The sequence below is a fragment of the Paenibacillus amylolyticus genome, assembly GCF_051136285.1.
In the GTDB taxonomy this organism is placed as follows: Bacteria; Bacillota; Bacilli; order Paenibacillales; family Paenibacillaceae; genus Paenibacillus; species Paenibacillus amylolyticus_F.
Genome location: NZ_CP194938.1, coordinates 3458842 through 3516512, shown reverse-complemented (window position 1 = coordinate 3516512; position 57671 = coordinate 3458842). Strand labels below are relative to the sequence as shown.

Here is a 57671-nt window from a genome sequence, read left to right as displayed (position 1 = left end):
TCCTCTCTCTCGCAAGTCGTTCTACGGACGGGGAGCGATCATCATCTTCATGATGATTACGATGTTTTTTGACGGGGGTCTGATTCCGACCTACCTGTTAATGAAAGACCTGCATCTGCTGGATACCCGCTGGGCGATGTGGCTACCCGGAGCGCTGGCTGTGTTCCAGGTCATCGTTGCCCGCACCTTCTTTCAGTCGTCAATTCCGGAGGAGCTTGGCGAAGCTGCCGAGATGGATGGATGCCGGGATATTCGCTACCTGATTAGCGTAGTGTTGCCACTCTCCAAACCGATTCTGGCGGTGATGACCCTGATGTATGCTGTAGGTCACTGGAATGCCTACTTTGATGCACTCATCTACCTGCGTTCAGAGAAACTGTTCCCGCTGCAATATGTGCTTCGTAACTTGCTGATTCTGAATGCGGCTGACCCCGCCATGCTTGCGAATACAAGCCAGCAGATGAGGGATCAGGGCTTCGAGCAGGTACTAAAATATGCGCTGATTGTCGTCGCAAGTATTCCGATTCTGATCATGTATCCTTTTGTGCAAAAACATTTCGTCAAAGGGGTCATGGTCGGTTCACTTAAAGGATAGCCTGCACGCTTCATCCGTAGGAAAGGAGAGAGATCACTTTTCACATTTCCGATGGCAGCCGGTTCATGAAAGGAGGTGGGGGTACACGCCGGCTTCCGGGATTGGTTTTTGGAACCTATAGAACCCATATCAACCCGTACAGCTTAACCAAAGGTTTGCCGTTATGAACAAAAAGGAGGAGTCAGCTTGAGAAAATCCTGGATTTCCATTTTGTGTCTGGTCTTAGCTTCGATAACGATATTATCCGCATGCAGTTCATCTGAAAAAGCGGGCACAGGTAGCGAGGGGAGCGGCGAGAGCGGCGGCCCTGTAACGATGACTTTTTTTGCTCCACAAGGTAAAGCGCCGATGGAAGACAATGAATTCACCAAGTTTATCGAAAAAAAGTTCAACGTGACCTTGAAATGGGACCTGGCCCCGACAGACGCTTTGCAGGATCGTAGACAATTGCTGCTAGCCAGTGGGGATTATCCTGAAGTGTTCCTGCACGGCAAGTTCACCACCTCGGATCTTCAAACCTATGGTAAACAAGGCGTGTTCCTTCCGCTTCAAGACCTGATCAAGCAATATGGCCCGAACCTCACCAAAGTGATGGAAGAGAAGCCTTACTTTAAGGATGCCATAACGGCACCGGACGGTAACATCTATGCATTGCCTATTTTCAATGAATGTTACCACTGTACCTATGCGCAGAAATATTGGATCAACCAAGAATGGCTGGATAAGGTGGGTCTGAAAATGCCAACAACGACCGACGAACTGTATACCGTTCTGAAGGCGTTCAAAACCCAAGACCCGAACGGCAACGGCAAAGCCGACGAAATCCCGCTCACAGGTGCACCGAACAAGTATGTGTGGAACGGCAATATTGATGCCTATCTGATGAACAGCTTTATATACAACGATAACGACAAATACCTGATTGTGAACGATGGCAAGGTCAGCTTTGCCGCCAACCAGGAGGGATGGAAAAAAGGGCTGGAGTACATGCACAAGCTGTACGCGGATGGCCTGATCGACCCGGCTTCTTTCACACAGAATGACCAAGCGATTGGTCAACTGGGGAATAAAGAAGGCGACGAAGTGGTTGGTTCCATTACAACGGCGCTGGTCAGTTATCTGGTGAACACGTATGACAAAAAGATTACCCGTCACCAGCACTGGGAGATTGTGCCTCCACTCAAAGGGCCGGATGGTGTGCAGACGACTGGAGCAACGCAAAGTGTGGGTGAATTTGAGTTTGCTATCACGAACAAAGCGACCGAAGCACAACAGATCGCTGCTATCAAGATTGTGGATTACATGTTCAGTGAAGAGGGTGCGCTCTACGCAGAGTACGGCCCAACGGAAGGTAAGGGATGGAAGAAAGCAGGCCCGGATGAGAAAAATATCAATGGTGAACCTGCCAAGTACAGCTACTACAACCTGCCTGAACGTGATCTAAACGTGGTTGTGAATGAAAGCTGGTCACAGATCGGTGCGCATGATTTGTCTAACACGTTCCGTAATCTATTTGCAGAGGGTCAAGATCCATTGTCTGCTGAAGGATACGGTACGCGACTTGCCCAAGCAACAAAGGTTTATGCACCATACGCTCCCAAAGAAGTATATCCTGCCAACGTATTTATTCGTCCAGAGGATACCGAGTCAGCAGCTCAACTAACCACCGCGATCAAAGATTATGTGCAGACGAATATGGCTCAGTTCATCATCGGCAGCAAGAGCATTGATAAGGACTGGGATTCATACGTCAAAGGTTTCGATGGACTTGGATTAAGCAATTATCTGGATATTTATCAACGTGCAATTGAGAAAAAGTAGTATATACGGACTGTCCCGCCTGTCACCCGTGACCGGGGCAGTCTTCTCCTATGACAACCCCACGTCATTCGATATAATAAACGCATAATTATGAAAAATTTGTGAACAGAGGCAAGGTGCAAGTGGTTTGTCGTCATGCAGCATGAAATGGATTGGTGGGGGGCGCGGAGATGAACAACAATTGGTTCAGACGTTTGCTGTTATCGTATTTGCCTATTTTTTTTATTGTGACGACGATTCTATTTTTCATCTTCTTTCAGGTATTTAATGAGCAGAACCGAAGGGAAGCGCTTAAAGCCAATGAATTTTTGGCCTCACAGGTTACACAGTATCTGGACAATTCCTTGCGTTCTATCGATTTCAAGGTGCTGCGCGAGATTTTGACCAACTCCAATCTGAAAAACTATTTCTCGGTATCTGGCAGCGAGGATGTCTATGCCGGCATTCAGGCGATTAAGGTCATCGATGAATTGAAGATAGAATATCCGCTGATCGACTCGGTCTACCTGGTCAGGCACAGCGATAACACCGTTTTCAGCAATGGCAAAGCTGTTCCCGTGAACGAATTCCCGGACGCGGCATTTATTGCAGACAGCCGGGCGAGGGATGAGCAGAAGTGGGTCGGTGCGCGGTCATACAAGGCGTTTCCTTCCCAGGCGGCGGAACAGGTCATTACGATTGTACGGAATGTCGGAAACGGCAGGGGGCTTGTGGTGACCAATGTTGAGTTGAACACGCTACAAAAATCGATTATGCAGATGTACGACCCGGAATTTACATTTGTGAACATCTATAACCGATCCGGGGGGAGTCTCTGGCATGGCAGTCCACCAGATGGAGAGGTGCATGCATCCAAGCCAGCATCTTCGGGAGAGGTGTTCTCTGAATTCACATCCAGCTATAGTGGCTGGAAGGTACAGACCGGGCTGAACAACGGGAAAATCATCAAGTTTACGCTGCAGTTTTATAATATCTGGTTTATTTTCGCTGCTGCTGTTGTGCTGATTGGGGTTGTATGGGTCGTCTATGTGACGCGAAGAAACTATAAACCAATCCAACAGATCGTTACCCTGATTCAGACCGTCTCCTCACAGAAACCGTCAGCACTGAACTATGGCAAGGAAAATGAATTCCGTTTCATTCATACCACGCTGGAACGCATGATTGACCAGACGAAGCAATATCAGGAGGAGCATGAAGAGAATCTGATTTTGCAGAAGAAGGTCTTCTTTCAGGAGTTGCTGGAAGGTACACGGGATTACACAGGTCATGAGTTATCTGCGGAGATAAGCAAGTTCAAGCTACCTGAGCTGGAGCACCGCTGGGCTGTAATGGTAGTCGAAATGGATCGATACGATGTATTTGTGGATGAGTATCATCAGCAGGATCAAGCCCTTCTGAAATTTGTGTTATCGAGTATTTTGCAGGAAAGTGCGCGGCATGAAGGGACCGATGTATGGGCGGAGTGGGTCTCAAGTCAGCGACTGTATGCCATCCTCTGGTTACCTGAGACCGAGCAGCCCGAAGAGACAGAGCAGCGATTGCTCAGCGGTTATCTGGATCGGGTCGGTCAGTATCTGAACTTTACTGTAACGATTGGTGTGGGCCGGGTTGCTGTAGATACTCGCGGGCTTCGGGCTTCTCTTAAAGAGGCTGTGCACGCCCTGGAGTACAAGGCGGTTCTTGGCACCAATCGGATCATACCGTGCGGAGATGTACCGAGTTCGACCAATGATGTGTATGAGTTTTTAAAGACCATCTCCTTGCTAGTGCAGGCGATGCGGCTGTCAGACGATGTTTGGGAACAGCACTTTGAACGGCTGTTTAAGCAGATTCGCGAGTCGGTTCTATCTCGTCAGGAGATTATGAACACAGTTCAGCTATTGTTCCAGCATTATAATCGTGAATTTGCCGAGTTACCAAGGGAATATCAGGAATCTTGGGCGGCGATATTTACGCCATTGCTGCCAAGGTTGGAAGGCTGGGAGACGCTGGATGACCTGCGGGAGCTGTGTCTGGAAGGGTTCCGTGAACTGGCGCAGCAGATGGAGACACTGCATTGTTCTCGTAAACATCGGTCACATATTCTGGAGATTCGCAAATACATTGAAGAGCATTACAACAATCCCGATCTGTCGCTGAATTACCTTAGTGATCTGTTCGATATCAATCCGAAGTATCTGAGCAAGCTTTTCAAAGATGAGATTGGAGAGAAATTCGTGGATCTGCTCATCAGTCACCGGATCGAAAAAGCCAAGCAGCTCATGCAGCAGACGGACAAAGCCATTCAGGAGATCAGTGAAGAAGTGGGATATACCAACTACAATTCCTTCAACCGTGCTTTTAAAAATGTCGTCGGGATGGCTCCAAGTGATTATCGCAAAGCCATGTAAGCTCCACGTATGACCAACTCACAGGCAGGAGGAGAACGTGCATATGCAAACGCAAATGGGCTACAAAGATGCATCACTTCCGATTCAGGAGCGGGTACAGGATCTGCTTGAACGAATGACTACCGCAGAGAAAATAGGGCAGTTAATCCAGCCTATGGGGTGGAAAACATACAAGAAAGCGGCAGACGGTACGGTACAGATAACCGAAGAGTTCGAGGCAGACATGGCGCTGGGTGGTGTCGGCTCGTTGTATGGTGTGCTCAGGGCAGATCCATGGACGGAAGTGACTTTGGAGACAGGGCTAACGCCCCGGCAAGGTGCGGTGGCAACGAATGTCATTCAGCAATATGCGATAGAGCATTCCCGATTAGGGATTCCGATTCTGTTCGGGGAAGAGTGTTCCCACGGGCATATGGCGATTGGTGCGACGGTTTTCCCTGTGCCGTTAACGGCAGGAAGTACGTGGAATACAGAGTTATATCGCAGGATGTGTGAGGCGATTGCTTTGGAAACCCGGAGTCAGGGCGGTGCAGCTACGTATTCTCCGGTGCTGGATGTTGTGCGTGACCCGAGATGGGGACGAACGGAGGAATGTTTTGCAGAAGATGCTTATCTGATCGGGCAGTTTGCTGTAGAAGCCATTCATGGATTGCAGGGAGAGCGTCTTGATTCTGACCGGACGGTGGTGGCGACACTCAAACATTTTGCAGCATACGGCAGTTCAGAGGGCGGGCGTAATGCAGCGCCAGTGCATATGGGATTGCGTGAATTGCATGAAATTGACCTGCTGCCGTTCAAACAAGCGGTGGAAGCCGGAGCCTGCTCGGTCATGACGGCCTATAACGAGATCGATGGCGTACCGTGTACGTCCAGTACGTATCTGCTGCATGATCTTTTGCGGGAAGAATGGGGTTTTGACGGATTTGTCATTACCGATTTTGGCGCCATCCAGATGCTGGTGAATGGACACAACACGGCAGAGAACGGAGAGCAGGCTGTGGCACAGTCCCTTCGGGCAGGTGTAGACATGGAGATGTCTGGATTCATGTACCGCAAACATCTGGCGCAAGCGCTTGAACAGGGATTACTGGAAGAGGCGGAGCTGGACTTGGCGGTGCGACGGGTGTTAGAGATGAAATTCAGGCTCGGTTTGTTTGAGCAGCCGTATGTTGATCCTGATTTTGCAGAACAGGTTATCGGGTGTGAGGAACATGTTCGGCTCGCGCGGGAGGTGGCACAAGAGGGAATTGTCCTGTTGAAAAATGAAGAACATGTGCTTCCGCTTGCTACTCAGGGAACCAAACTGGCTGTGATCGGGCCAAACGCCAACCATATCTATAATCAACTTGGAGATTATACCTCACCGCAGCCGAGAGAGCAGATTGTGACGGTGCTGGATGGTATCACACGCAAACTCGGTGGGACGGATTCTGCTCAGGTGCTGTACGCACCCGGATGCCGGATTAAGGGTGATTCGAGAGAAGGTTTTGCGCAGGCGCTTGCATGTGCGGAGCAGGCCGATGTCATCGTTATGGTGATGGGCGGATCGAGTGCTCGTGATTTTGGCGAAGATACGATTGATCTGCGGACAGGGGCATCCGTGGTAACCGATGATCCGTGGAATGACATGGAGTGTGGGGAAGGCATTGACCGTTCTTCTTTGAACCTGATGGGTGTGCAGCTGGAACTGGTGCAGGAAATACATAAACTGGGGAAACCGGTCATTGTGGTCTATATTAACGGGCGACCGATTGCTGAACCGTGGATCGATAAGCATATTCCGGCCATTCTGGAAGCCTGGTATCCGGGGCAGGAGGGAGGCCATGCGATCGCAGATGTATTGTTCGGGGATGTGAATCCATCCGGACGACTGACCGTTTCCATTCCTAAACATGAAGGTCAGCTTCCTGTGTACTATCATGCGAAGCGGACGCGCGGTAAACGGTATTTGGAGATGGATCTAACGCCGCAGTATGTCTTCGGACATGGACTGAGTTACACGGATTTCAAGTATGACAATGTACGAGTGACACCGGAAGTGATTGGACCAGACGAAGAGGCGCAGGTTCAGGTCGAGGTGACGAATGTGGGTACTGTAGCAGGCAAAGAAGTTGTGCAGCTGTACATTACCGATGTGTCGGCTTCCGTTACCCAGGCCGAAATCGCCTTAAAAGGTTTTTGTAAAATCCATCTGGAGCCAGGAGAGACCCGAACAGTAACGTTCCCTGTGCAAAAAGAACATCTCGCACTGATCGACTCCCGTCTTCGGTCTGTGGCGGAACCGGGTGAATTCAAGATGATGGTCGGACGCAGCTCTGCGGACTGGACGGCTTGCAGTCTGTATGTACAACAGGTGGAGGTGAAGGTATGATCCGAATTCAACGTTTTATTGATGATTTGAAGCAGCGACAGTGGTTGGAAGTCGTTGAGCTTCCCGAGTGGCAGATGCAGCGTGCCCGATATATTCGGCCGGGAGAATACGAGTATGCAGATGAACGGAAATCTGACCAGCGGCATGGAGATGGACCTAGGCGATTGGAGCGGGATGGGAACGAGGCGATACAACAGTCCCTAAATCCCTTGAACAGCACGCACGGAACGACGTATTTTCTGAGCAAAAGAGTGCAGATTCCTGAGACGTGGCAGGACGAGGCTATTGGATTTGTTTTTGAAGCTGGTGGGGAAGGGTTACTGAAGGTGAATTGTGTTCCTTATCATGGGCTGGATCGTAATCATACCTTCGTACCTCTCCCGAGAGAACGTGTGGGAATCTCGCCACAGCTGGAGATTGAGCTGTATGATCCCATTCCCGAACCGCATGATCCACTCAATCGGCAAGCGGTGATCCAGCCTCCGATCCAAGGGATACGAGCAGCACTGGTGCATGTGAATCAACCGTTGCAGAGCCTGATGTACAGCATAATGGTGCTTTCCGAGTCACTGCAGGTTGTACCAGAGAAGGATCTTAAGCGTACAACGTTGGTTCGGGCGATGCATCAGGTAATGGATGAGATGTATAAAGATTCGGGTCGCTGGCAGGAAGGCATTTGGTTGCAAGAGTTAGAGCAGAGGCTCGTGCAGATCGTACAGCAGGAAGACCGGGAGCCGTACCGAAGCGGGTTTATGCATCTGGTCGGACAGTCCCATATCGATGTGGCTTGGCTCTGGCCTGTGCGAGAAACCGTACGCAAGTCGAGCCGAACGTTCTCTACGATGTGTACGTTAATGGACACGTACCCGGATTTTGTGTACTCGCAGAGCCAGCCTCAATTATATGCTTTTGTGAAGGAGCATTATCCAGAGTTGTACGAACGAGTGAAGGCAAGAATTGCCGAAGGTCGCTGGGAACTGGTTGGCGGCATGTGGGTGGAGCCGGACTTGAACATTCCAAGTGGTGAGTCCTTGGTACGCCAGATTTTGTATGGACAGCAGTTCTATCAGTCGGAATTTGGCAAACGTTCGAACATCGAATGGCTGCCCGATACGTTTGGTTATTGCGCTTCACTGCCTCAGATTCTGAGGCTTGCGGACATTCCTTATTTTATGACGACCAAATTGAACTGGAATGATACCAATGTGTTCCCGTATGATCTGTTCGACTGGGTGGGAATTGACGGTACCTCGGTGCTGTCTTACCTGAATCATGGTGTGAATGAACACACGCGTCCCAAAGATTTGCATGAACACTGGCAGTCTTACAAACAAAAAGATATTCATGCGGAGCAGATGCTGCTCTATGGACATGGGGATGGCGGCGGCGGTGTGACGAATGAAATGGTGGAGTTTGCCGAGCGTTCTCATCTGATGTCGGGGCAGCCGATTAGTCAATTCAGCACGGCCGGAGCCTTTTTTGAAGGGATCACAGCGAGTAAACCGACTTTGCCGAAGTGGCACGGTGACCTGTATCTGGAGCTGCATCGCGGCACGTATACAACCCATGCGCGGAATAAACGCAGCAATCGCAAGGCCGAGGTGCTCTATCGTGAAGCAGAAATCTGGAGCCAATGGGATCAGAATCGCGGCCGGATATTGGAGCGCAAGGAAGTGCTTGATGAAGGCTGGAAGATGATCATGCTGAACCAGTTCCATGACATTATCCCTGGTACGTCGATTCCCGAAGTGTATGTAACTTCTGCTGAGGAGTATACGAAGGTGTTTACGCTTGGTGAAGAATTGTTACAGGATACTATCGGGGGGATCGCGGATAACGTTGCAACGAATGAAGTACCAGGTAAGCCGTACGTTATATTCAACAGTCTTGGCTGGGAACGGAGTGAAGTAATCTGTATCTCGGGGGATGTGGAATGGGCTGGATTGGCGGCATATGATCGCTATGGGAATCGTTTGATTAGCGGGGTAGAGCGGCATGAGCGTGGAGTTAGCCTGCATGTGTTTGTTCCTTCGATTCCTGCGTTTGGGTATACCACCATATGGCTGCGTGAGGCAGAAGAGGAGATGTTGCGGGATGCAGTTACAGAAGTTGACTCTGCAATACAAGGTAAATCTAGGTTTGAGACGATCCCGGATCGTTGGGAAACCGAGTTCTATTTGCTCGAATTCAACGGCTTGGGTGAGATCACAAGATGGTATGACAAGACCTTAGAGCGTGAATGGTTGAAACCGGGTGACCGAGCGAATGAGTGGCAGTTTTTCCATGACAAACCGACGTACTGGGATGCATGGGATATCGATCCGCGGTTCGAATCTCAGCGAGCGGCTGCTGTACAGCTTATCTCCAGAGAGATTGTACAGCGCGGCTCTGTACAGGATGTACTGCGGTTCCGCTGGAAGCTGAATGATTCCGAGATTAGCCAGGATGTGATTCTAGTTCATCATCAGCGGCGCGTTGATTTTAAAACCAGGATCGATTGGAATGAAAGCCACAAGTTGCTCAAGGTAGCATTCCCGGCAGATCTGGTGGCGGCTAAAGCAACCTATGAGATTCCATTTGGTGCCTTGGAGCGGGCAACGCATAACAATACGAGTTGGGAACGGGCGCAGTTTGAAGTGTGCGGGCATCGCTGGGCTGATCTCTCGGAGGGCAACAGTGGTGTCAGTTTGCTGAATGACTGCAAGTACGGCTATGACATTAAGGATCGTACGATCCGTCTGTCCTTGCTACGAGCGCCAAAATGGCCGGATATACATGCCGATCAAGGGCAGCATGAGTTCACATATTCGGTACTACCGCATGCAGGAGACTGGCGTCAGGCTAATGTGGTGCAACGTGCGATGGAACTGAATCATCCGGTACAGGTGGTTGCAGCCAAACCGCATGCGGGTGTAAAACCCTCGGAACACAGCTGGGTACAGTTGCATAGTGAACATGTCATTTTGGATACGATTAAGGCATCGGAAGATGGAACGGGAATGGTACTGCGTTTCTATGAATCAACCGGAGGCCGTGAAACGGTACAGGTGCAGTGGAATGAGCAAAATTTGAGTGCATCAATTATTAATCTGCTGGAAGATGAGCTTGCGCCACTCACTTGCGAGGGTGGAGCTTTTAAACTGACGTTTAAACCCTTTGAAATCAAGTCGGTAAAGCTTGTGCCATAAAAGAACAGCATAACTCATTTATCTCATGGGAGGTATGACATGAAATTAACCAATAAGATCGGTGTAATCGTGGACAGTTTTGGCGTAGGTGTACGGGAAGGACTGTTGAAAGCCAAGGATTCGGGTGCAGAAGGTGTGCAGATCTACGCAGTGAAGGGGGAGATGGACCCGGAAAATCTGTCTCCTGCAGCACGAAAAGAACTTCGGAGTTATATTGATGGTTTGGGTCTGGAGATTTCAGCTTTGGTTGGTGATCTGGGCGGTCACGGTTTCCAGGTCGAGGCAGACAATGCATGGAAAGTAGAAAAGTCGAAGAGGATTGTTGATCTGGCACTTGATCTGGGCACGAATATCGTGACCACGCACATTGGTATCGTCCCGCATGACCCCTCCTCCGAAGTATATGCCACACTCCACGCGGCTTGCGAGGAATTGGGGCAATACGCCAAAAGTCTGGGCGCCTACTTCGCGATCGAGACAGGGCCAGAAACAGCTGCGGATTTGAAGGGTTTTCTGGATACTCTCTCTACAAACGGGGTGTCGGTCAACTTTGACCCGGCGAACATGGTGATGGTGACAGGTGATGACCCGGTGCAGGGAGTGAAGCTGCTGAAGGAGTATATTGTGCATACCCATGTGAAGGACGGCCTGCGTCTGAAAGAAGTTGATCCGCGAGACGTGTATGGTGCGGTGGGTTATGCTCCGATGGATCATGAGAAAATTGCCGAAATGGTGGCTTCAGGGAGCTTTTTCCGCGAAGTACCACTAGGCGAGGGCGCCGTTGATTTTGATGCCTATTTTGCTGCTCTTCAGGAGATTGGTTATACGGGGTATCTGACCATTGAGCGTGAAGTGGGTCACCAGCCGGAACAGGATATTCGTAAGGCCGTGCAATTCATCAAACAATTTCGATAGGAGTGGAGCAGATGAAGGTAGGTCTGAGCACGTACAGTTTGTTGAATGATCTGAATTCGGGAGCCATGACGGTGCTGGATGTGATTGACTGGATTGCAGCAAATGGCGGTGAGCATATGGAGATGGTTCCCTACGGATATACGGTGGAGGATAATCATGAACTGGCGGATGCGATTCGGGAGCGAGCCGCAGCAGCAGGGCTTGAGCTGTCGAACTATTCGATGCCAGCTAACTTTGTGCAGGAGACGGAAGAGGTTTTTGAAGAAGAGGTGTCTCGGGTCAAACGACATGTGGATGTTGCACACCGGATGGGTGTCCGTCATCTGCGCCACGACGTTACCGCATTCAAGCTGCCCGAGGAGAGTACAACCATCGCCTGGTTTGAACAGCATTTGCCACTCATGGTCAGGGGAAGCCAGATCATTGCGGATTATGCTGCGCAGTACGGGATGATTACAACCATTGAGAATCATGGATTCAGTGTGCAGGCTAGTGATCGGGTTCAGCGAGTATTGCATGCCGTAGATCGGCCCAATTTCAAAACAACGCTGGATATTGGCAACTTCATGTGTGTAGACGAAAATCCGATTATCGGTGTGATGAACAATTTGCCATATGCTTCACTCGTTCATTTCAAAGATTTCTATTTCCGTCCGTATGACGAGCATCCGGGGGAAGGGGAGTGGTTTACCACCACCTATGGTAACTTTCTGCGTGGTGCAATCGTAGGTCAAGGTGATATTCCCATTCGTAAAATCGTCAAGCTGATTAAAGACTCTGGTTATGATGGCAACATCACAGTGGAGTTCGAAGGCATGGAGGAATGCAAAGCCGCTTCCAAAATCGCCATGGACAATCTACGTCGTTTCTGGAATGAAGCATAGGAAGAAACGTCAATAGTGTAGGGGAAACAGGTTACTAAAAATTCTAAACGATCAGGATACGAATAACGTTATTTAAAATTTAGGATATAATTAAACCAAATTTATTGTCTTCAGGGCCGCGTTTTTCCGGCTCTTTTTGTCATACGCAGCATACGAACCAGGAGATAAACAACGTAGAGTCATTGGAAGGCATAAGTTACGATGATCACAAGTATGCTATACTGAACATACGCAGCCTGAAAATAACTGGCTATGGATAGGAGAGATTGTGAATCTATGCAGGTATTTGAGGACTGGAACCAAAAAGTTAAGAAGACGTTCAACGCAACGAATCCCGAAGTGGTACTGACGGTAACTGAGGCTGGAAGCCTGTTGGGACTGAGTAAAGACCAGATGAAGTTATACGTGGATAAAAACAAACTCACCAAAGTACCCATTATGAGAAGTGTGCATCGATACCTTTTGTTAAAAAGTGAAATTGATCGCATTTTGCAGGCACAATAGATATAGGGAAGCGGCACGCAGTCTTACACGACAAGGGTAGTAACTGAATATAACGTTTATAGCCATTTGACCGGGCAGTACTCGGGAGAGTGGCTTTTTTCTTGTGTAGAGAGGAACACCAAACAGGGAATGGAAGAAGAATATGTTGGGAAATATAGCTCTGTAACGGTCAATTGAACAGAGTGGGAATTTGTGCTTGTCAAAGGACAATCCATTCCTATATACTCATTTCCCAAGTGGCCTGACCTATGATTACATGAACTCAGGGGAGATGAACAATCCATGGCAATTAACTTGAATGTGTACCTTGTTACCAATGGTAACGGGCGTGAAGCTGTTGAGTTCTACAAAGAGGCATTTGGTGCGGAAGTGCTCGCCATGCAGACTTTTGGGGAAGGCCCATCCAGTCCGGATCATCCGATCCCACCAGAGGCCAAGGACTGGATTATGCACGCTTCTCTGCAAATTGGTAGTTCGGTACTGATGTTATCCGACACATTGCCAGGTATGCCGCACACCATTGGAGATAATATCACGGTGACGGTCAATACGGATACGGCTGAGCAAGCGAAGGACATTTTCGGTAAACTTGAAGTAGGCGGTAAAGTGAATATGCCGATTCAGGAAACCTTCTGGAGTCCGGCTTACGGTAACGTAACCGACAAGTTTGGTGTGCAGTTCCAAATCAGTGCTACGCCTGGACAAGCTTAGAGATAGATTTGGGAAATGCCGGTTAAGCATAGAACGTGAAGTATTAAACTAAATACTTGATCTACTGTATAGTCATTGCAAAAAAACCTCCATTCGCTACATGTTGTAGCATGGAGGTTTTTCAGGGTACACTTTTTTGAAAAATAGACTAATCTTCCTTCTGAATCTTGGACGGGTTGTTGATCTTGTAAGGCACCGGATTGCGGGTCAACTTTTTCTTAATAATTTTGGCTTCAAAGGTAAGCACGTCTCCGACTTCCAGCTCATGCTTTTTCATCGTCGCACTGTGGCTTGACCAGGCTTCACCAACTTCAATCACTTCGGGCTCGGTGATCGTTAACGCTTCATAGATGATGACCTCGTCGTCATTGTCTGAGAAATGATTCGGTACGGTCGTGAATTCTTTGACCACCGCACTCATCTTCACTTTGCCATCAGGCAAATCAATTTTGACGGCTTTTGCTTTCGGTGCAGCTTTGGTTTTCGGTTTGGCTTCCGAAATCGCGTCTGTACTGGCACCTGATTGGGGCCCAATGTATTCCTCCACCAATCCGTCAGGGTCTCCTTTGAGGTCGGAGAAGGAATCTGGCCCATCCATGTCATCCTCTGGATCATACTGCTCTGCTGGGAAGTTGTCCTTAACGGACGTATTAGCGAGATCAGAGGCCTGTGCATCCATAGATTCACTGCTTGTAGAAGCAACTGGTTCACCATCAACCTTCTCCGTATTTTGCCCCGCAGCATCCTGTTCCGTGCCTGGCTCTGCTCCAGCTCCGCTTAATTCTCTAGTGCTGTATCCAGAAGCCTGCATCTCTTTCAGATAGGAAGGATGAATGCAGTGTTTTTTTCCGTTATCCAGCTCAATTACAGCCGTCATGTGATCTACAAATCCTAGAATCGTGCAGGGCAGGTTCAGTCCGTTTCCTTTATAATAGAACGTTTTGAGTTTGGTCGCTTTGGCCGAAATGAGGCCCCATTCCTGACACTTGGCAATTAACTCGTCTTCGTTGTCCAGTGAATAATAATCCGGTGGTTCAATCGTAAAAGCGTATGTCATATTGAATTTCCGCCTTTCAGCTGCTCTTATGTTCATCGTTTCCAAATTACCATCAGTGTATCACAATTATGTACCCGAAAGATGCAGATTCTGAAAGCTTGAGTGCAAGGCTGTGCTATAATTTGAACCAAATATATAGATGGGAACTCTGTTATCACCATGTTTGTGTCGATCAAATTTAACTTATATAGATCAAATACATACTTGGAGAAAGGATGATTGTAGTGGAGAAAAAAGTTAACCATCAGGCACTTTGGCTTGGCGTGGGTGTGGCACTTGGTGCAAGCTTTGGTACAGCTACGGGGCAGATCGGACTGGGCATCGCTTTTGGCGCTGCTCTTGGTGTTGTGATCGGATCGGTAGTCAGTCAACGTGCAGGTGCTGATTCACATGACATGTTAAGCGAGCATGTTCTGGAATTGCATAAGCTGGAGGATTGGCAAGAAGTACTTCACCGTTCGCAGGAGCATCCGGTACTGCTGCTGAAGCACAGCACAACATGTCCAGTCAGTGCGCGAGCGTATAGAGAGTTTATGGCTTTTGTCGGCACGAATGCATCCGATCCGAAACAGACGATGGAGTATCGGATCGTCAAAGTCATCGAGAACCGCCCGTTATCCCGCCACATCGCGGAAGAAACTGAGGTACGCCATGAATCTCCACAGATACTTCTGCTCGATGAGGGGCGAGTTAGCAAACACGCCTCACACGGTCAGATCACTAAAAAACGACTGACACAGTGGGCGCAGAATTTGTTTGGGTAAGTAGTGGGTTTGTAATAACACGTTGTGCACTTTAAAAATATAAGAAAAAATCATATCTTATCGTTGGTATATCATTTAAAATAAAAGAAGCCTTTATACCTTCTGAATCGGAGTGATATATATGGAACAATATAAATTCAAGCCTGAGCATAGTCAGATGATTGTTAAAGCTATTATCGAAGGGTACAAAGAATATATTGAGCACCGTATAGATCGACGAGTTAACATGGAGATTAGTTCGGCATTTGCTTGGACAAAGGGAAATTTTATAGAGAGTAAAATCGCTGAATATTGTAAAGAAGATGATGGAAAGACATTTACTCATAAAAAGTCTAAAGCGGGTTTAACTTGGGATTATCTTCAATTCACTCATAAGGACTCCAAAGTTCTGTTTTTAATTAAAAATGCAGCCTACTTTAATGAAAAATGTTTTTCTCGGGCAAAACTACCTACGGGTGATGATCGAAAAGGGGCAATGCGCACATATTTACATGATCTGTCCAAAATTAATGTAGATTTGGATTTTCCGATAGAACCGCCCCTGAATGATTCGGATCATTCCAAAAAGGTAGTGCAGCTTTCCTTGCCCATTCAAGTAAGTCAGGTTACACGCGTGAAAGAAGAACTTAAACAGCTGTCATCTATGTACAATGAGTTTCATATTCTCACCTATGCTATGGATGATGCGTATCAAATCTCCGAGGTAAAGCATTACTTACCCAATCCGCATGATAACATAGCCTACTTTATAGAAGATCTGTCTGATTTCATCTCGGGTGCTGAACTTAGCGATCGTGAACGTGAAGTTCTTGCACCGGACTTGGACGATATGCTTGATCCAGCAGCGTATGATATTGAAATTTTGGAAGAAGAACGGCAGGGGTAACCCACCCCTTAGTCTAGTAAGGAGGAAACCGTGTGTTCATGGGTGAAAATCTGACCAATCTGCGCATTATGCATGGTTATTCGAGAAAAGAGCTTTCCGAAAAACTGGGTGTAACAGAGCAGGCGGTCTGGCAATATGAAAATGCGTACACTTCCCCCAAAGTGCCTATCGTTAATGATTTGAAACAGATTTTCAGTGTCAAAAGCAAGTATTTTTACGAGAAAGACAAACTTGCTGAACGTAATAACGCAGCCAACATCAATGTGATGAACATCGCTTATCGATCTAAGGTGATGAATGTGATCTCCAAGACGCAGACAGAGGCTAAACATGTGGAGTATCTGGATACCTTTGTAAACTACATTACTGCTCAGATTAGCCTTCCCACCTTGAAGATCATTCAGCTCAGGGAAGAAGCAATCCAATACATGAATCAATCACAGGAAGATCGTACAACGCAAATTCAATATGTGGCAAAGCTTGCAAGGCTGCGATTAAATCTGGAGAGGGCAACGAATGAAAACCTGATGTTCTGGATTGAGAAAAGTGGAGTATACGTCTTCGAGAAGGCGATTGGCGAAGGGATCGATGCATACAGTCTGTGGACGAGAGAGGATCGCCCATTCATTATTCTAGGGAATATTAAACGATCGGCTGTACGCAGAAATTTTGATATCGCCCATGAGCTTGGTCATTTGTTGCTTCACTATCGTCTGGAGTTCGTGAACCTGGATCGGAAAGAGCATAGGGCGATTGAAAATGAAGCCAATTTGTTTGCTGGTGCATTGTTATTGCCAGAAGAAGAGTTTACACAGGATATGCAGGGCATTTCCCAAGTCACCAATCCGGATCATTATCTCGATTTGAAAAATAAATGGAAAACATCCTTACAAGTGTTAGGTTACCGTGCTGCTAATCTGGGATTGATGGATGCCAAAACACATCGTAATTTTTATGCAGCCATGCATCGAAGAGGATATCTGGAGAGAGAGCCGTTTGATCAGACGATTCCCTTGCAGACCCCTATGCGGGTTCGAACGATCATTGATCTTCTAGCAAATAAAGGACTTGTTGATATTCGGTATATGGTTGAGCAGGATTGGAAAGTGGAGACATCTTTCTTTCATCATATGACCGGCATCAAGCCAGAGTTCTTCAACAAATACATGACGAGTAGTCCGAGTGCCAAGATTCGTGATATCAAGGGCAAGACCACCCGCAGTTCTTAAAAAGAGATAGCCTATCCAATGAAATCCTAGATTGAAATGGTTCTACGATAGACCCGTTCTTTTCAGCTGATCGCTGAGAAGAGCGGGTCTTTTTTACGTTTTTTTTACAGTCTTGGTGGCATTTCTTTACCCCCTTTTTACAGCGTTTCGTATTACGATTTTACCTGTAGCAAGGGAGAAGAACGGTAGAGAGGGATGAAGGGCACATGGTGAATGATGCAACGATGATTGGACTGATCGTACTGCTGTTTGCGGTGTTTTGGGGGTTTGTAAAATTTTGCGACAAGGTCTGAGGTCAGAAAGGTGGGGAAAAAGGATGATCTTCATTGGCATTATTGTTATGGCTCTGATCGTCTACCTCGGGTATGTGCTGGTAAAGCCTGAGAAGTTTTGACGCTGTCATTCAGATATATGACCTGTCGTTCTGATAGTGGTCAGAAGCGAGCAACAAACAGCAAATACATGTTTAGGTGGATTAGGGAGGGGATGCAGGTATGGGTATCGGTGTAGTGCAAGTGGCGGTCACGCTGCTAATTATTTTGCTGCTGGTGAAGCCGGCGGGCAGTTATCTGGTGAAGGTGTTTGACCGGCAGCGAACCGGGCTTGATCGGGTGTTTGGGGGGCCGGAGCGCTTGTTATATCGGATGATGGGCGTAAGGGAAGATGAATCGATGGGTTGGAAAAAATATCTGGCTGCTGTGCTCATCTCCAATGTGGTCATGTTGATGCTGATGTTTCTGGTGTTAAGGCTGCAAAAGTTCCTGCCCCTCAATCCGGACGGGATTGATAATATGCCCGCTGCACAGGCATTTAATACAGCCGCCTCTTTTATGACAAATACCAACTGGCAGTCTTATACGGGCGAGAACGCCCTGTCGTATCTGTCACAACTGCTGGCCGTGACGTTTCCGATGTTTACCTCGGCTGCAACGGGATTCGCGGTGGCAATTGCCTTTATTCGCGGCTTGGTGGGACGCAGGGATGATCTGGGTAACTTCTATGTCGACCTGGTGCGGTCGATTACACGTATTTTTTTACCGCTCAGCTTCATCGTGGCCTTATTCCTGGTGTTTCAAGGGGTACCACAGACACTGGCGGGTGCCGTGAACGCAACCACGCTGGAAGGTGCTCAGCAGACCATCACGCGCGGATTGGTAGCCTCGCTAGAGTCCATTAAACATATCGGAACCAACGGCGGAGGCTGGTTTGGCACCAATGCTGCTCATCCATTCGAGAATCCAACGGCACTGAGTAATCTGGTGCATATCGTCTGTATGATGCTGCTGCCCACGGCGCTGGTCTATGCATTCGGCTTGATGGTGAATAACCGGAAACAGGGCTGTGCGCTTTTTGCAGCGATGGGATTTCTTTTTGTGGTGATGCTGACAACGGTTTTTGTATCAGAGTATCGCGGCGTACCCGCACTGGAATCGAGCGGTTTGCATGGCAATATGGAGGGCAAGGAGGTCAGGTTTGGCATTCCTGAATCGGCATTGTTTACAGCGGTGACTACGGCGGCAACAACGGGGTCGGTGAACAACATGCATGAGTCACTGACTCCGCTCGGAGGAATGGTTTCTCTGGCCCAGATGATGCTAAACAACGTATTTGGCGGCAAAGGTGTGGGTCTGTTGAACGGCCTGCTCTATGTCATTATCGCCGTATTTATCTGCGGGTTGATGGTGGGCCGGACACCGGAGTTTCTGGGCAAAAAGATTGAAGGTAAAGAAATCAAGCTGGCCTGTATCGCCCTGCTGATTCATCCATTGATTATTCTGGCGCCAACCGCGCTCGCCTTGATGCGGCCTGAGGCCGTGGCATCCATCTCGAATGGCGGCACGCATGGGCTGACCGAGGTACTGTACGCTTTTGCCTCCGGTGCTGCGAATAATGGATCGGCCTTTGCCGGACTGAACGCCAACACAGACTTTTATAACATCGCAATTGGCATTGTCATGCTGTTGGGAAGATATATTTCCATGATCGCTATGCTGGCAATTGCAGGATCACTTGCCGTGAAACGGGTTGTACCGGTCACCACTGGAACACTGCGGACACATACGCCACTATTTGCTGGCATTTTGGTCATGATGATCGTGGTTGTGGGTGCCCTGACATTCTTCCCGTCGCTGGCTCTTGGCCCGATTGCGGAGCAGTTGGCGATGGTTCGGTGAGCAACAAGCGATCACCATTAAACATTGAACGAAAGAAGGAACAGCACATGGAACGAATGGCTAAGACTGTTCAACATACACCTACATCGAAACGCTCATTAAACAAACCAATGTTGTTACAGGCCATGCGAGATGCATTCAAAAAATTGAATCCAATGGTCATGATCAAAAATCCAGTCATGTTCATCGTGGAAGTGGGCACATTCATCACGCTGTTATTAAGTTTCGACCCAAATCTGTTCACCGCGTCGGATGCAGGGCGAGGATACAATATAGCGGTCTTTTTCATTCTGCTGTTTACCTTGCTCTTTGCAAACTTTGCCGAGGCGCTGGCGGAAGGACGAGGCAAGGCACAGGCAGATACACTACGCAAGACGAAATCGGATACGATGGCTAATCTGGTGCAGAAGGACGGAACATTGAAATCAGTGGCTTCGACCCATTTGAAAAAAGGGGACTTCGTCCGTGTGGAAGCGGGTCAGCTTATTCCAACGGACGGTGAAATTATCGAAGGTCTGGCCTCTATTGACGAATCGGCCATTACAGGGGAATCGGCTCCCGTGATCAAGGAAGCCGGAGGTGATTTCTCTTCAGTGACCGGAGGCACAAGGGTTACCTCGGATTACATCATTATGCGGGTGCAGACAGATCCTGGCGAATCGTTCCTGGATCGAATGATCTCCCTTGTCGAAGGGGCACAGCGTCAGAAAACACCAAATGAGATTGCGCTGACCACCTTGCTTGCGGTGTTAACGCTGATTTTCCTGATCGTCATATTAACGATGGTTCCCATGGCTAAATATCTCGGTATCCGGCTTGATCTGGCAACTCTGATTGCCTTGCTTGTCTGCCTGATTCCGACAACTATCGGGGGGCTGCTGTCCGCCATTGGTATCGCTGGTATGGATCGGGTGACACAATTTAACGTGCTCGCCATGTCGGGTAAAGCGGTGGAGGCCGCTGGTGATATCGATACATTGATTCTGGACAAAACCGGTACGATCACGTACGGCAACCGGATGGCATCTGAATTTATGCCTGTCCAGGGTGTGACTGTACCCGAGATGACACGAGCCGCACTTCAAGCTTCGGTACGTGATGAGACGCCGGAAGGCCGTTCTGTCGTAGAACTTGCGAGTAAGCAGGGACAGAGCTGGGAAGAGAGCAATTACACCAATGCCGAAAGTATCGAGTTTACCGCGGAGACTCGCATGTCCGGTCTGAATCTAAGTGATGGAACGAAAATACGTAAAGGCGCCGTAGATGCGATCAAACGTTATGTGACTTCGGAAGGTGGACGTGTACCTGGCGATCTGGATGAAATTGCAACACGGATTGCAAAGGCCGGGGGTACGCCCCTGGCGGTAGCTATCCATAACCGAATCTATGGTGTGATTTATTTGAAAGATACTGTGAAACCCGGTCTCAAGGAGAAGTTTGCCGAGATGCGTGCGATGGGCATCAAGACAATAATGTGCACCGGTGATAACCCGCTGACGGCAGCGACAATAGCAATGGAAGCGGGTGTGGATGATTTTATAGCCGAAGCGAAGCCTGAGGACAAGATTGCGGCGATCCAAAAAGAGCAGCAGGAGGGCAAGCTCGTTGCCATGACAGGCGACGGCACCAACGATGCTCCTGCCTTGGCACAGGCCGATGTGGGCCTGGCGATGAATTCGGGCACCATGGCGGCCAAGGAAGCGGCCAACATGATTGACCTGGACTCCGACCCGACCAAACTGTTGTCGGTGGTCTCTATAGGTAAGCAGCTGCTGATCACACGCGGTGCACTGACCACATTTTCGATATCCAACGATATCGCCAAATATTTTGCCATCATTCCAGCCATGTTCATCCTCGCCATGCCACAGCTTCAGGCCCTGAACATTATGAATCTGGGCTCGCCGCAATCTGCGATTCTGTCGGCCCTGATCTTCAATGCGATTATTATTCCATTGCTCATCCCGATTGCAATGAAGGGTGTGAAGTATCGGGCCATGTCTGCGGAACGGCTGCTGACCCGCAATGTGTTCATCTATGGTGTTGGCGGTGTGATTGTGCCGTTTATCGGCATCAAGCTGATTGATCTTGTTCTGTCAGGTTTGATGTAACGGAAGGAAAGCGAAGAGATAATACATTAAATCCATTCAGGAAGTGATTTGTATGAAGATGTTTTTACCCGCGCTGCGGTTGTCTGTTGTGCTTATGCTGGTCTGTGGTCTGCTCTATCCGCTCGTCACTACGGGGGTAGCTCAGTGGCTGTTTCCCTCACAGGCAAATGGCAGTCTTATCACTCAAGATGGAAAAATTATTGGTTCCTCCCTGCTGGCGCAGGAAGTAAAGTCGCCTGGGTTGTTCCAACCTCGGGCATCGAATGCGAATTATGATCCGACCGCTTCAGCAGGGTCTAACCGTGCGGTGGCATCCCCGGAATATATCGCGGAGATGAACCAAAAGATGGCTGCACTCCGTCAGGGAAATCCTGCTCTACCGCATCAAATTCCTGCCGATCTGGTTACAGGTTCCGGTTCAGGACTTGACCCGGATCTGTCTCCTGAAGCAGCTGAGGCACAGGTTGCACGGATCAGCCAAGCGACAGGTCTGAGTGAGCAGCAGTTGACTCAGCTCATCCAGAAGCATACGCAAGGCCGCCAGCTAGGCTTATTCGGAGAGCCGCGTGTGAATGTAACAGAGCTGAATCTGGCCCTGATCGCAGAAGAGAAGTAGAAGGAGAGTTCGTGGAAGGGGCTTTCTCCATTTGTTGAAACGTTGCCACGCGATGCCCAAGATAGGAGGGGGAGGAGATCCGCATGGAAGACACCTTTAAGCGCAAATCCCCGGAAGAGATGCTGCGCATGATTTCGAAGCTGCAAGAAGGCACGCTGAAAATCTACATTGGCCCGGTCAGTGGTTCAGGCAAAACCTATCATATGCTCAGGGATGGTAACCACTTGCGGGAGCAGGGTCTAGATGTGGTGATCTGTGCGGTATCCACGATGAAAAGGCCGGAAACGGTGGAACAGCTAGGTGAACTTGAGCGTGTTCCTAGCATTCACTGGATCAGAGGCAGTGACGGAGCAGAGATGAAAGATCTGAATCTGGATGCTCTATTGGTTCGCAATCCCGAGGTTGTCCTAGTTGATGGGCTAGCTCATCGAAACCGGACGGGGGCAACACATGCGACCCGGTTGGAGGATATCCGTTTTTTGTTGCACCACAACATCAGTGTCATGACTACGGTGAATGTGTATGAGCTGGAGGGTTATACCGAATTGGCCAGACAACTCACGGGAATCAAGGTGACGCATACCTTACCAGCAGATACATTGGAACTGGCTGATGAAGTGAAGCTGATCGATGTTACGCCAGAGACCATTTTGAGTCGTCTTGCGGAAGGTCACCTGCAGGGTCACGGGAGTGCAGATTTTTTTCGCCAAGGCAATATTGGCATTTTACGCGAGCTGGCTTTGAAACTTGTTGCAGAAGGCGTTAACGAGTCTTTACGTGAACATCGAGAGGAAATGGGTCTTCCGATCACAACGGGCATCATGGAACGTATTCTTGTATCCGCACAGTACCACTGGAATGGTTCGATTTATATTCAGCGCGGACAACAGATTGCCCGCAGATTGAACGGAAGCCTGCATGTCGTTGTTTTCCGCCAAATGAAACAGCCGTTAACGAAAGAGGCCACGGTTTTTCGCCGTAACATGATCAAGCTGGTGGACAAAATCGGCGGACACATGGAGGAACTTCCGGCCTTACATCGCCGTTACATTCCTTCTACATTGGCACAGTATGCCATGAAACACCAGATTACCCGGATTGTCATGGGGCATTCGCGGCGTACACGTTGGCAGGAGTTATGGCAGGGTTCCCTCATTAACTCGTTGCTTCGCAAACTGCAAGGGGTAGATCTGCTGCTGGTTGCGGATCGGTCAGTCCATGAGGGTGAACGGGTTGTTCCAGCGAAAGTAAACGATACGGAGCAGAAGACCTATCGCAGACTCAGCGAGCAGGAGATGAAGGAACAGATCGGACTGATTCGGCGCGGAACGTTCAAAATCTATATCGGTGCCGCCCCTGGCGTGGGCAAAACCTACATGATGCTGCGAGAAGGCAACGACCTGCTGCGCAAAGGTATTGATGTGCGGATCGGACTACTAGAAACTCATGGGCGAGCGGGCACGGTGGAACAGATCAGACAATTGCCTGTCATTGCGCGAGAGCAAAGCGTGTATCAAGGAACACAGCTAGAGGAAATGGACACGGAAACAATACTGGAATTACATCCAGAAGTCGTGCTGGTGGATGAACTGGCGCATACCAACGTGCCTGGCAGTGTTCGGCAAAAGCGATATGAGGATGTACTGCGCTTACTGGACGCAGGCATATCAGTCATTACAACCGTGAATGTACAGCATCTCGAAAGTTTGAATGATGCCGTCGAGCATATTACAGGTGTTCGGGTTCGAGAGACGGTACCTGATCGGATTATCCAATTGGCGGACGAGGTGCAGCTGATAGATGTTGCCCCCGAGGCCTTGCGGCAGCGCATGCGAGAGGGTAAAATCTATGCAACTGCCAAGGTGGAGCAGGCGCTTGCAAATTTTTTCAAAATGGGCAATCTGATCGCACTGCGTGAACTGGCTTTGCGCGAACTTGCGGACGATGTAGATGAACGGCTGGAATCGCAGCCACTCGCGCGTACACTTCGTGGCCCATGGCGCCGGGAGGAATCGGTTTTTGTCTGTGTCAGCAACGACCGTCAAGCCGAACGGTTAATTCGCAGAGGTTTTCGAATGGCTTATCGCCTGAAGGCATCCTGGCACGTCCATCATGTACACATCGGAACAAGCACAGCGATCAGCACAGATGTGAAGGAGCATCTGGCAGTTTTGGAGCAACTCACCGTGCGGCTTGGGGGTCATTTTCACATCCATCACAGCGCAAGGCTGCGGGAAGTTCCCGGTATTTTGGCGGCAAAGGCTGTAGAAGCAAAGGCAACACAACTCGTGGTGGGGCAAGCGAAGCGGGTCTGGTGGCTGAATGGTCATCGTGGCTCGGGCTCGGTAGTGAACCAGCTTGTTCGTCTGTCGAGACATCGCGATGTATTGATTGTAGCCGACGATGATTATATATAAAGCGGGTGGAATGGGATTTGTCAGAGCATATAGAAGAAGGCAAAGATAAGGAAAGTATGCAGGGTCTGTCTCGCTGGGAAAGGGTTCCTGCCTATATATGGGCTACACTTGGTATCATCCTGTTAACGGTACTGCTTCATATCATTGGGATGAGTGATGATTGGGTCAACGTTGCTCTGGTGTACCTGTTTCCCATACTGATCAGCGCTGTATATTGGGGAATGGGGCCTGCGGTATATGCAGCGACGCTCAGTGTTGTTATGTTTGATTTCTTCTTTGTTCCACCTTACCTCAGCTTTACGGTGGAGGATTTGAGGTATCTCATTTCATTTGCGGTATATCTGGCGGTAGCCATTATGACAGCAAATCTGGCAGGACGGCTGCGACAACAGCTGGATAGGGTTAAATCACGAGAAGCAACTACGAATGCTCTGTATGATCTTAGTCGGCAGATCACTGCAATTACCGATCTGGATACCTTGCTGGATAATATGACGAGCCAAATATCCCTTATGCTCGGAAGTCCAGCCGCCATGTATCTGCCGGATCAGCAGGATGAACTGAAGCTTTGGATAAAACAGAAATCGGCGTCAGAGATCGGGACAGAGAAGAGTACCTGGGGAGGCCATTCCTCAGATCTGGCTATCGCCGATTGGGTCTATAAACAGGGGCAGGTCGCAGGCAAAGGATCGACCAAACTCGGTGAGTCTGCGGGGCTGTATGTTCCACTGCGAACAGAGAATCACATTCACGGGGTAATTGCCGTACACCTGACAACCAATGAGCTGGAGAAACAACAGGAGCAGCGCCAGCTACTCGAAGCCTGCGGCAGTCTTGCGGCAGGTGCGATTGCCCGGGTGAAACTGGCTGAGGAAGCACGCCTCGCTCAAGTGACTGCTGAATCGGAGCGCATCCGAACTGCGCTGCTGGATTCGGTTTCCCATGAGCTGCGCACGCCGTTAACCGCCATTATCGGTTCAGCCACGGGGTTAATGGAGAACGACAGTCTTTTTACACCCGAGGATCGCAGAGAATTAACAGGTAACATTCGCGATGGGGCGCTGCGCATGAATCGTCTCGTGACCAATTTGCTTGGCATGGTGCGGCTGGAGAGCGGTATGTTGCAATTAAATCGTAAGTGGTGTGACGTAGGGGATATGATTAGTATCGTTTTGGAAAAAGTCAGAGAATTCAGCTCTCATCGTGAGATCGTGGTCAAGCTGCCGGAAGAACCAGTCTTTTTTTATGGAGACGAAGTGCTGCTGGAGCAGGTGCTCGTGAATATTGTCAGCAATGCAATCAAGTATTCACCTGATGATAGCAAGGTTACAATAGGGGTGAAGAAGGATATGAGCCATGCTTCCTTGACTCTTATCGTAGATGACCAGGGCATTGGGATTTCGGAAGCCGAACGAGTCTACATTTTTGATAAATTTTATCGTTCTCCATCCACGCAGCATATTACCGGAACGGGGCTGGGGCTTGCGATCTGCAAAGGCATTGTAGAAGTCCACGGAGGGACAATTCAAGCCGAGGCCAATCCGGATGGAGGCACAAGAATACGTATAGATTTGCCTGCGGGAACAGATGAACTGTCGTTTTCCTGTCCAGCGCAAGGAGAGGTTGGAGAATAGATGAATGCCGCAGTAGGAGCTCGTATTCTGGTGATTGATGATGAGCCGCAGATTCGTAAACTGCTGAAAGTGACTCTGCAGGCTTACCAGTACGAGCATTATGAGTGTGTTGATGGAGAGGAAGGAATCAGGCAGGCAAGTATAGTGCATCCCGATCTAATCATTCTTGATCTTGGTTTGCCCGGTCTGTCTGGCATGGACGTGCTTCACCGGATACGGGAGTGGTCACAGGTTCCCATTATTGTGCTAACAGCGAAGGATCAGGAAGCGGATAAAATCGCCGCATTGGACGGGGGAGCCGATGATTATGTAACGAAGCCGTTTGGCATGGGTGAACTGGTTGCCCGGATTCGGGTTGCGCTAAGGCATGTGGCCAAAACAACCGATGAACCGATTTTGCGATTCGGCTCACTGGTGATTGATTTGGCTTTAAGACAGGTTGAGCTGGACGGAGAGCAGGTCAAATTAACGCCGACGGAATACGAAATGCTCAAGGTGCTTGCCTCAAGCGCAGGCAAAATCATTACCCAGCGCCAGCTTTTGCAGCAAGTGTGGGGTGCACATCATCATGAGTCAGATAGCCATTATTTGCGGGTCTATGTAGGTCATCTACGTAAAAAATTGAAGGAAGACCCCACTCGTCCAACCTATATTCGGACGGAACCGGGGATCGGATACCGTTTTCTGCTGCAGGATTGAATTAAAGCCATAAGTCAATTGCAGACAATCGTGTATAAATTGGACATACTACGTTGAAGTATGGTTACGAACATAACAACATAAGAGTGAACAGGAGGACATAGGCATGCCGTTGTTACGTTTTGATGTCATTGAAGGACGCGATCCGAATGCGTTAAAAAAACTGCTTGATGTGGCGCATCAGGCGATGGTAGACGCATTTGAAGTGCCGCAGCGAGATCGATATCAGATTGTACATCAACATGCGGTAAACGAGATGATTATTGAAGATACCGGATTGGGACTGGAACGCAGTCGGGATATGGTCGTCATCAGTATTGTTAGCAAGGTGCGCACACCCGAAAAGAAACAGCAGCTGTATGCTCTGCTCGCAGAACGTCTGGAATCGGAATGCGGCTTGTCGCCTCAGGATTTGATGGTGTCGATCACTGAAAACGGAGAAGCCGATTGGAGCTTTGGCATGGGAGAAGCGCAATTTATGACAGGCAAGCTGTGAGGCTTCCAGGGTACGCACAACTCAAACCTCCGGTCAGTGCATATGAGGGTTCAGGGTGATCGAATAGCCGAACGAACCCGGGCGGTAAGCGTTCGGCTATGTTTATTTCCTCATTTATTTATGGACTGGAAAACGGAGCAGGACCTCAGTGCCTTGAGCAAGCTCTGACCGCACTCGGATGCTGCCGCCGTGTGCGTCCACAATCCAGCGGGCAATGGATAATCCGAGTCCGGTGCCGCCCTCCAGACGTGATCTCGCTTTATCCCCGCGATAGAATCTTTCGAATATATATGGTAGATCGGCTTTGGCAATGCCTGTTCCTGTATCGGAAATGCGGATATCCATCTGACCGGAGTGAACGCGTCCCGAGATTCGAATCTGCCCGCCTTCAGACGTATACTTGAGTGCATTGTCCAGAATGATGATGAACAACTGGCGTATGCGGCCGTGATCTCCACGCAGCCACAATGGATCATCGATCTCCAGTGTAATTTGAACGTCCTTAGTTGCAGCCAGCAGCTGAAACTGGTCAGCCAGTTCAATCAGAATGGTATCGGCTTGAACCTTGGCCTGTTCAATCTGCATCTGATTGGAGTCTGTTCGCGCAAGGGTAAGCAGATCGTCCAGCAGTTTGCTCATCCGTTTGCTTTCCTGAAGAATGGCAGCGATGTGAGGACTCTGGTCTTCAATGGATGAATCCGGGTGTTGCAACAGCAATTCTGTCTCTGCACGAATGATGGCGGTTGGAGTGCGCAGCTCGTGCGAGGCATCGGCTACAAAGCGTTGCTGCTTGTCCCAGGAGCTGCGAATCGGAACAAGGGCTCGCCCTGCCAAAAACAACCCTGCCAACAGGGAAATTAAAGCACCCGCTATAATGCCCATGATCAGATCGAACAGCAATGAGTGCAGGGTATGGTTCACATCCTCCAAACTCCTGACAATCGTCACGACCACTTCCCCGTGATATGCCTTTGGTGCAGGGAGCGTAAGTTGAGTCTGAAGCACCCTGTAGTGGTGATCTTGAAGGCTCACGGTTTGCGGTGATATTGGATCAGACGATTTTTGAAAATGACGGACGATATCAGGTGTGAAGGATTGAGGTGGCGATTGACCCAGCAGCTGACCTTCCTGATTCCAAATCAGGTAAGTAGTTTGCTCATCCTGTTCAGGGTCAGCGAGGGAAGGCTGTAGCAGCTCTCCTGCGCTGTGCATGGACTGAACTCGTTTTTGCGCCTGCATCAAAATCTCATCTGTTTCATGGAACAATCGAAAACGCATGTGAACGTACAGCAACGTGCTCAGCACAGAAAGCACCATCAGAAACACAACGGTATTCAGAATAACGAGCCTGTGGCGGGTTTGATTAAACATGAGGTTCGCCCTTGAATAGATAACCAATGCCCCGAACCGTCCGAAGTGAATGATCGGCACCGGTACCTGCCAGCTTTTTGCGTAAATGATGAATATATACGTCTACCGCACTGGTTGCTGAGCCGGAGTCAAAGCCCCATACACGGTCAAAGATTTGCTCACGCGTCAAAATCTGATCTTTATTACATATGAAAAACTCCAACAATTTATATTCGGTCGCTGTAAGCTGCAGCACATGTTCTCCGTTACAGGCATCCCTCACTGCGGGCATCAGACGAATGGAACCCCAGACCAGCTCCCCTTCCTGATCAAGCGTACCATGCCTCCGCAGCACTGCTCTCGTCCGGGCTAACAGTTCGGAGACAGCAAACGGCTTGGTGACATAATCGTCAGCCCCGGCATCCAGACCGGCAACCCGATCCTCCACCGCATCCCGGGCAGTCACAAGAATGATCGGCACGCGATTCGACTGTGAACGTAATTTTTTTACAATATCCACACCGCCAAGACCCGGCAGCATGACATCCAGAATAATCAGGTCATAGATGGCCTGCTCAGCCATGTAATATCCCTCATCTCCTGTCTCCGCTCCATCGACAAGAAAGGACTCTTGCTCGAAAATCTCAAGGATTACGTTTAACAGGGAGGGATCATCCTCTACGACAAGTACTCTCATCTGACTTCCACCTTTCGTCTCGCCTATTCCGTATTTTTAAGAAAATTTAAATAATAAACTCCTATACTGAAATTATCGACAATATCACACAACGTTCATTCGTATTGGAGGAATATAGATGGCGAAGATGGACAGGAAATGGGTTGTATTATGCTCAGCTGCTGTGGCAGCAGTATATACAGCGGGTTATTTTACAACAGAGACTGCGGCGGTCGCACAACCACCAGTACAGCACAATCAAATTAACACTCTGATAAATCCGGTGTCAACCAGCAATCCTAAGGATACTTCCAAGACCTCGGCTACACAAGGTAAGGTCAAACAAGGAGAGAAGGTCCAGCATGCGAGTATGTATCGCGATGGAAGTTTTGAGGGAACGGGCAGCAATCGCCGTGGCTCCATTCAAGTTACGGTTACTATTCAGAAGGATCAAATTACAGATGTAGAGATCAGTCAGTTTGCTATGCACTACTCCGAACAGGACGTGGTGGACATGCCGGACGAAGTGATCCGTAAACAGAGCGCCCAAGTCAACAACGTATCTGGAGCTACGTACAGCACCGATGCATTCTCGTCGGCTGTACAGGATGCGCTGGATCAGGCTCGAAACTCATGATGTTCAGAAAAAGCAAGTTGTTTATGGATACGGTCGTTGATATTCAGGTGGTCGTGGGAACAGGAATAGCGGCAGGGAATGCGGATGAAAAAAGAAATTGTCCAGCATCGGAACAGCTGCTAAACCAGATTAATCGTGCTTTTGATGCCTTCAGGCAGGTCGAGCAGGCATGCAGCCGATTTAGCCCGGAGAGCGAACTGATGAAGGCGTGCAGCCAGATTGGGAAACCCGTCCCGATTAGTCCATTTTTGTTTGAGCCTTTGAAGCTGGCTGTGCACATGGCGGAGCTTACATCCGGTGTTTTTGATCCAACGGTGGGAAAAAGGATGGAGCAGCACGGATTTAATCGGCATTATCTAACTCGGCAGTATATGGACAGCCCTGTCTTGGAATCTGCAACATATCGTGACATTGTGCTTGATGAAACCCGTCAGACGATGCTGCTGCGCAAACCAGCGGTGATTGATTTAGGGGCAGTGGCGAAGGGATTTGCGATCGATCTTGCCGCACATGAATTACAGCAGTTCGATGGATTCATAGTGAATGCGGGGGGAGATCTATATGCCGGAGGCAGGGATGAGCAAGGCGAGCCGTGGAAGATAGACATACAGCATCCCGCAATTCGGAATGAGATCATATATACCCTGGCGTTATCGAATGAAGCGATCTGCACGTCGGGCAGCTATGAGCGAAAAAGTGCAACGACAGAGGGTGTACATCATCTGATCCATCCGGTAACCGGACATTCCCCTAAGGAATGGGTCAGTTCAAGCGTCATTGCACCCTATGCGATGATGGCTGATATATTTTCGAGTGCTGTGATGCTGCTGGGCAAGGAAGAAGGACAGCAATTGATGCAGCAGGCGAATGTGCAGGGCATTTTGATTACACCTGATTTACAGCTTGTTCGGGAAGGAGTTCACTAAATGACGATACAGAAATGGATCAAATCACCGAAAGGATATGTGAGTATAGCGATGGCTGTTTGTATTGTCATTGCTTCCATGGCGGCACTTGATATGAAAGGCATTGTCCATGGTCTGATTGCTGTGGGTACAGCTATTATTGTAGATATGATGTTCGGCCTAGTGAAACGGAAGAAAAGAATGATGCCGGATGGAGCATTCATCACAGGTTTAATTGTGGCTCTGATCCTCAGCACTTCCACCTCTTGGAAGGTTGTCGTTGCCACTGTAATACTAGCAATCGTTTCTAAATATGTGCTGGTTTCCCGCAAAAAGCCTATATTTAATCCGGCAGCGCTTGGTCTGCTGCTGTCTGTTCTGATCTTTGGAACGGGGGAAAGCTGGTGGGGTGCTTTTGGCGATCTACCCATATGGATGATGCTCCTGCTCTTGGCTGGTGGTTATATGGTTACGGGGCGGGTTAACAAGTTCCCTCAGGTTTTTGCTTTTCTGGGAACATATTTTATACTGCTGCTGGTGATGGGTGTGTTACACACTGGAGACGCAGGGGATGCACTGCGAACGCCATTTATCAATGCGGTGCTCTTCTGCGGTTTCTTTATGGTAACTGACCTGCCGACATCCCCTGCCAAATCGAAGGATCAACTGGTGTTTGGAATGGTTGCAGCCTTGGTGGGTGCGCTGATCTATAGCCTGTTTGGTGGATTGCTGTACCTGTTCATTGGATTGTTATGTGCCAACTTCTATCATTTTTTGCGAACGCGCTTTGCCATATTTGCATAGCGATGCGTGAAACCCAGAGCGCCGTTTCCGGATATATCAGAAACGGCGCTCATTTACGTCTGATTTTTATGAAGTGAATTTTGGCAGCCAATCACCGTGGGCTGCAATCAAATCGTCGCACATCGCCACGATGTCGTCCATGGACAGCTCGGCAGCAGTATGCGGATCAAGCATGGCTGCATGATAGATATGCTCTTTTTTGCCTGTAATTGCCGCTTCAATGGTGAGCAATTGCGTGTTGATGTTGGTGCGGTTCAGCGCCGCCAGCTGTGGTGGCAGGTCACCGATATATGTTGGGTTAATGCCGGAACCATCGACCAGACAGGGTACCTCAACACAAGCTTCGCGAGGCAGGTTGGTGATGAGTCCGTTGTTTATAACGTTACCGCCAATTTTATATGGGCGATCCGTCTCCATGGCTTCCATAATATGCGAAGCATATTCATGGCTGCGCGTATGCTGAATATTTTCGCTCGCAAACAGCTTCTCACGCATTTCTTTCCAGTCAGCAATCTGATCCACACAGCGGCGCGGATACTCATCCAGCGGAATGTTGAAACGTTCGATCAGTTCCGGGTAGTTGCGTTTGATGAAATACGGATGATATTCTGCACTATGCTCAGAGGATTCTGTAACATAATAACCAAAGCGATGCATCAGTTCATAACGTACCATGTCGTCATGTTTCTCCTGTTGTTTCTGTCTCGCAAGGCGTTTGATCTCAGGATACAGATCGACGCCATCTTTTGTCACTTCCAGCAACCATGCCATATGGTTAATCCCGGCGATTTTGGCAACAACACCAGTCTGGTCAATCCCCAGCGTATCAAACAGATGTGGTACGCAGACTTGTACACTGTGACACAGACCAATCGTTTTGATCCCGCCATGCACGTTCATGACGTTGGTGAGAACAGCCATCGGGTTCGTGTAGTTCAGGAACCAGGCATCCGGGCATACTTCCTGCATATCCTTGGCGAAGTCGAGCATTACCGGGATGGTACGCAGGTTACGGAAAATACCGCCAATGCCGAGGGTATCCGCAATCGTTTGACGCAGACCGTATTTCTTCGGAATTTCAAAATCCGTGATGGTACACGGGTCATACCCGCCCACCTGGATTGCGTTGATGACATATTTGGCTCCGCGCAGTGCTTCTTTGCGATCATGATATGTCTTAATGGAACAGCGGCTTCCCAGTGATTTGGCCAAGCTCGTTAACAAGCGCTCCGAGTCGCTTAAACGCTCCGCATCGATATCAAACAAGGCCAGTTCAAAGTCTTGCAAAGCCTCCGTCATCATGACATCACCCAATACATTTTTAACAAAAACGGTGCTGCCTGCACCGAGAAACGTAATTTTATTCATCTCAAGTTCATCCTTCCCGAAAAAATGTTGTACCCCAACTATAGGCCGAACAGGCTCATACTACTATGGCTCAACCCCTCTCAAACATGGCATAATCCCATTTATGTTTTCGTTTTCAATAACAAATCGCGTTATACACCTGTTATAATTTAATGTAACTATAAGTGAGAGAATATGTGAGATTATTTTGAAGGTGCCTTTAACCTCATTGTCGAAAGGAGGGGAAACATGAGTCGGAAGGTTGAAATGAATGTGGTTTCCGCGGGTTGGACGCAGATGGAGCTGGTCTTGTTATTTTATGGATGGGAGGCCTGTGATCCTGCCCACTATTGGGGGCCGGGGGTACGTGATTCCTATATCGTGCATTACATTCATGAAGGACGTGGCACGGTGTATATGGGGGATCGGGAATATCGTCTCAGCGAGGGCCAGGGATTTGTCATTTTACCCGACACGGTCATTCATTATGAAGCCGATGCGGAGGAGCCTTGGACGTATTCATGGTTTGGTTTCAGAGGGGTACAGGCCAAAGCTTTTATGCAGCGTGCGCAGCTAAGCCTGGAGCAACCGGTGTTCACTGCTCATGATATGGAAATCATGGCACATTTATATGATGAGATGCTCCAAGCTGAAGCAAACTCACTTATGGGGGGAGATGTGCTGCAACAAAGTCTGTTATACCGACTTATGGCGGCATTAATTGCATCTTCGCCGATCAAAGAAGATGAACCACCCCCGCTCCTTTCGACGAAAGAGACTTATATTCGGCAGGCTGTGCAGTTTATGGAGAATCGGTATAGCCAGCGTACTTCCATTCTGGATATCGCACAGGCTGTCGGGCTGGATCGGACGTATTTATCGGGTTTGTTCAAAGAACGATATGGCAAGTCGTTGCAAGCTTTTTTCTTGGAGTATCGCATGAATCGTGCTGCTGACCTGCTTCGTAACCCTATGCTGTCTGTGAGTGAAGTAGCCCACTCTGTTGGTTACACCGATCCGTTACTCTTTTCCAAAATGTTCAAACGTGTGACAGGGGTTTCACCCAAGGCCTCACGAGTGCGAGATTAACCGCATTTATGATTTTAAATTTGAAAGAAAACCATCGATTGAATTGCAAGAGCCGTCATTGCCTGTGCGATTCACGTACGACCTGAGATCATGCTGTTTGACGATCTAGCTCTAGGCTTGATGTTTCCATTCCGCAGCAGATCTTGGATTTTCTCATGGAGCTGTGCAGGGAGATGGAGGTCTCCTCCATTTTCATATTGCATGATCTTGCGATGGTGTAGCAAGTGAGTCACCGCATTGCCGTAATGTATCAAGGGAAAGTGGTGGAGATTGTAGACAGTTCCATGCTGACCAAGTTCAGCGAATCACATGTATACCCAAAGTCTGATGTCCTCGGCGTTGTCCTTGCGAGAGTTGAAGGGCAAAATGCAGATGCAGGAGCGCGTAGAGGTTTTGACAGGGAGTAGGTAAACTGGGTTAGTTTAAAAAGCAAAAGTTATAAAAAAACAGGGTGATCTGGAATGAGTTCGTTTGATGAATTCATTCCAGATCACCCTTTTATTGTTTTCCACCTTATAGGACGAGGATGGTCTGGTTGTTTGTTTTTGTGTTGATGTTTGAATTTGATTTGGATAGTTCCTAATCTTTGTTCCATAATTCTGAATTTTTAATTCCAATCCTTAATGAGGCACCTGAGACTGAAAGTCGTTTCGGCTGGACAGGTCTGCATCATAAAAAAGAATATCTCCATCCTTCAATGGCCATCTAATAATGTCGTTAGTGCTGTTATTGAATGCAGGTGGGCGGTTGAAGCCCTCTAACTGCCACTGATTCATAAGTGGAGCATGGATATATTGCAGATGCGGTGCCTGTGTATTGCCATTGCGCAGACTCTCTATATTAAAGTTGACGACGATGTATCCATTTTTCAAAAAGATATCAGATGATTCATCCAGCTTATTCTGTCTGGCAATCGGTTCAAGATTCATGCCTTTGGGAACGGCGTACACATCAGCCGGCAGACTGTACTCCCCGTACCAACGCTGTATTGCGGCATTCGCCCTGTCCACGTTGACGCTGGATGGGATGTTCGTTTTAGGTCCAATTAGTGTACGAATCGGCGACGTCAGGATTATCCAGTCATAACGCCCTGTCCATGTTTTTTGGTGTGAAGTCTGGTTGACGACCTTGACCATAAGGTCGCTCATATTCATGGTAGTGCCTCCAGATGGTGGTCTGATCGTTGGGGTACAGCCTCCACCTCCGTGATCCCCGCCACCATCGTCACCACCCCCGGTTCCCTGTTCGACACCGATGGTGGTTCGGGTCGTTAATTGAAATCCATCTTTTTTCCACAAAACGGTGATGTTTGTACTCCCCCGGCTAAGTGCTTGTACCAGCCCTGATTGAGATACGGTGGCAACCGAAGGATTGGAGGACTCTCAGGTGGTCGTTCCTCCGCTGCCTATGTTTACATTGGTTTCTGCACCAAAGCTGCCATCCCCTGTTTTGGTTTTAACCGTAGCGTTAAGCTGCTTGGTTTGATTTAAACGAATTTGTCCTCCAGAGGTGAGGTTGATTTCTTTGGTTATTTCCGCTTGGCCTTTCCAGTAAAGGTCTGTATTGAAAATGTAGTCAGCTGACCATTTAGGTGGGTTATAGGGTCTGGCAGCTGTCGCTGGAATGATACCTCCGATTTTCATAATAAATTTTGTTCTTCTTCCATTAAAAGAATGGACAGAAAGAAGTTGAGGCATGTTTAGGTCGGCATCATAGTGCTTTGTATCGTCCATATAATGAGGTGCCAGCGACACCTCGGTTAGTTCAAGTCTTGGATGAGGGTCTCCATTTTCATCTAAATATATCGTAGGTTTATATTCCTCTTTATCCAAATCGAGATCAACACAAATTGTTGATGAAACGGGACGATTTGTGGCTGGATCATTATTGAGCAGGGTATTGGGTCCGTTACATCCACCTTCAACACGCCATCTGTGATCATCATGTTGATAAATAAATATTCCGATATTTGTTGTTCTTTCGCCTTCCATCGGTATAATTTTGTTCTGAGATTTAGCAGGTATCGCAGGAACCATATAGGGGGATCTTATTTCAGGTTTAGTGCCTGGACCACCACCAGCATGTACAAAAGAATAAGGATGTATCATCGAGTTAGAAATTAGAGTGGTTATCAGAATTTTTCTAAACAAACTGTATATTCTTAAAAGGGTGTTTTCTAATTTAATTTGTATCGAAGACACTATATACTTTCCCCTCCTTAGTTTCTAATGTTAGGGCTCTTGTCAATGACTGATTAAAATGTAATAGTCCTTGACCCCAATATACGGGATTTTTGACTCCGAATACTCCTTTGTTCAGAGTGTAATCTCCTGTTTTAGGAGCCTCATAAGATAGGAATGCTATTGATTGAGGTGATTTTAAAGGGTTAAATGTCGCCGAATTAAGAAGACTCCCGGCTTGAAGCTGATTCATCGATTCTGATTTGATATTTAGCGCAAATTCCACAAAAGAAAATTGTCGTCCAATTTGAAGCTTAACACCTTCATCTACGAAAACAGGGTAATAAATACTGCGATTATTGCTAGGAACATGAGTGTCTACAACAATCCAGTTTAAAATTTTTAAATCAGCGTGATTTGTCTCGGTGACGATGTTTTTGTTCCGAACTAATGAGAAGTCATCCGTTACTACGTCTTCGTACTTTTGATTACCTGATAAAAGTATTTTTCTCTCAGGTGTTTTTTTAAACGATTTGGAAATCACACTCAAATTTGTACCCGTCAATCCCACCTGACGCAGTTCATTTAGCCCTTGAAGGTCGGCAGGTTTTGTTTTCGCAACGGACGCGTAACGGGCGATCAACACGGCGACTTCTGCCCGGGTTGTGGTACGGTTCACACCAAATGTTTTATCATTCGCAACGCTCATCAGACCAGTTCCAAGGGCAACAGCGACTGCATTTTTTTGCGAGTCTACCAGCTTGCCTGTAAAATATTCCTTCGCAGGAATGACGGTGTTGGTCACATCCGAAAGAGCTTGTCTATAGTCTGAATCCACAACACTTAATCCTTGTGTCAGCCAGTCCGCCATCTCGCCTCGCTCAAGTGCAGCTTGAGCATTCAATTTGCCCTTGTAACTGGAAGGGTGGATAAACCCTTTGGCAATCGCTGTAGAGACATCACTTTTTGCCCATTCCGGCACATCTGTGAAATGATTCGGTTCAGCGTCCTTTAACTCCGGTTGGTTCGCCACACGCGCTAAAATACTAGCCATCTCAGCTTTGGTCACCGGTGAACCTGGTTTGAACGTTCCGTCTGCATAACCCTTGAAATAACCTTGCTCTACTGCTGAATGAATTGCTGAGGATGCCCAGTGGGATGCAGGTACATCTTTAAATGTATTGACAGCTTGCGCTGCTTCGACTGAACTAGATCCTCCCATTCCTGCAAAGCCCGCAATTCCTCCAGTTAATAAGGCTAATGTCGCTAAGGTGGAGATCATCTGTTTTCTCATAAATCTAACTCCTCTCGTGTGAAATAGGTTTTTGCTGGTATGTACTTACTAGGATTCCGGATGCTAAATTTGTAATAATAATCAATATTCTACCATGTATATCTAGGCTTTTGGTATGAATTATCAACGATCCCCCTCCATGTCAAGCTATTCAGCTAATGCTCCAGACCTATGTTTTCCTCCAAAAAGACAAAAAAAGGCCACGAATCCGTAGATTCATAGCCTTATGCTTTAAGGTCTTTCAAACATATTTGGTTCATTTCAGTTTGATTTTTCAATACATAGAGAATACTTCATTTTCCAACATTTGAAAACCCCATATGCAATGAATTCGAAAAATAATTCAGGCAATCGGTGTTCCATTTGGCAACGGATGGTCTGGAGAGAGTAGGACTACATCGCCTTCGCCGGGCACACCGCCCAGCACAAGGACTTCAGAGATGAAACCAGCAATCCGCCGCGGTGGGAAATTAACGACTGCAATAACCTGTTTCCCAATCATCATGTCAGGTGTGTAACGTTGGGTGATCTGAGCACTCGAACTCTTTAAACCGAGTGGGCCAAAATCAATTTTCATTTTAATTGCGGGGACACGAGCCTTCAGGAAAGGTTCAGCCTCCACCACGGTACCCACTCGGATGTCATGTTGCATAAAATCTTCAAAAGTAGCCATAAGCTAAACTCCTTTCAACGAACATTGACACTCAGTATAAATGAACATTCCGCCAGAACATATCAAAAATCCAGATTACGCTGTATCGTAACCTGGATTTCCTTTAGTATGCTCTAGTGGAATTCTCCATAGAAATGTTCCAGAAAAAATCCCCTAAAAGTCGTTATGCAGCTTTGATTATGATCTGTTCCAGTTTTCTCCCGTGAGATATTTCTCGGTAAGAATGGACAGCATCTGGATCCCTACTTCATTATGCCCGCCCTCTGGGATAATGATATCTGCATACTTCTTGGATGGTTCGATAAACGCATCATGCATCGGTTTTACCGTTTCGAGATACTGTTTGTACACGGATTGGATCGAGCGTCCACGCTCTTCCATGTCCCGCAATACTCTGCGCAGAATACGTACATCGGAATCGGTATCTACAAATACCTTGATATCCAGCAATGTACGAAGGTGCTCATCAATCAGCACATGTAACCCTTCTACAATGATGATATGATTCGGTGCAAGCTCAATCGTTTCGCCTACAGCACGATTATCTATGGTGAAGTCATACACGGGAGCATATGCCGCGTGGCCTTTTTTCAAGAGGGTGAGATGTTCAATCAGCAGATCATTATCAAAAGCAAACGGGTGATCGTAATTCGTCAGTCTGCGTTGTTCAGGTGTGAGGTCTGACTGGTCTTTGTAATAATTGTCTTGGGATATGAATGTAACTTTAGCTGATCCCAGACGTTCAATAACGGAGCGGGCTACCGTTGTTTTGCCGGAGCCGGTTCCTCCGGCGATACCAATAATGAGCATGGTTGTTCCATAAACCTCCCTAAAGTGGCAGCATGATCAATCGATGAAGAGTGCCAAAAATGTTTGATTTTTGAGCTTGATCTGCATGTCTGTCTGCGAATACACAATTCTTTTATTGTATCACAGCTCGCTGACTTTTTCATCTTAAGGAACAGAACCATGTTTTGCCTTTCAGGGGGTGTGCTCATTTCCAGATATATGATTCTAGCGCATCGGAGAATTTGACTTGTGTCCTGGCATCTTCCAGTGAAGAAACTGGTTCTGGCCGAGCAGACGGGTAAGCAGACCAAGAATAACAAAAATGAGCACGCTGCCTGCCGTATTGGCAATCAGATCATTTGGGGATACCGAATTGAAATAGTGTAATCCCTCTCTAATCAGAACGTAGTCTGTACGAACGGGGCAGAGCTGTAATTCCGCGGGACATTAATAAAACAGCACGTATCGTCAGATCATGACGGATACGTGCTGTTTGTGGTGTTTATATAATTCTGGTGTTCATTTATATAGAAGCTCATGGGGGAGCTGGGGTTGATTCAAGTAATGCGGTTGATCATTGAACAATGCTCATGCAGAGTAGGCTCTGACCAACTCGGTCCAATATGGAAACCTTACAGACCGAGCAGTTCTTTGACACTTTCAGCTACCGCTTTGCTGGATTGCGGGTTTTGTCCTGTAACGACACGTCCGTCTGTTGTAACGTAAGAGCTGAATGGAGATGCTTTAACGTACTCAGAGGCACGTTCACGCAAGGCATCTTCCAGCAAGAAAGGAACATACTTCGTTTGTTGAGCCAGTTCTTCTTCCTCATTGGTGAAGCCGGACACTTTCTTATCGTTAATCAGAAGCAAGCCGTTGGACAGCTTCACATTCAGCAGGGCGGTAACCCCGTGGCACACGCCGGATACCACGCCACCTTTTTCATAAATATCACGGGATAACGCTTGAAGTTCGGCATTGTCCGGGAAATCCCACATTGTACCGTGACCGCCTGTGAAGTAGATCGCATCGTAGTCACTTGCGCTAACTTCGCTAGGTTTTAATGTATTTTTCAGTTTGTTCATGAAAGCTTCGTTCTCGAAATATGCTTTGGTGCTTGCATCCAGAGAGTCGCCCAGACTTTTCGGATCAAGTGGCACGTTGCCGCCGTTCGGGCTGACCAGATCAATCTGCACATTCTCGTTATGGTCGAATTCTTCGATGAAGTGAGTAGCTTCACTCAGCCACAGACCTGTAGGTTCATCCTTGGTTGCATATTTATCGACATTGGTCAAAACAACTAATACTTTTTTCATGGTAAAACCTCCTGTATATTGCTTTAATTAGATTGTGTAAAATATAATCGCTAACAACTTCATGCAGACAATATATCACACTCATTTGCCAAAGTAAACTAAAACTATGAATTTCGTATAGTTTGTATATTCTATCTATTCTGTCCAACCATGCTATACTCAATATATTGTCCAATACGGAGCCGTTGACACAGCATGAAGGAGGTAATCTTTTGAAACGTTTGGAAAACTCACAAAAACTACTGACCAAGATCATTCCGGTTCTACGTACAAAGTCCATCAGTTCCCTGCGCATGGATGACATCGCGAAACATATGCATATCAGCAAGGCAACCCTATATAAATACTTCACATCGAAAGAGGAAATTATCCAGAACGTACTGAACGTGTACATTGAGGAGATTCATGATTCCCGGGTGACCATGGAGGATGACACGATCTCGTATGAGCGCAGATTTCAGATTGCCTATGAGCATGCGATGACCCATGTGTTATATCTGCCCGAGTTCTTTTGGAGCGAGGTCAAAAAGCTTTATCCGGCATTATACGAAGGGATTGCTTCTGCTCTGCGGCATCATAGTGAACAGTTATGTTCCTTTTTTGAAAAGGGAATGACACAAGGCATCTTTAATCGAATTAGTCCGGTGCTGTATATGATTCAGGATGAAGCGGTGATTCGCAGGATCGCTGAGTCGTCGTTTTCCATTACGCATGATATGACGATTCGGCAGGCCTTGTTTGAATTTTATATGATGAAGAAACATCAATTGATGCACCCCTCTCGTTTGGAGAATCTGGATGACCAGCCGGTAAAAGCATACATTAACGAGTTGATTCAACAGCTGTCACGGACGATGTAAAGATGGATGCGAGTTTTAGTGCCTGGGTATAAAAAGGGTTGTTCAATTTAACTTAAAATTTTAAGAATGTGGATTTAAAGTCCTAGGTCTTCTGATATAATCATGTCGAAAGATGTCAATTATGACCAGATGTCTTCTACATATTTTGGGAGGTTTACTCTATGAAAAAGTCAACAAAGCTTCTCTCTTCAACGGCTATCGCCGCGATGGCAGCGGTATCGGTTGTTACTTATGCTTCGGCAGCAAGTGCTACTGTGGCAAAGCCCGTTTCTTCTTTGTCCAGCGTGAACCTCTCCTCCATGGATATTGAAACGGCATTGATGATGGTTCAGCAGGAGCGCGCCAAATTGCTGGATGCTCAACTGCAAACACAAATCCAAGCGGTACAGAACCGCAATCAACAGATCACTGATCTCAATGCAAAATTGCAAGTGGCTCAGCAAAACGGAGATCAAGCCGCCGTGCAAACACTGAAAGGCCAGATTGATGCCCTCAGCAATTCGCAACAAATGGATATGCTTCGTTTGCAGTCCATGTCTAACAAACGGAATGAAGCTTTTGATCTGATGACTAATTTCATTAAAAAGATGCAAGACTCCAAATCCTCCATCATCGGTAATATGCGTTAGAACTAGAACCAGATCAGACCATATTAGATCAGATTGAATGATCTTATCTTGCATTAAAAAAGCAAAAAAGAGCGAAGCTGGAATCAATATTCCAAAGCCTCGCTCTTTTTAATTTATTCAGTATGCAGCTTAACCCGACCAGTCGCGACGCCGAGTAAATAGATCCTTCAGTTCATCGGTCGACAGTTCGGTAATCCAGTTCTCGGAGCTGGTGATGATGTTGTCGCTGAGCTGCTGTTTACTTTCCAGCATTTCATCGATTCGTTCCTCCAACGTTCCGAGGGAAATGAATTTATGCACCTGCACGTCCTTGGTCTGTCCCATCCGATACGCCCGGTCCGTTGCCTGATTCTCAACAGCAGGGTTCCACCAGCGGTCAAAGTGGAAGACGTGATTGGCCGCCGTCAGATTCAGCCCCACGCCGCCAGCCTTAATGGACAGAATGAAGACCGAAGGCTGCTTGTCCGCGGGTAGTGTGCGGGACTGGAATTCCTCTATCATGCGATCCCGTGCCGTCTTCGACGTGCCACCATGCAGGTACAGCACTGGCTCTTGCAATTCCTGCCGCAGTACTTGTTGCAACATCTGTCCCATACCGATATATTGCGTAAAAATAAGGCAGCGTTCGCCCTCGTCACGCAGCTCACGAACAAGCTCCATCAGCCGTTCCAGCTTGGCTGAGCGGCTGATGAGCATCGCCATATCCTGCGGGCTGTAAACATCATAGGCAGATGTTGCTGGACCATCTGCAGGTAACTCCTCCGGCAGCGTTTCTTTGGTTAGCAGCAGTGGATGATCACATAGCTGCTTCAATTGTGTTAATGCGGAGAGAATTGCACCTTTGCGCTTGATGCCCTCCAGCTCTTTCATTTTGTCCATCAGAGCTTGCACCGATTGGTCATATAATGCACTCTGTTCACCCGTGAGGTGAATATAGGTTTTCATCTCATTTTTATCCGGCAGATCGAGCTGGATATTCGGATCCTTTTTCTTGCGGCGTAGCATAAAAGGTTTTACCAGCTGCTGCAGATCCTGCATGCGCTGTTCATCCTTGTCCTTCTCAATCGCACTAATGAAGCGGGTTTGGAATGCACGAGCGCTGCCCAGATATCCCGGATTAATGAAATCATAGATCGACCATAGCTCAGCTAAGCGGTTCTCGATCGGTGTACCTGTGAGCGCAATACGGTGTTTGGCCGGGAAGCTGCGCACAGCCATAGACTGTTTGGTCTGGGCGTTCTTGATGTTCTGCGCTTCATCAAGACAGATGGCGGCCCAAGTATAGGTTTCCAGCAGTTCCTGATCCAGTGTTGCCGTAGCATAGGAGGTAAGGATAATATCCGATTGCTCGGCCTGCTCCCGGAATTCTTCCCCGCTTAACCGCCGTGGCCCGTAATGCAAACTCACACGGATGGAAGGAGCAAAACGGCTGATTTCCTTCTGCCAGTTACCCAGTACGGATGTCGGACAGATCAGCAGGGCAGGAGCTTGTCCAGGCAACCTTGGCTCATGATCCTTGATGTGGAGCAGATAGGTAATGAACTGGATCGTTTTCCCGAGACCCATATCATCTGCAAGACAGGCCCCAAGGCCGAACCTGCGCAGGAAACCAAGCCAAGCGAAGCCTTCCTTCTGATAGGATCGCAATTCGGCATGGAGTCCATCCGGAATGGGCAGGGAAGGAGCCCCACCTTGTCCGCCTCCGAGCTGAGCAATGACCCGATTCAGATGTTCATTCAACTCCACCTCCAGCCGCATACTCTCGCTGGACTGAGACGGTGGCTGCTCATCCTCAGTTTGCTGGCCTTCCTTCCATTTCTGCTTGGCATATTCTCGTTGTTCATTGTGAAGCAGATGCAGGTGCAGAATATCCTGAAACGAAAGTCCCTGTTCCCGATCAACACCGCCCATGGCTCTGCGAATCTGCTCCAGCAGATCGGGATCGAGCGGCACCCATTCGCCGCGGAAGCGAACCAGTCGTTCGTTACGAGCGACGAGATCCGCAAATTCCTCTTCACTAAGATCGGTATCCCCAATGGCAATACGCCAGTCAAAATGAATGATCGAGTCCAATCCAAAGAAGGATTGACCTCGCTCGCTGCCTTCTTCCGGTTTCACCTTGGCTCGCAGCTTCGGTTTTTTCTTGCGGGCTGCTTCCCACCAGCCTGGCAAAAGGACTTGCCAGCCCGCAGCTAGCAAGCGACCGCTATCTTGGGTCAGGAACTGCCAAGCTTGCCGATCATCCAGCGGATCGCTCAAAATATCTCGTCTGCCGCTGATGGAGCTGCCAAGACGTGGCAGTTGCGCGCGAAGCTGATCCAGCCAGCCAGGCGAGCGGTCCAGAATGAAAGGCGTCCAGCCCTCGGGCCATTCGCCCTCCAGCCGTCCGCGTGAATCCAGCATGACCGGCACGAGAACAGCAGCGTCCAGCTTGTTCTGCAATACCAGCCGCAGACGCCATGAGGAGTCGTCCTCATCCGGCTCCTGCAATTGCAGCATCGGTCGGAATGGTGCTGCATCGGCTTTCCAGCCGATGGATACCAGCCACGACCGAGCATCAAGGCCGCCTGTTCGCGGAAGTACTCCGCGCTCGGGGAAGAGTTGCGGGAACTCCCGCCGTAGGTCGGTAGCAGCCTCTTCTGTGCTGTAACATTGCTGGAACACGGCAGCGGAATAGGCTGCGCCGAGTCCTTCGGCGTAACTCTCATCCGTCTGCTGAATGGCTTGGTTAAGCGAAGCCAGCTCCTGCTTTTTCATACTGTCTGGGTCCCACGTCCATTGCAACTGTCCGGCGCGATAAGCTTCAAAGCTGGGAACATACTTTCGTTTCTCGATGGATGATGCAAGTATCGGAGCGAGTCGGATGAGGTGATCTGCCTGCTCGTCCCACTTCCATTCGATGTGGATCAGGGTATGCATCTCTGCGAAGAACGGAATGACTTCTTCCGCAGGCAGCACCACAAGTTCAACCTCTTCAATCTGCCGGATTTCCAGCTCCGTACCATAGAAGGAAGGAGCATGCCAGGCGAAGAGGCGCTGCTTCAGCGACTGGCCTGATACAAAATGGTGTGTATTTAGAGCACCGTAAAATAGCGCATCGCCATATCCGGTCAAAGCAACGTGTACCTCAATTGTTTCTGTGTACAGGTGGATTAGACTCATGGAATCAGTTTACCTTTCCGAAGCTCCTCCTGCAGGGCACGCAACCGACTGTTCCGAACAGCCAGTGTAGTGATGAATTGTTCCCATTGCACCTCTTGCTTCAATTTTTTATATATTTTGGACAGTCGTTTCAGCAGCTTTACAGCGGCCTTATAACCATCTCTGTTTTTATGACCGATATAACGCTCGACCGCCTGATGATAGAACGGTAACAGCAATTCAGGGGCATCCTTCTCGATGGGTTGCAACACGGCTACGCGGAATTCGAGAGGTTCTGTGCCTGTACTCAGTTGAAAATCAATCCATCTGCGCCACTGCCCCCGAGAATGCATGGCTTCCTCATAAGCAGGCCTCGAGTGGGGAAGCATGCTGACCAGCGTGTCCCACATTTGTTGTTCCGCCTTCGGGACTTGCTGGATTGTGATATCCCACAATCGCATATAGTCCTGCAACGGGGCATTGCGGCGAACCGCCAGCAGTGGCCCGAGTTGCACCAACCATTCACTAAGACGTGTCCAGTCAGCTGCATCGGCTAGTGTATGGAGAAAATACAACAAATGTTCCGGAGGAATACCGTATGATGAGCTGCCATGGACGAGCTTCTGCCAGGCGGATGTATCCTGCTCCAAGTGGTAGTACATCCAGCTTTGTGCAAGAACAAGTGGCAGGGGAAGAGAGACTTTTCTAACCATCCCGCTTGTGTTGGGTATGGCTCTGGCAGCATGGGTTTCATCACCTTCGTAACTCTGGTTGCCACCGATCCTGTTTGGGGATGCTGCCGAACCAACTGTACGGGCTGGATCTTTGGCTCCCGTTGCTCCCGCTGAGGCGATAATATTCGCTTCTATTTCATTTAAATCAGTTAGTTCTGACTCCAACATCGCCTGTTTTCCTTGAAGCCGGGGCACAATCCAGTTCAGCCACAGTTTCGGGTAAATTGGCGTGAAGAACATCATGTTAGCCGTCTCCGCTAACATCTCTGTCCGCAGATAAGCTGCAGTTTCGTCCAGCCTCGCCCAGACTTGCTCAAGCGCAGTACCTTGCAATCCAGACAAGTCCAGCGGTTGAAGCAGGAGGGATTCGAGTCCTTTTTGGAGGGCATCAACCGCCAGCTGGGCAGGATAACTTAAATACACAGGAGTATGTGTAATGGAGTTGCGCGCTGGTGGTATGCAGTACCGCATAAGGTAGAGCTGGACATGCAGCTCGAACAGCTGATCCATCGCAGTGGACATTTTGGGTTTGATCGCGTACAGCTCATCAGCGGCTTCCTGAATGTAAGCAGTGGTTGCTGTCCCTGTACCCAGCCGCTTAAGACTTGCCCGAAACAGTTCATGCCAGTCCGAGATGGTCATTCCGGACAACTCGGTCGCCCGCTCTTTGATCTCGCTGTATTGCTGGTTCTCTGTAGAGTTGTTATCTTCGAAGGTATCCTCTCGTTCCGTAGCATTGCCGAAGTTGTAAGCTCTCCCCGCAGAAGTGCCTGCTGGTTTGCTGGTTTGTTTCAAGGCCGTGCTTGCATGTGCATTCACCAGTGCTGGAACCGGACGCCCCTGCTGCTCGGCATAACTCATGAGTACAGCTGCCATATGCTTGCATGGGGAGTTGACCGGACAGGCACAATAACTGGTGGACAAGGCCTGCATACGGAGAACCACTTCGTAAGATTCACTTCCTTGTACCTCGGCCATAACGATCTGAGACTCATTGAATTTTAAAGCTCCAACACGTTTCTGTTTATAATACTGGAATCCACGCATGATCGTCAGGTTGTTAAAAAGCTCTGCAACCTCACGAATTAACGCTTGCCACTGCGCGTCATCCATCATGCAATCATTGGGTACGTTCATCATTCCATCTCCTGGGGTAAACATGGTTAACTAATCATGACGTCCAGGACGTCAGGGGCTACAGTTTCAATGATTCTATCATATCAGTTATGGAGTCGCTCGTGCAGACGTTATCTGAATCTATATGATCCTCAATTTTGCGAAGCAAGAGGATGTAACTGTCCTGATGCTTTCCGGTAGACATGCAGGAACACTTCATATTGTGTATGCTTATCGTATGTATTCCTTTCAGAAGAAATACAGCTGCACGATGACAGAGCTAAGACTATATTCAACAACAGGAGCGAGCATATATATGAAAATCCTTACGTTAAACGTCCACGCCTGGGCGGAAGAAGAGCAACGGAAGAAGATCAGTCAGCTGGCTGATTTCATCAATACACATCAATTTGATATCATTTCGATGCAAGAGGTGAACCAGTCGATTCAAGAGACAGCACTGTCTCAAGAGGAACTGCAGACATATACGGCGACCGAAGCTGGTGTGACGATCAAAAAAGATAACTACGCTCACGTCCTGCTACAGCAGTTGACCGATACGTATTATTGGACCTGGATTCCAACCCACATCGGGTTTCGTACATACGATGAAGGGCTGGCGATCCTGAGCCGGACACCGATTACCCGTTCGTTTGGAGAATATGTATCCCACATGCGGGATTATAACAACTATCGTACACGCAAAATCGTCGGGATTGAGACCACCCTGCAAGGTCAATCCACATCCACATGGTTTGTAAATGGACATTTTAACTGGTGGGATGATGCACAGGAACCTTTCAAGGGGCAGTGGGATTTGACAGAGAGCAAACTTGCACCATATATGGATCAGCCGCTGTATCTGATGGGAGACTTCAACAATGTCGCTGAGATTCGCGGTGAAGGCTACGATTACATGATGGAACATGGATGGAATGACCTCTACACGACAGCCAAACAAAAAGACAACGGAGCTACCGTAGTCAAAGCAATTGCAGGATGGGCCGACAATGAACAGCCGCTCCGGATTGATTATATTTTTGCTAACCGCCCTGTGCAGGCTCGATCCTCCAATGTTGTGCTGGATGGTACAAATGGACCGGTCGTATCCGATCATTTCGGCGTTGCAGTAGAGATTTGATGATTATAATGGACTCAGCTTTTTAATTGAAAACCGGCATCGGTTTAATAGCTGGTTACACATGCTGTGAAGCCTATGCTCCTTTCCTGTTTAGGAAGGAGCATAGGCTTCTTGGTTTTGAAAACAATTAAATGCCGCAATTTTCTGAGGGGGAAGAGATAAATTCAGAACTCGGTGTAAGCGTAAACAAAAATCTGTAGCCACCATGTGCCATGTCAGTTATACTAGGATTATTAATCGGTGTGAAGAGTAAAAGAAGAGCTGTTTCCTTTCCTGCAAAAGGGCATCCTTACTGAGGTTAAGCGCTATATCTGAGGTTTTGAAAATGAGGAGAATAACGTCATTTATATAGAATGGACTTTTATTGATTAAATGTACTCCAACATGAGAGGAATGTGGCATTCGATGACAACGTATTTCAGTGAACCGCAGAGCATGTATTATCGATTCGGAGAAGATCAGGAGCAGGTATTGAAGGTGCTCGCTGAGAGATATATTGGTGCCAATGCACAGGCCAATTTTGTATACCGTGCGTTTCAGCAATCTGGCATTTTGCAAAATGATAAAGGGCTCTATGATCTGAATCTTGGTAAACGCTTTCCAGACGCGCCTAAAGATCATATCTCCTACGCTGCAGCACTGGTCTGGGGGGATGAGAACCGCAATCTGGACGTGCTTGTACGTTGTTATGGACCGGTACGTTTTTATTTTAACAACGAGCTGATCTACCGCTCTACTGTCATCGATGAAATCACGCCAGATGCCACGGTGAAGCTTGGAATCGACATCCAACCTGGCTGGAATACTGTGTGGTTGGAGATGAAAAACACGCCTGCCGGATTCGGATGCCAGTTCGGTTCTGATGAAGGAAAAGTGCGTATTCTGAATGTACTCGCTCCATTTCAGGAGCGTTTGGGACAAGCGGGCTGGGTTTTCTCTGAACCTGTATCCTCCTCAAACGGGCAAGCACAGCCGAACTTGCTCGCAAGTCAAGGGGAGAGCGTCTTGAAGTGGCTACCCGATGTTCACTGGTCTGCTTCCGAACAGAATAAATCGGCTCTGGAACGAATCTATGGCTTGCTTCCCGGCAGACATGCTTATGCGTGGACTCACCTGAACAACCGTGATGCATCTGGACGTCCGGTCCATTTGTCAGGACACTCCTCTGGCCCACTGCAGATATGGCTTGGCGGCAAATCGGTTGCAGAAGTGAAACAAGCAGGGTCGTTTGAAGTGGAGGTAGCGGCGTCCTTTGGCCGGAATGATCTTTTAATTCGAAGTGAATGTCAGACTGACGCTGGCTCATGGGGGTTCGACCTGAAAGCATCTGTCGGCACGGAGTCACAACCATTGGAGCTTCCAGAGCGAGTACAGGGAGCAATGAATGAATGCTGGTTCTATGCAGGGCCGTTCGAGTCAGGGGTTGAGCCAGAACTGGCAGACTTGATGCGTACGGATCGTGTGTACCAGACAAGCGCTTTGCAGCAAGGCAAGGAGCCCAGCGGCACTTTGGCGGCAGCGGAGCGGACATACTGGAGACTGGATCGTCCGGATACGTTCATTCGACCTTATTATGAAAATGCGATGCTAAGCAATAAATGGACCGTGGGCAGTGTAACCAACTACGGACGCTGGGATTATCCGCTTGGGGTTACTGTATACGGATTGCTGCAAGCTGGACGGTATATGCAACGACCAGATATTACGCGATATGCCGCTGAACATGTGCAGGCCTGTACCCAGATGTATGAGTACTCTCTATGGGATCGTGAACAATATGGATTCCCGGCGATCAACCAGCAATTAATTATGTTGAAAATGTTGGACAACTGCGGTTCCTTTGGCTCAGCGATGCTGGAGTCTTATACCGAATGTAAGGAACCAACCTTCCTGCCGATTGCTGAACGAATCGCAGACTTCATGCTTTCCCGCTTGGAACGCCGAGCGGATGGAGCGTTTTATCGCACATGTGCAGGTGAATATGCCGAGAACACGATGTGGGCAGATGATCTATATATGAGTACACCATTCCTTGTGCGGTATGCGCGTGTGACAGGGAAGTCCGAGGCGCTTGATGAAGCGGCAAAACAGTTTTCACTGTATCGCAAATATTTGTTTATGCCTGAGTACAAGACCATGTCTCATGTGTATGATTTCAAATATGAGCAGGCAACACAGATTCCTTGGGGGCGGGGCAACGGTTGGACGCTGTTCTCCTTGACGGAAGTGCTGGAGGCATTGCCGGAAGAGCATCCGGAGCGCCCGGCGTTAATTGCCTTTTTCAACGAGCTGTGTGAGGGTTATGCGGCATTGCAGAGTGAGAGTGGGCTCTGGCATCAAGTATTGAATCATTCGGAGACATACCTGGAAGCCTCCTGTACAGCCATGTTCGCTTATGGTTTTGCGCGTGGTGTACGTTTTGGCTGGTTCAAAGACCCTGCTTCATATGTTACAGCGGCACAGCGGGCATGGAAGGGACTGGTCAGCAAAGCCATTGATCGTCAAGGGAATGTGCATGGCGTGTGCAGCGGTTCGAGATATGCATTCACGGCGGAATACTACGACCAGGATTTACGTACCGTTACTAATGATAATCACGGGATTGGTATCATGATGTTGGCGGGAACAGAGGTAGCCCAAATGGAGAGACATTTGTCGGAGCGCACGGCAAATTCTACAGCTTCTGCTGTGCATTCTGGATAGAAGCAGTTTGTACCAGCCTCTTACCTGCTTCATTATGTAACTTTGTTCATGTTTGAAGGAATAAGCGCCACCGGGAATAGGGTTTCCGGTGGTTTTTCTTTCCTGTGAACCCCTTACTTTTTTGACAGGATAGCTTACTTTTGTTTATGTCATGTGCAGTGGCAGGCGATTACAATAGTTTTGTAAGCGATTTCATTTAAGCAATAAGGGGAGGAAATTCATTCATGATCATCACCAAAAAGTGGGTAACCCTGTTCTGCCTGTCCCTGTTATTATTCGCTACAGCCTGTTCTGGAGGAACCTCAAGCACACCGGCATCTTCGGGTGAGTCAGGCCAAGGTGGTGCTTCAGACAAAATTGAACTGCGCATGACTTGGTGGGGATCACAGACCAGACATGATCTGACAACCAAAGTGATTAAACTGTTTGAAGAGAAACATCCAGGCATTACGATTAAAGCTGAATATTCGGGCTGGGATGGATATTTTGACAAACTTACGACGCAGGTCGCTGGTTCGAACGCTCCGGATATCATCCAGATGGATTATGCATTTCTGACGGACTTTGCACGGCGCGGTGCTTTGCTTGACCTGACGCCATATGCAGATAAAGAGCTGCGTATCAAAGATCACGACAAGAGCATGATTACAGCTGGATCGATCGATGATAAATTATATGCCATCACCCTTGGGGTGAATGCGCCAGGTGTCATTTACGATGCAACATTATTCCAGCAACTCGGCATTGAAGAGCCGAAGGAGAGCTGGACATGGGATGACTTCTCAGCGATTGCAGCCAAGATTGCTGCCGCTAAGGGAGACGGATTCTATGGCTCGGCTGACATTTCCGGTGCCACCAACATGTTTGAGGTATTTGTACGTCAGTCCGGCAAAGGTTTGTTTGAGGATGGCACCATGACAGCCACAAGTGAGCAATTAAAAGAGTGGTTTGAGATGTGGGCTGCGCTGCGTGAGAACAGAGGAGCTACGTCTGCGGAAGTTGCAGCTTCGACAACAAATGCTTTGGAAACCAGACCTATTTCTTTGGGTACAGCAGCCATGGATTTTGCGTGGTCCAACCAACTGCTTACGTTCCAACAAGTGAACAAAAACCAGGATCATAAGCTTGGCATTCAAGTGTTGCCACATGGCGTGAACGAAAAAAGAATCGGTGAGTATCTGAAGCCAGGCCAGTTCCTGTCCGGTTATTCGAAATCCAAACATCCGAAAGAAGTGGCTATGTTCATTGATTTCATGGTGAATGACCCTGAAGCGACAGCGATTCTAGGATCAGAGCGTGGTGTGCCTGTCAATGCAAGCATTCGTGAGCAGATGCAACCGAAACTGTCCGATGCAGAGAAAGTTATTTTCCAATTCATTGATACGGTATCGAAACATTCCAGTGAGATTAGCCCGCCATACCCGCAAGGATTTTCTGAAGTGGATACGAGTTTCAAAAGTACAAGCGAGCAGATCGCTTTTGGTCAAGGCAGCATGACAGACATCATTGCCCAGTTTATTGAAGGGGCCAAAGCAACGCTTGGATCAAGCCAGTAAAGAGAGTAGAGCTTGTAGCTACAGACGAGTTTTACCTACAGATACAACTGGCACTCTCGTTCCGATGAACTTCAAATACTGCGGGGAGGTTGCGAAAATGACGACATCACAGGTCAGTCAAGCCAGAATCGAGAAAGTAGCCGCCCGGCGTGTGAAACGTCGATACGCCCATAATGGAGCCGCTCTGCTCTTTCTCGCCCCTTGGCTTGTCGGATTAGTATTTCTGACCCTAGGTCCAATGCTTGCTTCGTTATACATTTCCTTTACCGACTACAGTATTTTGGCCGCCCCGAACTGGGTTGGTCTGAATAACTACGTCACCATGTTTACGTCCGACAAGCTGTTCACCAAGTCGCTTCAGGTGACATTTACCTATGTTGCTGTGTCCGTTCCGCTCAAACTGATTTTTGCCCTGTTTGTCGCGATGTTACTCAACAAAGGTATTCGTGGACTTGGCATATACCGCACGGTGTACTATATCCCGACATTGCTGGGAGGTAGTGTTGCCATTGCGATGTTGTGGCGCAAAATGCTCGGTGGTGACGGACTGCTTAACAGCGTATTGGCGATGGTGGGCATTAAAGCACCAGACTGGGTGGCTAATCCCAAGTACGCATTATATTCCATTGTCTTGTTGTCCGTATGGCAGTTCGGCTCATCCATGATCATATTCCTGGCAGGACTTAAACAGATTCCACCGGAGTATGATGAAGCTTCTGCTGTAGATGGTGCGGGTCCGATGCGGAGATTTTTCTATATCACGTTGCCTATCCTGTCACCTGTCATCTTCTTTAACTTAGTGATGCAGTTAATTACGTCCTTTCAATCATTCACGCAGGCCTTCATTATCAGTAACGGCAGCGGGGGACCAGTGAATTCAACATTGATGTACTCTCTATATCTGTACAAAAAAGGATTCTCCTTCTTCCAGATGGGTTATGCTTCTGCCATGGCGTGGGTTCTGGTAATCCTGATCGGCGTATTTACATTGCTCGTATTCCGCAGCAGCAAGTTGTGGGTACACTATGAGGATGGTGGAAAATCATGATTGGACAACGTAACTCCGTAGCTTGGATTGTCACCAAACATGTACTGATTTCAGGCATCGCCCTTCTTATGCTCTATCCTGTTCTATGGATGCTGGGTAGCTCTTTCAAACCAGGGCATATGATTTTTACGGAAACCTGGTTCTGGCCAAAGGAATGGAATTGGCAAAATTACATGACGGGCTGGTCCGGCGCTCAAGGGAATGCCTTTTCCAAATTTCTGACCAACTCCATCGTCCTGTCGCTGGGAGCCGTGCTGGGCAATGTGATCTCCTGTTCAATGGCAGCCTATGCCTTCGCCCGGTTGAACTTTCGCTTCAAGGCCATCTGCTTCGGGCTGATGTTGATGACGATTATGCTGCCGCACCACGTTACGTTAATTCCGCAGTATATTCTTTTTAATCAGCTGGAGTGGGTGAATACGTACTTGCCGCTGATTGTACCGAAATGGCTCGCGACTGATGCGTTCTTCATCTTCCTGATGGTACAGTTTTTCCGGGGTTTGCCTCGAGAACTGGATGAAGCAGCGACCATTGACGGGTGTGGTCCGGTGAGAATCTATACCAAAATCATTATCCCGCTCGCTTTTCCAGCACTTGTAACGACAATGATCTTTACGTTCTTGTGGACATGGGATGATTTCTTCAGTCAGCTGATCTACCTGAGCGATGTGAGCAAATATACCGTTCCACTGGGACTACGCCTGTTCCTGGATTCCAGCTCACAGTCCGATTGGGGTCCGATGTTTGCAATGTCTGTTTTATCCCTTGTGCCATGTTTTATCGTATTTATCGTGTGTCAGAAGTACTTCGTGGAAGGAATCGCGACCTCTGGGCTCAAAGGGTAATTCCAAGACGAAACGAGTTGATTCCTTATGCGAAAAACAAGATGGTCTGCCTATATTCATCAAAAGCTGCAACAAAGCAAGCTCTCCACGTTGATGGTGACTTGCTTTATTGCGTTTAATCTGTTGCTCGTCTCGGTCATTGTTTGGCTTGCCTACCAATCATTCTCAGCAGTCACATTTACCGAAATCAGCAAAGCGCGTCTTGCTCTCTTGAATGAGAGCACCAGGCGGGGGTTTGATTTTATTACAGGAGTAACGGGCACCGCCTATGGACTCGCAAGCAACAGAGAGTTGTCCAACTTGTTGGAAACGTCCAATACAGGCAGGTTGGCACAGATTCATCAGCGGAGAGAGGTTTCACGAATTCTGGATCATACCATGGTTGTGAGTGAAGGGGTTACCTCGATTGAACTGTATACAGATGCTTTTAATGAAGTAACGGTGACGTCAGCTGACCGCATTTATCCGCTAGAGGCCATTGCGAATGATTCGTGGTTTACCTCGCTTGAGAAGGCGGATGCAGCCTGGGTTCCACTTCGTGAGAATGAATCAGGCCAATCTTTGGTTGGATATGCGCAACGGATTTTTGATAGTAAGGGTGGAACGGTCGCTTACGTGTTTATTCGTCTCAGCAGAGCTGATATTGTACGCAGGTTCGCCGATGTGCCGATGGTACTGGATGGCAATGTGCTGCTGGTTGATACAGCTGGCAATGTAGTGATGCAGATGGGAAAAGCTGAACCGTCAGGGGGGATTGTAACCCGGTCTGATCATCCAGAAAATCAAGTGCCCCCTGGGGAACAGTCAAGCACAGCTCAAGGGGCAATGGACGGGGTTAACTCATCTTCTTCTATTATAGATAGTACATGGATCCAAGAGCATGCACGACCTGGAGAAGACGGATTCGAAGTAGTATCGGGTCAACCGGGAGGGGCTCAATTGGTGCTGTACTCCAGACCTGCTATGCTTCAGTGGCGTCTTGTGCAGACTATTCCTGTATATACCTTGTTATCCCCGGTTCGCCATGTAGGATGGCAGATCCTTGGCATTGCTGTACTTGGGCTTTTATGCTCGGCTGTGCTTGCGTATCTGTTTGTGCGGCAGATTATCCGGCCTTTGCGACAATTGATCAAACGAATGAGGCAGCTCGAAAAAGGAGACTTCGATACCCGTGTACAGCTGTCGTTTACGGAGGAGTACGCCCATTTGGCGTATGGGTTTAACCACATGGCTTCACAGCTCACGACGCTAATGGAACAGGTCAAGGATGAGAGCCGAGCGAAGCGGGAGGCCCAGACCAGCTTGCTTGAAGCCCAGATCAAACCTCATTTCCTGTACAATACGCTCGATATGATTCACTGGCGTGCGCTCGACTACGAAGCCAAGGATATCAGCCGAATGATTGTGCAACTTAGCAAGTTACTTCGGATTGGGCTCAGTGGAGGAAGATTGTTTATCCGTGTTCGGGATGAACTAGAGCATGCTCGGTGTTACGTCAGTATTCAGTCCGAACGTTTGCCATTCTCAATCCAGTATCAGGAGCACATCGATCCACGTATACGCGGCTGTCATATTCCCAAGATCATTCTGCAGCCTTTTATTGAAAATGCAGTCATGCATGGGCATCCATCAGAAGAGTCTCTACGTATTCAGGTATGTATTGATGAGGCAGACGAGCCTGTTCCCGATATCATCATCAGGATTACCGATAATGGACAAGGCTTGCCAGAAGGTTGGAATATGGAGGATTCCAAAGGGATCGGTGTTCGCAATGTGCATCAGCGCATACAACTGTATTGTGGACAAAGGTATGGCGTGCAGTTAAGCAACGGAAGTTCAGGCGGTGTGGAAGTGAAAATTACGCTGCCGCGCATTGAGACCGAGGAGCAATTAAATCTGTGGCTGGACGGTGAAAAATGACGAAGACCATTATGCTTGTTGATGATGATCCGCATATTATCAAAGCGCTGACTGAGCATATCGACTGGCCCTCCCTGGGTCTGAGTATTGCAGGTACAGCTGCTAACGGGGTAGATGCGCTGGATCTTTTCCACCGCGTACATCCGGATCTGGTTATGACCGACGTATATTTGCCGGGCATGACCGGACTTGAAGTGACGCAGGAGTTACGGCGTGACTATCCCCACCTGCCGATTATCATCCTTAGTGGATATGACGAGTTCGAGAACGCCAGAGCGGCTATGCGCTGGGGGGTGAATCATTTTTTGCTCAAGCCGGCGGAGGTGGAGGAGATTGAGTCTGTGCTGCGCGAGGTGCTGCTGGAACAAGATGTACGAGAGCGGCATGAGCGGCTGGAGCGGACGTACAAACAAGAAGCAGGGCGGGTGCTCCCCTATCTGCGCCAACAGTTTCTCCATGAGCTGTTGACCACACGTTATCGGGCAGATGAATTACCCGAAGCTCGGATGGAATATATCGGATTTCATATGTACGCTCAGGTTCGTGTCGTCAGTTTGCAATTGAATCGTCCGGGTTTTATGACACGTATGAAAGAGCGGGACTGGCAGCTGTTGCGCTACGGGGCGGCAGACATCATTCAGGAGACTGTGAAGGAACAGGCGGCTCGGATGGCAGAGTGCCAGGTGGAGGTTGTGGATTATTCGGATCAGGTATTTGTGCTGTTGATGCTGGGAGACAACGATTATTTTGAAGAATTGCAAGCACTGGTAAGTCAGATCATGGATCAGATCTTTACGTATTTGAAAATTGAGGTTAGTGCTGGCATAGGCCGGGTGAAGCATCATGCCAGTGAGGTCATCGATTCTTATCTGGAGAGTAGGGAAGCGGTAGAGCGAGCAGAGTTTCAGGGCGGGAACCGCATATATTATGTTGAGACGCCGGAAGGGGCGGGGCGGAGTGCGACGGATTATTCTTTGCTGCTTCTTCAGTGGGATGAGGCGTGGGCTGATCTGCGGATTAGTCTGGCGGAGGAGGTCTGGCTTCAACTTTTCCAAACGCTGCAAGAAGGGAACTGTGCAAGCATTCAGGATGCGCAGGTGGTTGCCGTCAGTTTGTTCGATACGATGATGCATAGCTGGAAAAAGCAACACCCTCTGCTAATGCCACCACTCACGATGAGTGATTTCCTGCGTGAAATACAGTCGAAATATGCTTTACATGATCTGATAAACTGGATAGATAGTGTCATTAAAGAATGGTTGGAGCAGATCCGTAAGGAGATGGGTGAGAAGAAGAGCAACAAACTCATCGCACAAGTAAAACAATACGTAGAGGAACATTACGCAGAGGAGATCAGTTTCGAGGCCATCGCAAAAGGTCTTTTTGTACACCCTAAATACTTGAGCCAGCTGTTCAAAAGGGTGACCGGTGAGAATTTTGTCAGCTACCTGAA

Annotated in this window: 46 protein-coding genes and 1 pseudogene (2 of these 47 only partly in view); 35 read left to right on the top strand and 12 right to left on the bottom strand. The window is 48.3% G+C overall.

The genetic code is table 11. From position 1 onward, the window contains the following. The 9 genes from ACR8BL_RS15470 to ACR8BL_RS15430 form a co-directional block, all read left to right on the top strand. Positions 1 to 595, top strand: the 3' portion of a protein-coding gene (locus tag ACR8BL_RS15470; protein WP_090924237.1) for a carbohydrate ABC transporter permease. 314 nt of this gene lie to the left of the window's left edge; 595 of the gene's 909 nt are visible here — the last part of the coding sequence; its start codon lies beyond the left edge, outside the window; it ends in the stop codon at positions 593 to 595. A gap of 186 nt (positions 596 to 781) precedes the next feature. After that, positions 782 to 2416 carry an ABC transporter substrate-binding protein gene (locus ACR8BL_RS15465; RefSeq protein WP_434748465.1) on the top strand — a complete coding sequence of 545 codons (1635 nt, stop codon included), beginning with the start codon at positions 782 to 784 and terminating at the stop codon, positions 2414 to 2416. Positions 2417 to 2586: 170 nt separating this feature from the next. Next, positions 2587 to 4809: a helix-turn-helix domain-containing protein gene (locus ACR8BL_RS15460; protein WP_434756369.1), complete on the top strand. Its 2223-nt coding sequence runs from the start codon at positions 2587 to 2589 to the stop codon at positions 4807 to 4809. 55 nt (positions 4810 to 4864) lie between these two features. Continuing rightward, entirely contained in the window at positions 4865 to 7180 is a 2316-nt protein-coding gene (locus ACR8BL_RS15455) for a glycoside hydrolase family 3 N-terminal domain-containing protein (RefSeq protein ID WP_434753135.1), read from the top strand. Continuing rightward, positions 7177 to 10368, top strand: a complete 3192-nt coding sequence (locus ACR8BL_RS15450; RefSeq protein ID WP_434748462.1) for an alpha-mannosidase — start codon at positions 7177 to 7179, stop codon at positions 10366 to 10368. The genes ACR8BL_RS15455 and ACR8BL_RS15450 overlap by 4 nt, the downstream gene beginning before the upstream one ends. A 39-nt stretch (positions 10369 to 10407) precedes the next feature. Continuing rightward, the gene (locus ACR8BL_RS15445; protein ID WP_434748461.1) at positions 10408 to 11283 is read left to right on the top strand and encodes a sugar phosphate isomerase/epimerase family protein; all 876 of its coding nucleotides are present in this window, start codon (positions 10408 to 10410) and stop codon (positions 11281 to 11283) included. An 11-nt stretch (positions 11284 to 11294) separates the two neighbouring features. Beyond that, entirely contained in the window at positions 11295 to 12167 is an 873-nt protein-coding gene (locus tag ACR8BL_RS15440) for a sugar phosphate isomerase/epimerase family protein (RefSeq protein ID WP_434748460.1), read from the top strand. 276 nt (positions 12168 to 12443) lie between these two features. After that, entirely contained in the window at positions 12444 to 12671 is a 228-nt protein-coding gene (locus ACR8BL_RS15435; protein ID WP_434748459.1) for a DNA-binding protein, read from the top strand. A gap of 282 nt (positions 12672 to 12953) precedes the next feature. Beyond that, positions 12954 to 13382, top strand: a complete 429-nt coding sequence (locus ACR8BL_RS15430) for a VOC family protein (protein ID WP_434748458.1) — start codon at positions 12954 to 12956, stop codon at positions 13380 to 13382. Between the two features lie 148 nt (positions 13383 to 13530). Here ACR8BL_RS15430 and ACR8BL_RS15425 read toward each other — a convergent pair whose 3' ends face one another. Beyond that, on the bottom strand, positions 13531 to 14439 hold the full coding sequence (locus tag ACR8BL_RS15425; protein ID WP_434748457.1) for a hypothetical protein: 909 nt from the start codon (positions 14437 to 14439) through the stop codon (positions 13531 to 13533). A 224-nt stretch (positions 14440 to 14663) separates the two neighbouring features. On the opposite strand from ACR8BL_RS15425, the gene ytxJ reads away from it, so the two are divergent. The 11 genes from ytxJ to ACR8BL_RS15370 all read left to right on the top strand — a co-directional run bounded on the left by ytxJ (position 14664) and on the right by ACR8BL_RS15370 (position 27465). Further along, a complete protein-coding gene (gene ytxJ, locus ACR8BL_RS15420) occupies positions 14664 to 15203 on the top strand; it encodes a bacillithiol system redox-active protein YtxJ (protein ID WP_434748456.1) in 540 nt (179 codons plus the stop codon). A gap of 121 nt (positions 15204 to 15324) precedes the next feature. Continuing rightward, positions 15325 to 16089 (top strand): hypothetical protein, encoded by a 765-nt coding sequence (locus ACR8BL_RS15415; RefSeq protein WP_434748455.1) that lies wholly within the window; start codon positions 15325 to 15327, stop codon positions 16087 to 16089. Positions 16090 to 16121: 32 nt separating this feature from the next. Next, the gene (locus tag ACR8BL_RS15410; RefSeq protein WP_434748454.1) at positions 16122 to 17318 is read left to right on the top strand and encodes a helix-turn-helix domain-containing protein; all 1197 of its coding nucleotides are present in this window, start codon (positions 16122 to 16124) and stop codon (positions 17316 to 17318) included. Positions 17319 to 17634: 316 nt separating this feature from the next. Further along, complete coding sequence (locus ACR8BL_RS15405; RefSeq protein ID WP_434753134.1) at positions 17635 to 17712, top strand: potassium-transporting ATPase subunit F; 78 nt, start codon at positions 17635 to 17637, stop codon at positions 17710 to 17712. Between the two features lie 100 nt (positions 17713 to 17812). After that, a complete protein-coding gene (kdpA, locus tag ACR8BL_RS15400; RefSeq protein WP_434748453.1) occupies positions 17813 to 19492 on the top strand; it encodes a potassium-transporting ATPase subunit KdpA in 1680 nt (559 codons plus the stop codon). Between the two features lie 47 nt (positions 19493 to 19539). Continuing rightward, complete coding sequence (gene kdpB, locus ACR8BL_RS15395) at positions 19540 to 21603, top strand: potassium-transporting ATPase subunit KdpB (protein ID WP_434748452.1); 2064 nt, start codon at positions 19540 to 19542, stop codon at positions 21601 to 21603. Between the two features lie 52 nt (positions 21604 to 21655). Continuing rightward, positions 21656 to 22219, top strand: coding sequence for a potassium-transporting ATPase subunit KdpC (kdpC, locus tag ACR8BL_RS15390; protein ID WP_434748451.1), 564 nt, complete (start codon positions 21656 to 21658; stop codon positions 22217 to 22219). A gap of 83 nt (positions 22220 to 22302) precedes the next feature. Further along, complete coding sequence (locus ACR8BL_RS15385; RefSeq protein ID WP_434748450.1) at positions 22303 to 24636, top strand: histidine kinase; 2334 nt, start codon at positions 22303 to 22305, stop codon at positions 24634 to 24636. 17 nt (positions 24637 to 24653) lie between these two features. Beyond that, entirely contained in the window at positions 24654 to 26270 is a 1617-nt protein-coding gene (locus tag ACR8BL_RS15380; protein ID WP_434748449.1) for an ATP-binding protein, read from the top strand. Beyond that, positions 26271 to 26969, top strand: coding sequence for a response regulator (locus ACR8BL_RS15375; RefSeq protein WP_434748448.1), 699 nt, complete (start codon positions 26271 to 26273; stop codon positions 26967 to 26969). Positions 26970 to 27075: 106 nt separating this feature from the next. Further along, entirely contained in the window at positions 27076 to 27465 is a 390-nt protein-coding gene (locus ACR8BL_RS15370) for a tautomerase family protein (RefSeq protein WP_434748447.1), read from the top strand. A gap of 114 nt (positions 27466 to 27579) precedes the next feature. On the opposite strand, the gene ACR8BL_RS15365 is transcribed toward ACR8BL_RS15370, so the two are convergent. Next, on the bottom strand, positions 27580 to 28836 hold the full coding sequence (locus ACR8BL_RS15365; RefSeq protein WP_434748446.1) for a sensor histidine kinase: 1257 nt from the start codon (positions 28834 to 28836) through the stop codon (positions 27580 to 27582). Continuing rightward, positions 28829 to 29512, bottom strand: coding sequence for a response regulator transcription factor (locus ACR8BL_RS15360; protein ID WP_434748445.1), 684 nt, complete (start codon positions 29510 to 29512; stop codon positions 28829 to 28831). The genes ACR8BL_RS15365 and ACR8BL_RS15360 overlap by 8 nt, the downstream gene beginning before the upstream one ends. 118 nt (positions 29513 to 29630) lie before the next feature. On the opposite strand from ACR8BL_RS15360, the gene ACR8BL_RS15355 reads away from it, so the two are divergent. From ACR8BL_RS15355 to ACR8BL_RS15345, 3 genes are read left to right on the top strand one after another with little or no spacing between them, the layout of a single operon-like run. Next, a complete protein-coding gene (locus ACR8BL_RS15355) occupies positions 29631 to 30128 on the top strand; it encodes an FMN-binding protein (protein ID WP_434748444.1) in 498 nt (165 codons plus the stop codon). Continuing rightward, positions 30125 to 31054 (top strand): FAD:protein FMN transferase, encoded by a 930-nt coding sequence (locus tag ACR8BL_RS15350; protein WP_434748443.1) that lies wholly within the window; start codon positions 30125 to 30127, stop codon positions 31052 to 31054. The genes ACR8BL_RS15355 and ACR8BL_RS15350 overlap by 4 nt, the downstream gene beginning before the upstream one ends. After that, positions 31055 to 31837, top strand: coding sequence for an RnfABCDGE type electron transport complex subunit D (locus ACR8BL_RS15345; protein ID WP_434748442.1), 783 nt, complete (start codon positions 31055 to 31057; stop codon positions 31835 to 31837). It begins immediately after the preceding gene. 66 nt (positions 31838 to 31903) lie between these two features. On the opposite strand, the gene ACR8BL_RS15340 is transcribed toward ACR8BL_RS15345, so the two are convergent. Continuing rightward, on the bottom strand, positions 31904 to 33205 hold the full coding sequence (locus ACR8BL_RS15340; RefSeq protein ID WP_434748441.1) for an alpha-glucosidase/alpha-galactosidase: 1302 nt from the start codon (positions 33203 to 33205) through the stop codon (positions 31904 to 31906). Between the two features lie 228 nt (positions 33206 to 33433). On the opposite strand from ACR8BL_RS15340, the gene ACR8BL_RS15335 reads away from it, so the two are divergent. Together ACR8BL_RS15335 and ACR8BL_RS15330 are read left to right on the top strand one after the other, a co-directional pair. Beyond that, positions 33434 to 34273, top strand: coding sequence for an AraC family transcriptional regulator (locus tag ACR8BL_RS15335; protein WP_434748440.1), 840 nt, complete (start codon positions 33434 to 33436; stop codon positions 34271 to 34273). 224 nt (positions 34274 to 34497) lie between these two features. Next, positions 34498 to 34680, top strand: coding sequence for a hypothetical protein (locus ACR8BL_RS15330; protein WP_434748439.1), 183 nt, complete (start codon positions 34498 to 34500; stop codon positions 34678 to 34680). Between the two features lie 213 nt (positions 34681 to 34893). Here ACR8BL_RS15330 and ACR8BL_RS15325 read toward each other — a convergent pair. The 5 genes and pseudogenes from ACR8BL_RS15325 to udk all read right to left on the bottom strand — a co-directional run. Beyond that, a pseudogene (locus tag ACR8BL_RS15325) lies at positions 34894 to 35643 on the bottom strand (Ig-like domain-containing protein); the annotation flags it as partial. A 12-nt stretch (positions 35644 to 35655) separates the two neighbouring features. Further along, positions 35656 to 36474 (bottom strand): hypothetical protein, encoded by an 819-nt coding sequence (locus tag ACR8BL_RS15320; RefSeq protein WP_434748438.1) that lies wholly within the window; start codon positions 36472 to 36474, stop codon positions 35656 to 35658. Further along, a complete protein-coding gene (locus tag ACR8BL_RS15315) occupies positions 36455 to 37747 on the bottom strand; it encodes an S-layer homology domain-containing protein (RefSeq protein WP_434748437.1) in 1293 nt (430 codons plus the stop codon). The genes ACR8BL_RS15320 and ACR8BL_RS15315 overlap by 20 nt, the downstream gene beginning before the upstream one ends. A gap of 343 nt (positions 37748 to 38090) precedes the next feature. Then, the gene (gene csaA / locus ACR8BL_RS15310; RefSeq protein WP_434748436.1) at positions 38091 to 38420 is read right to left on the bottom strand and encodes a chaperone CsaA; all 330 of its coding nucleotides are present in this window, start codon (positions 38418 to 38420) and stop codon (positions 38091 to 38093) included. A 177-nt stretch (positions 38421 to 38597) separates the two neighbouring features. After that, the gene (udk, locus tag ACR8BL_RS15305) at positions 38598 to 39230 is read right to left on the bottom strand and encodes a uridine kinase (protein ID WP_434748435.1); all 633 of its coding nucleotides are present in this window, start codon (positions 39228 to 39230) and stop codon (positions 38598 to 38600) included. Positions 39231 to 39458: 228 nt separating this feature from the next. Here udk and ACR8BL_RS15300 point away from each other — a divergent pair, with 228 nt between their 5' ends. Then, positions 39459 to 39596 (top strand): hypothetical protein, encoded by a 138-nt coding sequence (locus tag ACR8BL_RS15300; protein WP_434748434.1) that lies wholly within the window; start codon positions 39459 to 39461, stop codon positions 39594 to 39596. A 245-nt stretch (positions 39597 to 39841) separates the two neighbouring features. On the opposite strand, the gene ACR8BL_RS15295 is transcribed toward ACR8BL_RS15300, so the two are convergent. Beyond that, the gene (locus tag ACR8BL_RS15295) at positions 39842 to 40525 is read right to left on the bottom strand and encodes a type 1 glutamine amidotransferase domain-containing protein (protein ID WP_434748433.1); all 684 of its coding nucleotides are present in this window, start codon (positions 40523 to 40525) and stop codon (positions 39842 to 39844) included. Between the two features lie 212 nt (positions 40526 to 40737). Between ACR8BL_RS15295 and ACR8BL_RS15290 the strand changes: the two genes are divergently transcribed. Both ACR8BL_RS15290 and ACR8BL_RS15285 read left to right on the top strand, forming a co-directional pair. Next, positions 40738 to 41385, top strand: coding sequence for a TetR/AcrR family transcriptional regulator (locus ACR8BL_RS15290; RefSeq protein ID WP_434748432.1), 648 nt, complete (start codon positions 40738 to 40740; stop codon positions 41383 to 41385). Between the two features lie 161 nt (positions 41386 to 41546). Next, a complete protein-coding gene (locus ACR8BL_RS15285; protein ID WP_434748431.1) occupies positions 41547 to 42014 on the top strand; it encodes a hypothetical protein in 468 nt (155 codons plus the stop codon). Between the two features lie 129 nt (positions 42015 to 42143). Here the strand turns inward: ACR8BL_RS15285 and ACR8BL_RS15280 are convergent, their stop codons facing one another. Both ACR8BL_RS15280 and ACR8BL_RS15275 read right to left on the bottom strand, forming a co-directional pair. Beyond that, positions 42144 to 45176, bottom strand: a complete 3033-nt coding sequence (locus tag ACR8BL_RS15280; RefSeq protein WP_434748430.1) for a DEAD/DEAH box helicase — start codon at positions 45174 to 45176, stop codon at positions 42144 to 42146. Then, positions 45173 to 47029 carry an SWIM zinc finger family protein gene (locus ACR8BL_RS15275; RefSeq protein ID WP_434748429.1) on the bottom strand — a complete coding sequence of 619 codons (1857 nt, stop codon included), beginning with the start codon at positions 47027 to 47029 and terminating at the stop codon, positions 45173 to 45175. Before ACR8BL_RS15275 ends, ACR8BL_RS15280 begins: the two co-directional genes overlap by 4 nt. A gap of 292 nt (positions 47030 to 47321) precedes the next feature. Between ACR8BL_RS15275 and ACR8BL_RS15270 the strand changes: the two genes are divergently transcribed. The 7 genes from ACR8BL_RS15270 to ACR8BL_RS15240 form a co-directional block, all read left to right on the top strand. Further along, positions 47322 to 48146, top strand: a complete 825-nt coding sequence (locus tag ACR8BL_RS15270) for an endonuclease/exonuclease/phosphatase family protein (protein WP_434753133.1) — start codon at positions 47322 to 47324, stop codon at positions 48144 to 48146. A gap of 384 nt (positions 48147 to 48530) precedes the next feature. Beyond that, positions 48531 to 50849, top strand: coding sequence for a glycoside hydrolase family 88/105 protein (locus ACR8BL_RS15265; RefSeq protein WP_434748428.1), 2319 nt, complete (start codon positions 48531 to 48533; stop codon positions 50847 to 50849). Between the two features lie 224 nt (positions 50850 to 51073). Further along, positions 51074 to 52405 carry an ABC transporter substrate-binding protein gene (locus ACR8BL_RS15260; protein WP_434748427.1) on the top strand — a complete coding sequence of 444 codons (1332 nt, stop codon included), beginning with the start codon at positions 51074 to 51076 and terminating at the stop codon, positions 52403 to 52405. Between the two features lie 97 nt (positions 52406 to 52502). Further along, positions 52503 to 53453: a carbohydrate ABC transporter permease gene (locus ACR8BL_RS15255; RefSeq protein WP_434748426.1), complete on the top strand. Its 951-nt coding sequence runs from the start codon at positions 52503 to 52505 to the stop codon at positions 53451 to 53453. Further along, on the top strand, positions 53450 to 54298 hold the full coding sequence (locus ACR8BL_RS15250; RefSeq protein ID WP_434748425.1) for a carbohydrate ABC transporter permease: 849 nt from the start codon (positions 53450 to 53452) through the stop codon (positions 54296 to 54298). Before ACR8BL_RS15255 ends, ACR8BL_RS15250 begins: the two co-directional genes overlap by 4 nt. A 27-nt stretch (positions 54299 to 54325) precedes the next feature. Next, entirely contained in the window at positions 54326 to 56218 is a 1893-nt protein-coding gene (locus ACR8BL_RS15245) for a cache domain-containing sensor histidine kinase (protein WP_434748424.1), read from the top strand. Continuing rightward, a protein-coding gene (locus ACR8BL_RS15240) for a response regulator (RefSeq protein WP_434748423.1) crosses the window boundary here: on the top strand, positions 56215 to 57671 show its 5' portion. 151 nt of this gene lie beyond the right edge of the window; only the first 1457 of its 1608 coding nucleotides appear in the window; it begins with the start codon at positions 56215 to 56217; its stop codon lies beyond the right edge, outside the window. Before ACR8BL_RS15245 ends, ACR8BL_RS15240 begins: the two co-directional genes overlap by 4 nt.

What these genes read in the sequence shown, in the direction of transcription:
- ACR8BL_RS15460 (WP_434756369.1), top strand. Translation starts at nt 2,587, where the DNA reads ATGAACAACAATTGGTTCAGACGTTTGCTGTTATCGTATTTGCCTATT.
- ACR8BL_RS15455 (WP_434753135.1), top strand. Translation starts at nt 4,865, where the DNA reads ATGGGCTACAAAGATGCATCACTTCCGATTCAGGAGCGGGTACAGGAT.
- ACR8BL_RS15450 (WP_434748462.1), top strand. Translation starts at nt 7,177, where the DNA reads ATGATCCGAATTCAACGTTTTATTGATGATTTGAAGCAGCGACAGTGG.
- ACR8BL_RS15445 (WP_434748461.1), top strand. Translation starts at nt 10,408, where the DNA reads ATGAAATTAACCAATAAGATCGGTGTAATCGTGGACAGTTTTGGCGTA.
- ACR8BL_RS15440 (WP_434748460.1), top strand. Translation starts at nt 11,295, where the DNA reads ATGAAGGTAGGTCTGAGCACGTACAGTTTGTTGAATGATCTGAATTCG.
- ACR8BL_RS15435 (WP_434748459.1), top strand. Translation starts at nt 12,444, where the DNA reads ATGCAGGTATTTGAGGACTGGAACCAAAAAGTTAAGAAGACGTTCAAC.
- ACR8BL_RS15430 (WP_434748458.1), top strand. Translation starts at nt 12,954, where the DNA reads ATGGCAATTAACTTGAATGTGTACCTTGTTACCAATGGTAACGGGCGT.
- ACR8BL_RS15425 (WP_434748457.1), bottom strand. Translation starts at nt 14,439, where the DNA reads ATGACATACGCTTTTACGATTGAACCACCGGATTATTATTCACTGGAC.
- ACR8BL_RS15415 (WP_434748455.1), top strand. Translation starts at nt 15,325, where the DNA reads ATGGAACAATATAAATTCAAGCCTGAGCATAGTCAGATGATTGTTAAA.
- ACR8BL_RS15405 (WP_434753134.1), top strand. Translation starts at nt 17,635, where the DNA reads ATGATCTTCATTGGCATTATTGTTATGGCTCTGATCGTCTACCTCGGG.
- kdpA (WP_434748453.1), top strand. Translation starts at nt 17,813, where the DNA reads ATGGGTATCGGTGTAGTGCAAGTGGCGGTCACGCTGCTAATTATTTTG.
- kdpB (WP_434748452.1), top strand. Translation starts at nt 19,540, where the DNA reads ATGGAACGAATGGCTAAGACTGTTCAACATACACCTACATCGAAACGC.
- kdpC (WP_434748451.1), top strand. Translation starts at nt 21,656, where the DNA reads ATGAAGATGTTTTTACCCGCGCTGCGGTTGTCTGTTGTGCTTATGCTG.
- ACR8BL_RS15385 (WP_434748450.1), top strand. Translation starts at nt 22,303, where the DNA reads ATGGAAGACACCTTTAAGCGCAAATCCCCGGAAGAGATGCTGCGCATG.
- ACR8BL_RS15375 (WP_434748448.1), top strand. Translation starts at nt 26,271, where the DNA reads ATGAATGCCGCAGTAGGAGCTCGTATTCTGGTGATTGATGATGAGCCG.
- ACR8BL_RS15370 (WP_434748447.1), top strand. Translation starts at nt 27,076, where the DNA reads ATGCCGTTGTTACGTTTTGATGTCATTGAAGGACGCGATCCGAATGCG.
- ACR8BL_RS15365 (WP_434748446.1), bottom strand. Translation starts at nt 28,836, where the DNA reads ATGTTTAATCAAACCCGCCACAGGCTCGTTATTCTGAATACCGTTGTG.
- ACR8BL_RS15360 (WP_434748445.1), bottom strand. Translation starts at nt 29,512, where the DNA reads ATGAGAGTACTTGTCGTAGAGGATGATCCCTCCCTGTTAAACGTAATC.
- ACR8BL_RS15355 (WP_434748444.1), top strand. Translation starts at nt 29,631, where the DNA reads ATGGCGAAGATGGACAGGAAATGGGTTGTATTATGCTCAGCTGCTGTG.
- ACR8BL_RS15350 (WP_434748443.1), top strand. Translation starts at nt 30,125, where the DNA reads ATGATGTTCAGAAAAAGCAAGTTGTTTATGGATACGGTCGTTGATATT.
- ACR8BL_RS15345 (WP_434748442.1), top strand. Translation starts at nt 31,055, where the DNA reads ATGACGATACAGAAATGGATCAAATCACCGAAAGGATATGTGAGTATA.
- ACR8BL_RS15340 (WP_434748441.1), bottom strand. Translation starts at nt 33,205, where the DNA reads ATGAATAAAATTACGTTTCTCGGTGCAGGCAGCACCGTTTTTGTTAAA.
- ACR8BL_RS15335 (WP_434748440.1), top strand. Translation starts at nt 33,434, where the DNA reads ATGAGTCGGAAGGTTGAAATGAATGTGGTTTCCGCGGGTTGGACGCAG.
- ACR8BL_RS15315 (WP_434748437.1), bottom strand. Translation starts at nt 37,747, where the DNA reads ATGAGAAAACAGATGATCTCCACCTTAGCGACATTAGCCTTATTAACT.
- csaA (WP_434748436.1), bottom strand. Translation starts at nt 38,420, where the DNA reads ATGGCTACTTTTGAAGATTTTATGCAACATGACATCCGAGTGGGTACC.
- udk (WP_434748435.1), bottom strand. Translation starts at nt 39,230, where the DNA reads ATGCTCATTATTGGTATCGCCGGAGGAACCGGCTCCGGCAAAACAACG.
- ACR8BL_RS15295 (WP_434748433.1), bottom strand. Translation starts at nt 40,525, where the DNA reads ATGAAAAAAGTATTAGTTGTTTTGACCAATGTCGATAAATATGCAACC.
- ACR8BL_RS15285 (WP_434748431.1), top strand. Translation starts at nt 41,547, where the DNA reads ATGAAAAAGTCAACAAAGCTTCTCTCTTCAACGGCTATCGCCGCGATG.
- ACR8BL_RS15280 (WP_434748430.1), bottom strand. Translation starts at nt 45,176, where the DNA reads ATGAGTCTAATCCACCTGTACACAGAAACAATTGAGGTACACGTTGCT.
- ACR8BL_RS15275 (WP_434748429.1), bottom strand. Translation starts at nt 47,029, where the DNA reads ATGATGAACGTACCCAATGATTGCATGATGGATGACGCGCAGTGGCAA.
- ACR8BL_RS15270 (WP_434753133.1), top strand. Translation starts at nt 47,322, where the DNA reads ATGAAAATCCTTACGTTAAACGTCCACGCCTGGGCGGAAGAAGAGCAA.
- ACR8BL_RS15265 (WP_434748428.1), top strand. Translation starts at nt 48,531, where the DNA reads ATGAGAGGAATGTGGCATTCGATGACAACGTATTTCAGTGAACCGCAG.
- ACR8BL_RS15260 (WP_434748427.1), top strand. Translation starts at nt 51,074, where the DNA reads ATGATCATCACCAAAAAGTGGGTAACCCTGTTCTGCCTGTCCCTGTTA.
- ACR8BL_RS15255 (WP_434748426.1), top strand. Translation starts at nt 52,503, where the DNA reads ATGACGACATCACAGGTCAGTCAAGCCAGAATCGAGAAAGTAGCCGCC.
- ACR8BL_RS15250 (WP_434748425.1), top strand. Translation starts at nt 53,450, where the DNA reads ATGATTGGACAACGTAACTCCGTAGCTTGGATTGTCACCAAACATGTA.
- ACR8BL_RS15245 (WP_434748424.1), top strand. Translation starts at nt 54,326, where the DNA reads ATGCGAAAAACAAGATGGTCTGCCTATATTCATCAAAAGCTGCAACAA.